This is a genomic window from Sedimenticola thiotaurini, from assembly GCF_001007875.1.
Taxonomy (GTDB): domain Bacteria; phylum Pseudomonadota; class Gammaproteobacteria; order Chromatiales; family Chromatiaceae; genus Sedimenticola; species Sedimenticola thiotaurini.
This window is the reverse complement of the sequence record NZ_CP011412.1, coordinates 3564290-3621960: the sequence shown is the minus strand read 5'-3', so window position 1 is coordinate 3621960 and position 57671 is coordinate 3564290. Positions and strand designations below refer to the sequence as shown.

Here is a 57671-nt window from a genome sequence, read left to right as displayed (position 1 = left end):
GGCCGCACTCTTTCTCAATCAGGGCCGAGATGGCGTTGTAAAATGCCCGCACCCGGGCCATAACAATTTCGTCCGGATCACCCACCACCGGGATCTCCCGCTTCTTCTCCTTGGTCAGAACAAAAGGCTCAAGAATTTTTTCCACCGGCCAGTTGTCGTAGGTGCCGTAGGTGTCGATGGCACGCATCTGGCGCACCATCTCCTTGGCAAAGTCGGTCTCCAGGACCGGATCCTCGCTACTGATAGCCAATACCGCTTCGCTCATTTTCTCTGCTCCTGTCATTCAAGATTTATCTGTGATTCAAACCGTTGTGCTGCTGTCCGGACGGGATGGCGCCGGCACGCTCAATGCCGTTACCTGACCCGCAAAACGTAACAGTCGGGGCTGGATCGGGTCCTGGCCGCCCGTCCCCCGATTGATCCTGCGCAGCCAGATAAAACCGGCCACCAGCCCGACCAATGCCGCCGAGCCCTGTATCAACTCGCTGCCACCCAGCTGCTGTGCAGTCCAGGCGGCACCGATTAACAGCAGCAGGGGCAGCAGATAGGCCCACAGGGCGGCCCGCACCAGTACCGCCTCCGGCACCCCAACTACCACCCGGTCGCCGGTTCGGGCGGCCAGGCTGTTGGGCAGCCGCAAACGGACCCGCCGTTCGGCAAACAGTTTCGACACCGCCGCGGTACTGCAACTGCCGGCAGCACTGCTGCAGCTGGAACAGCCACTGACGGCGCGGGTCTCCACCCACAGACTGGTCGCGTCCGTATCTATCACAATGCCGGTCTGCTCTATCATCGTCATCACTTGTCCCGGGGCCGGTCTACTCCTCCCAGCCCTCGTTCTCCATCACATCAAACCGGTTCGGGTCCGCCGGCAGGGTGCTGGCGATAGCCTTGGCCAGCCAACTGCCCGGCCCCTGACGCAACTCCTCCTGCAGGGATTCCACCAGCTCACTGATCACCGCACCGGGGGATACCTTGACCGGCTGGATGCCCCGGGCCTTGAGTTGACCGATGGCCGAGGCACCGACCGCCTGGCTGTAGACGGCGATACAGCCATCCAGCGCCGCTATCTTCTCCGCCAGCTTGTCCTCGTTCCCGTCCATGTCCAGTTCACCGAATTCACAGGCCGACACCAGGCAGGCGTGCTGCTGATTCACCGCATAGATGGCAAACGACCGGGCCGCCCCGAAGTGCTGGTCAACATGACTCATGTCGCCGGTGGCAAAGGCCACTTTCAGGGCCGTGTCAATCCACTGGGTATCGCTGTTGTTACCCACCAGCTGCAGTCGCCGCTGTAGCGTCATGGGCCACCTCCGGTTTTTGTGAATAGATGGAGTGATAGGGATGGATCTCCCCTTTCTCCAGGGACAACAGCATATTGGCCAGGTCAAACAGGCTCTGCCGCGTGCCGCGATAGCCGATCCAGGTCTTCTGGTAGCCACCCAGAGTGTCGTATTGGGGGAAGCCGGCCCGCAACAGGGGAATGCCCAACCGGGCGGCGCTCTCCGCACCGTGGGAGTTACAGATCAGCACTTCGGCAGCACCGCTGCGCGCCAGCTGTTCCAGATCCTCCAGATCACCGATCTTCACCGTGGAGGCCGTCACCTGTTTCAGTACCGGTGCATTGACCGGTGAAACCGCCGCCACGATTTCCGCACCGACCCCGGCCAGTAACTGGCTGAAGGCGGTCAACAGATCAGGATCGGCCGCCACCGCAAAGCGGGACAGTCCGAGCATGAAATGGCAGTCGAGCATGGCGTCCTGCAACTGGGCGCGCTGGCGCTCCAGCTTTGGCGGGACCGGCTCGGCGGAGATGGTTTGCAGGGTGTCCACCAGGGCGTCCACCGCCTCCAGTCCCATCAGATGATCAAACCGGTAATCGGGCACTCCCGTGCGCTGCTGCAGCAGGTCGGCCGCCTTCTCCATCGAACGACCGATCACCAGGGTGGCCACCCCATCCCCCAGGGTCTGCAACTCGGAAAGCTCGCTGCCACCGATGGTCAGGGGCGAAAAATCGGCTGCATCCAGGTGTCCATCCAGGGAGTCAGAGAGATCCGGCAGCACCACCGGACGCAGGCCAAACGCCTCGATTATCTCCTTCAACTCCTCCAGGTCACCGGGGGTCAGGCTGGCGCCCACCAGTACGTTGACCTGGTGGCGGCGTCGACCCGGTTGAGTACCGGCGTCCTCCGCTGCGGGCACCAACTCCCGGATAATCGCCTCCACCGCCTTGCTGAAACCGCTCTCCAGACAACCGCTGTAGTCGGGGGTGGAGACCGCCACCACCGCGGTATCCCCGAACTCGGGATATTGCTGCCGAAACTGCCTGACCGCCATCGGTACATCGCTGCCCTGGGTCTCCGACAGCCCGGTGCTCGGCACCCCGATCAGTGCGGGCCGCTGCTTCTCGGCGATGGTGCGCAGACCCTCCACCACACTATCCTCGGAACCCATCACCGTGGTTACCTGGTCCATGGCCGTGGTCTGCAAGGGAATCGGCTCCCGGAAGTGGCGCACGAAGAACACCTTGCCGAACGCGGTGCAACCCTGGGAGCCGTGCAGCATGGGAATGGCGCGGCGAAAGCCGAGAAAGGCCAGTGCCGCGCCGATGGTCTGACTCGCCTTGAGCGGGCTGACCGACAGGGCCTTGTTGCGTTTGATGATCTCAACCATGGGTGACTCCTTGTTCGACAGGCTTTCTTTGTCCGCTGGACAAAGGGTCCCGGCTCACCCAGGGCGCGGGTCGGCGCACCGCCTGCCAGATCGGGCTGTTGATCGTGACCACCAGCTGACGGGCCAGCTCCAGCATCCCCTCATAGCCGGCATAACCGAAGTCCCGTTCCTGGTTGATATCCAGGAAGGGAACCCGCGCCTTCAGGGCGGTATACATGTTGCGTCCACCGGCGATCAGCACATCCACCTGCTGGTCCCGCACAATATCGAGCAGCGCCCGGGGATTGCCGTCCTCCAGCATCAGCGCTTCGCCACCCATCAGTTCACGGATGCGCGCCTTGTCCTCTTCAGTGGATTTCTTGGTGCCGGTAGCGACCACCTGCATGCCCAGATCCTGCAGTGCCGCCACCACTGACCAGGATTTGACCCCGCCGGTATAGAGCAGCACCTTCTTGCCCTTCAGCTTCTCCCGCCAGGGGGCCAGCTGACGGCTGATGCGCGCCTCTTCCCGCTCGATCAATAATTCGGTTCGGGCGTACAGATCCGGGTCCGGAATCCGCCGGGCAAAATCGCGCAGGGCTTGAGAGACATCCTGCACACCGTAGAAACTCCCTTCGAACCAGGGAGTACCGTAGGCCTCCTGCAGTTTGCGGGCGACATTGATCATCGCCTTGGAGCAGACCATCATATTGACCTCGGACCGGTGCATGGTCTGCACCTCCCGGTAACGGGCATCGCCGGACAGGGTGCAGAGCACCCGCAGCCCCAGCTCATCCAGCAGCGGCAGGATATGCCACAGTTCACCGGCGATGTTGTATTCGCCGACCAGGCAGATATCGTGCACCTGAATACCGGGACGCTGCTGCGCCGCCGGCAGGGGATCCGGTTCACGGGTACCACAGACATATTTCACCATGGTCTCGCCGGCGATCCGGTTACCCAGGTTCTTGGTGCCATAGAAGCCGGCCGCATCCACCGGCACCACCGGGGTGCCCCAGCGTTCGGTGGCCGCCTTGCAGACCGCCTCCACATCATCGCCGATCAGGGCCGGCACACAGGTGTTGTAGACGAACACCGCCGCCGGCTGGTAGCTCTCGATTGCCTGCTTGATGGAGTGGAACAGGCGCTTTTCACCCCGTCCCATGATCACATCCTGCTCGGTCAGGTCCGTGGTCATACCGATACGGAACAGCCGCGAGCCGCTGGAGCGGGTGCCCCGGTTATCCCAGGAGCTACCGGCACAGGCGATGGAGCCGTGGACGATGTGGGCCACGTCGGCGATCGGCAGCAGGGCGATCTGGGCGCCGTCAAAGGCACAACCACCAGCAGTGGCGCCCGGTTTCGGCTTGGCACAACCCGATTTGGATTTCTTGTTGTGGGCGCAGGCCGGTTCGTCCAGCAGCGCAGCGATATCTTTCTGTTTCATGGTCTGATACGGCTCTCTATGCTTCCCTGCCAGAGACCATTGCAAGCGACATGCCATTCGTTATTTTATTGTTTTATAAGGATTTTCCGTCATTTTGTCTTTGTCGCAAACACGACAATCAGAAAACGATTGGCGGTTCTGCGACCAAGGCACCCATACAGATTCCCCAACTCCCCGGTAGGGTGGGCATGGTGTTTATGCCCACGCGGCAACCGCCCACGGATCACACGGCGTAGGAGCGCGCCTCCCACTGCCGCAGCACTTTCAGGTCCCGTGCCGGCAAGTAGTCATACGCTCCCATCAGATCCCGTAGCACCGCCCTGGCCAACTGATAGTTCTCCGCCTGACGACTGAGCATATGGAAGAACCAGGCGAAGGGATAACCGACAACCCGGTCATAGGCGTGAATGGCATTGGCCAGCTCGGCCCCACCCAGGCGCTCACCCGGGGGCAGATCCGGCAGGCTGCCGCTAAAGGTGGTGACCGGGGTGGCGGTCTGGCGCACCTCACCGTCCCGATCCATGTATTCACGCAACGCCAGTATCCAGTGACGGCAGAAGTGTCCACCCTCCACCGCGCTGCTTTGTGCCCAGTCATCAAGAAAACGGCGCAGCGCGGTAAATGAACCCGGCTCGCCAGCTGTCTCATCCAGCAGTCGGGCGATGGGCGTCACGCGCCGGAATCGATAGAAGGGCGGCCCCACCGGGGTTGGGCTGAGGCGCGGATAATCAACCGGCTCCAGGAACTCTTCAAGACTGTCCGGATACCAGTCGGGAATCACCAGCGGGCGCTCCACCACCTCCTGCAACTGCTCGATCTCCAGCTGGATGAAGTCCGCCGGTCGCTCACCGGTAACCGCTGTAAAGTAGTGTGTCTTGCCGGCCAGACGGGTGACCAGATAGTCGGCATCGGCATAATTGGCGATCAGGGTATCCACATCATCCGCCGACTCCTGCTCGGCCCAGCGACGCAGGTTGCTGCTGATGGAGGTCAATCCCTTATCCACCACCCCACCGGGTCGATGCCAGCTGCCCCGGGTCAACACATGTCGCAATCCGATTTTCGGTTCAATGCGTTGCAGGCTCTGTTCCAGGGTCGGCACGCCCTGTTCGGCGTCCGTCGCGCTACAGATTTCCGCCAGCAGTTCGGGGCGGTTAAGCAGAGTATTCACGATAGATTCCTTAATTTTTTGTTGGCATGGAAACTCAGCCGCTCAAGGGGGTTGCCGCCGGGGGGCTGTCCGCCTGCGCACAGGCGCAGGTTGCGGCCGGGCGTTCCAGAACCTGCAGCGGATGCTGCTGGCGCTGCACCCACCAGCTCTCCGCCAGTTGGTGTGCCGCAAGCGGCGTGAGTTCCAGACCCAGTGCCCGGATCAGCAGTGCCAGCGTGCCGATCACCGCCTGCTCCCCGTAGCTGTCCTCTGTTTCACCTTCCCACACCTGGATAAAGTGATAGAGGTTGAGGCGCTCCGGCTTCACCAGTTGACCGGGACGCATCAGCCGCTCCCAGCTGGTGGTCCAGGCTGCGCCGTCACTGACTCCGAACAGCTCCACGGAACGGTCCGGGATACGTTCCAACTCGCCGCCGTCACCCTTGCAGATCAGGGCAGCGGGCTGCTCCAGCAGCAGGGCGGCCTGTTGATGAATCGGGGCAAAGTTGGGATGGAACACCCCCATGACCGACAGCGGTGCGGAGAGCGGATTGAGCATGCGCGCCACGGTATGCAGGGGCGGCCGCAGGCCAAACAGGTTACGGGTCTCGATCAGCTCGGCGGTGAGTGGCGAGAACTTGCTGATCGGCAGATAGGCGAAGCCCCGCAGCCGGAGCTGCTCCTGGGCATCCACCAGGGAACGGGCCGTTTCAATCTCCAGCGCCTCCAGCGCCTCCGGCACATAGAGCCGTTCATCATCGCGCCGCAGCCCGTGCATCAGCACCGGGTAGCCGCGACCGGCCAGGATCAGGGCCGCCAGCAGGAACCAGGGCAGTTGCCGTTTCTTACCGGCATAGGCGGCCCAGTCGATAGCGGGCTGGAAGGCCGACTCCGCCACGTGAAAACTTTCCCGCAGGGCCTGGGTAAAACCGGCCACCTCTTCGGCACTCTCCTCCTTGATCCGCATCAGCATCAGAAAGGCACCCAGCTGTTCCGGCTCCACGTCATAGCAGGCGATCATCCGCATCGCCTCGTAGGCCTCCGTGCGGCTCAGTCCGCGCATGCCCTGGCGTCCTTTGCCGAGAATCTGGATAAAGCGTGCAAATGGATGCATGAGGGTTTCCACCTTTACTCGTTTTGTTCAAGCCGGTCCTGCGGAGACGCTGACCATTGTCATTCGCCGTAGACCAGGCGCAGTTTTTTTCCGGTACGTCCAGGTTACCGGGACTGTTCGAACCGTTTTCTGACCGCCGCCCGTACATCCTCATCGGGGTCATCACGCAGCGCTTCCAGCTGTTCCAGCGGTGCCCGTTGGCTGGCCACCAGCCGTACCCGCCAGTCACTGTCCTGCAAAAAGGGACCCAGGGCGTCGACTTCGATCCGGGCGGCCACGATACGGCGTATCTCGGACGAGCTGTCATCCCGCATCAGTCCCAGACTCTCCACCGGCAGCCGGCTGGCCACGGTCTTGCGCACTTCGCGCTCCGGATCCCGCAGCAGACGGAACAGTCGTCCGGTCTTGAGCCGCCGGGCCACGTACTGCCGCACCAGGTAATCCTCGTCCTGGGCCAGCTGTTCCAGCTGCTCCGGCGGCAGACGGTCCGCCACCGTTACCCGCACCTCCCGATCCGGGTCATTGACCAGGGTGCCCAGGGACTCCACCGGCAGGCGATAAGCCAGCACCCGCCTGACTACCTCATCGGGATCATCCAGCATCCGTAACAGACGCTGTATCGACAGATAGCGGGCGGCAATGGCGCGGCGCTCCCAGAACGGGTCGCCGGCATACTGCTCCGCCAGGTCCGGATTGATTTTGAAAAAGCGCGCAATCTGCCGTCCACTCGGGGCACCGACACAGGCATCCCCCGGGTGACAACGGCCCTTTTGCAGCCGGTCATCCCGGTGTGGACAGTTGCGGCAATCGGCGCGCGGAGTGGCATCATCTTCACGGGACATGGTGGCAGTGTTCATTCGGGCTCGATTTCGGCCACCACCACGCCGGTCGCCAGCTCCATGTCCTGGGTGAAACTGAGACAGTGCTGGCTACTGTCAATCAGGTACAGATTGAACCCGCTGGCTTCCAGTACCGGACGGGCCGCCATTACATCGTCATCCATGCAGTAGGTGAAATGGATATCGGGAAAGTGGTTACGCAACAGTCCCACCACACTCTCCGACAACGGCTTGTCAGCCACCAGCCAGTTGATCGCGTTGAGCTGCTCCCGGGTAATCATGCCGTGCTCTCCAGGGTGGAGGGGACAAAGCGCACTCGCTGCTCCGGTGGTTGACCCATGATCTTGGCCAACCAGGGCGGTGCGCTCCTGCCGATCACGGCACCGAGCTCAGCTATCTCAATTGCCGCCGACCCGGCCTGGGGTTTCTTCACCGGATGGATACCGGCCCGGATAACCTTGGCCGCCGGCGTTCCCCCGATGGAGGCGACAAACAGTATCTGGCAATCCGCAATCTGCGCTACGCGATACAGGTTTTTGTCTTCCCCCTTCGGTACGCTGCCGATCTCCCGGATATCGATCAGGCGCTGCTCCGCCGCTCCCACCTGGTAGATCAGGAAACGGCGGCAGGATCCAAAATGGCCGTCCAGCAGATCGCCCCGGTTCGACGCGCAGGCGACCCGGATGCTGTTCGGCATCTCTCCATCCTGATAGGGAACCACCTCGGGCAGCGGCTCCTCGAACACCGGTATATCACCCTTGAGGCAGGCCAGCGCCGCCCTGATCGAGCCGCTGTCCAGGTCGGCCAGTTCCCCATCAGCCGCCGACTTGAGCTGTTTCACTGTCAGGCCGGCGAGCTGTTTTTTATCCGGTGGCAGTCCCACCGCATCATCCAGCACCCGCAGCAGGCGCGGGATGTCGGTTTCCGGTAGTTCACGCGCCGCCAGTCCGATACGCAACGCAATCTCTTTATCGAGGGCTGGGCTGTTCATTGCTGTCTCCTGACTTGAGATAACCGGCCTTCCTGGCGAAGGCCGGTGTTGGATAGGGGGCTGCTCACGCCGCGATAATGCAGTCGTCTTCCATGCAGACATCCAGGCACTGGGGAACATCGAACTCACCTTCGCACTCGGTGCAGCTGTCGGTGTCGATCTTGTACAGCCCCTTGAACGGGGAGATAGATTGGGTGGGACAGACCGGTTCACAGTCACCGCAGGCGGTACAGAGGTCTCTCACTATGGTTAGGGCCATGATAGTTCTCCTTCAATTACAGGTTTCAAACGCGTTTAAAACGCAGCGTGGTGGGAAAGCTGGGCCGGGGCGTGATCGGGTCGATGTAGTAGCGCGAACCATCGGTCAGTTCCACTTCACCCCCCCAACTCTCCTCGGTATCCAGCTCCACGCTGGCGATTTCGTCTTCCTGATCTTTCTTGGCGATGTAGAACAGAAGCGCGCCATTGTCTTTCACTCGAATCATTACACTGGGCATTTTGTCACCTCGTTTCCGAACCCGGTCCCGGGACAGGTTTCGCCCCCGGTTAACCAATCGCACCGGCAACGGTGGCGGAGTCACTGCACAGTGTGGTGAGCAGTGACCCCGTCCCGTTGTCGGTTAGCGGATCAGGTCGTAGTTGTAGTCGGTGGTACCCATGCCGCGGGTCTCTTCGTCAAGCCGTTCCAGCACCGCGTTGACCAGGGTCTTGAGCATGTACATGGCGCCTTCGTAACCCAGGGTGGTATCCCGGTGCATATGGTGCCGGTCAAAGATCGGGAAGCCGATACGAATCAGCGGCACTTCGTGCTCCTTGCCCTTGTGCAGGGTGTCGCGCTGGATGAACTTGCCGTAGGAGTTACCGATCATAAAGTCCGGCTTGTTGGTGAACATCAGGGAACGGAAGTGCCACAGATCCTTGCCGATATGCACTTCACTGTTCTGACCATAGGGGGAGTCCGCCAGCATCTTCTCCAGGCTCTTCTTCCAGCGTTTGTTGGCGTGGCTGCAGAGGATCTGGGTCGGCTCGGCGCCCAGCTCCAGCAGGAAGCGGGTCATACCCATGACAAAGTCCGCATCGCCGTAGAGACCAAACTGCTTGCCGTGCAGCCAGGCGTGGCTGTCGGTCATCATGTCCACCAGGATGCCGCGCTCCCGGGTCAGGGATTCGGGGATCGGCTTGCCGGTCAGTTCGGATATCTTCATGAGGAACTCGTCGGTGGCCTCCAGCCCCATCGGAATGGCGATGTCGGTGACCGGGTGCTTCCAGGTTCCCTTGGTGAACTTGCGACTCTTTACCGACTGCCAGGGCTGCAGGTAGAGGGTGTCGATAGCGTTCGGCGCATCCTTGATCTCCTCCAGGGAGGTGCCGCCGTCGTACATGCGATACTCGCCGTCCGCCGGGGTGTCCAGTACATCGCTGGGATCGGACAGCAGGCTGCAATCCACATCCATCTCCGCCATCATGCGCTTGATCACCCGGAAGTTACCCAGGTAGGTCTCGAAGCCCGGCACGATGTTGATCTTGCCGTTGCTGCCGACCACCTTGTCTTCCATGTGGTTGAGGGTGAAATAGCGCTGGATACCCTCGAACATGTTGTCCCAGCCGGTGGTGTGGGAGCCGACAAAACTGGGGGTGTGGGCGAACGGGGTGGGGAAATCCTCCGCCACGCTGCCCTCTTTCTTGGCGTTGCCGATAAAGGCGTTCAGGTCGTCACCGATCACCTCTGCCATACAGGTGGTGGAGACCGCGATCATCTCCGGCTTGTAGAGTGCCTTGGCATTCTCCAGCCCGGCAAACATGTTCTTCTGGCCGCCGAATACTGCCGCATCTTCGGTCATGGAGTCGGAGACACAGGCGATCGGCTCCTTGAAGTGACGATTGAAGTAGGTGCGGAAGTAGGCCACACAACCCTGTGAACCGTGCACATAGGGCAGGGTCTTTTCAAACCCCAGGGCACACAGCACGGCACCGAGGGGCTGGCACGCCTTGGCCGGGTTGACGGTCAGGGCTTCACGATTGAAGTTGAGCTCCTTGTACTCCTCGGTGGTGGACCACTGGAATACCTCTTCAATCTTCTCCTGGGGCACTTTCTCTTCGAACAGCTCCTGCTTGTTGGACAGGGTATCCTTGTACTCGTCCTGACGGAACAGGGGATAACTCGCTTTGATATCTTCGACTGCTTGACTCATGATCGCTCTCCTCCCGCGCCACTAATCCGTGGACAACGGGTCAGATGAAAATAAACTTGCTACGCCTCGGTTGCAGATTGGGCTGCTACTGCCAGACCAGGCAGTGAGTGAGTAACGGCCCAATCTGCTTTAACGGGCTGTCAGGCGCCGGCCACGGCCGCCTCTGCTGTCTCACCATGGGTTTCCCAGGGTGCCTTGATCTTGCTCCAGCAGGGGTTGTTCAGGGTCATATCCATATCCCGGGCAAAGATGGCGAAACCGTCATAGCCGTGATAGGGACCGGAGTAATCCCAGGAGTGCATCTGGCGGAACGGGATACCCATTTTCTGGAAGATGTATTTCTCCTTGATACCGGAACCGATCAGGTCCGGCTTAACCCGCTTGACGAACTCCTCGAACTCGTAGCCGGTGACATCGTCATAGATCAGGGTGGCGTTACCCATCTCCTTGATGGTGCGGTCGTAGTCATCGTTATGGCCGAACTCGTAACCGGTACCGACCACTTCCATGCCCAGGTCTTCATAGGCGCCGATAATGTGACGCGGCCGCAGGCCACCCACGTAGAGCATCACCCGTTTGCCTTCCAGGCGTGGACGGTACTTGGCGATTACCGCCTCGTACTCGGCCTTGTACTTCTCTATCACCTTCTCCGCATTGGCCTGGATGGTCTCGTCAAAGAAAGAGGCGATCTGGCGCAGGGATTCGGCAATCTTGGTGGGGCCGAAGAAGTTGTACTCCATCCAGGGGATGCCGTACTTCTCTTCCATATGCCGCGAGATGTAGTTCATGGAACGGTAGCAGTGCAGCAGGTTGAGCTTCGCCTTGGGCGTGTTCTCCATCTCCGCCAGGGTGCCGTCGCCGGACCACTGGGCGATCACCCGCAGGCCCATCTCTTCCAGCAGGGTACGGGAGGCCCAGGCGTCACCGCCGATGTTGTAGTCACCCAGAATGGTCACGTCGTAAGGCGTGCTCTCAAAACTGGTGTCGTCGTCCCGGTTGCCCAGCACCCAGTCACGTACCGCGTCATTGGCGATGTGATGTCCCAGGGACTGGGAGACACCCCGGAAACCTTCACAGCGCACCGGCACCACCGGTTTGCTGATCTCGGTGGTGGCCTTTTTGGCGACCGCTTCGATGTCGTCACCGATCAGGCCGATGGGACACTCTGACTGGATGGTAATACCCTTGTTGAGCGGAAACAGCTGCTCGATCTCAGTCATGATCTTGGACAGCTTCTTGTCGCCGCCGAAGACAATATCCTTCTCCTGGAAATCCGAGGTGAAGTTCATGGTGCCGAAGGTGTTGATACCGGTGGTGCCGACATAGTAGTTACGCCGCCCGGCGCGGGAATACTGTCCACAGCCAACCGGACCGTGGGAGATGTGGATCATGTCTTTGATCGGTCCCCACACCACACCCTTGGAGCCGGCATAGGCGCAACCCCGGATAGTCATCACACCCGGCTGGGATTTACGGTTGGAGGTTATGCACTTTTTCGACTGTTCCACCGACTGGTCATTGACCGTGAGATGTTTGGCACGCTCTTCCCGTGCACTCTCTGGGTAAACCTCCAGCACCTCCTGGATCAGGGCTGCTGTCTCTTCGCGTGTCATTGTTGACATAGTTTGTCTCCTTCTCCCGGCACCACTAATCCGTGGATACGCGGGGTCGTGAAAGAAGCCGTCAGTTGGGCCGGGGGGCAACCCCGACACGCCGGGTCGTTTTCAAAAACCGGCTGTGGGCATTCACAGCCCAACCGACAGCGATGCTCACCCCCCTGAAGGGGTCATCCACCTTACGCCTCGGCGGCGGCCTTCTGGCCGATGATGCTCTCGTCTTCCTCATCCATCAGGCCGAACTCCATCAGCAGCTCTTCCAGCGCGTCCATGGTGATGGGTGTGGGGATGACAAAGTTCTGGTTATCGATAATCTTCTGCGCCAGGTTACGGTACTCCTGCGCCTGCTTGGCTTCAGGGTCGTACTCGATCACGGTCATACGCCGGATCTCGGCACGCTGCACTACGTTGTCACGGGGTACAAAGTGGATCATCTGGGTACCCAGCTGACGGGCCAGCTCCATGATCAGCTCATCCTCGCGGGCAGTATTACGGCTGTTGCAGATCAGACCTGCCAGGCGCACGCCACCGGAGTTGGCGTATTTCACAATACCCTTGGAGATGTTGTTGGCCGCGTACATGGCCATCATCTCGCCGGAGCAGACGATGTAGATCTCCTGGGCCTTGTTCTCGCGAATCGGCATGGCGAATCCGCCGCATACCACGTCACCCAGCACGTCATAGAAAACGAAGTCCAGGTCTTCCTCGTAGGCGCCTTCCTCTTCCAGGAAGTTGATGGCGGTGATCACACCGCGGCCGGCACAACCGACGCCGGGCTCCGGACCACCGGACTCGACACACTTGATATCGCCATAGCCCACCTTGAGCACATCTTCCAGCTCCAGATCCTCGACGGTACCGGCCTCGGCAGCCATCTCCATGATGGTATTCTGCGCCTTGGAGTGCAGAATCAGACGGGTGGAATCCGCCTTCGGATCGCAACCGACGATCATTACCTTTTTACCCAGTTCGGCCAGACCAGCCACCAGGTTCTGGGTCGTGGTAGACTTGCCGATACCACCTTTACCGTAAATTGCACATTGACGCAGTGCCATGTCGATCTCCTTACTCGTTGTTAAAGTCAGTGGTGATTGAATACGCTGTATCACCTGCACAACGGGTATTGAGCAAAGCCTGTGCCAAAAACAGATAAAGAAGTTAACTAACTGTATTTATTAACTATTTTTCAACGCCAAGGAACCGACCAAGAGGGTCGGGTTTGCGACAAACCCAATAAAATGTATGGATGAATACAGACAAACCACAGCGGCTGACGCCTCGCTCCCGGCCCACGCCAGAAGCTCTCTCAACCACTGCAATCTGCCGCCGGTGATCCTTGGCAGCCTTACTTTCCAGCACCACCCGGCGCCGCTCTCCCTGGACGGCGTGGCGGAGTTGCACGACGCCCTGTTCCAGAGCCTGGATGGGATCGACGATGCCACCCGGCGAGCGGAAAATTTTCAGGATTACATGCGCTCCGGGTTTCTACTGGATCACCCGGAAGAGGCCGGCCTGCCCGAACGCCCCGGCAAGAAGCACCGGGGCCGGGCCGATTACCTGCGCATTCTGCGCGGCTGGTTGTTCGATCCCGACAGTAAAGAGGCGGCTGTATTAAAAGGTTGGGTGGAGTCCCGCTTCGGCCTCCTGCCACGCAACCACCAGGGACCGGTGGGGGATATCAACTCGCTCCCCTACCAGGCTTACCTGGCGGCCCGCACCCAGGGGCTGTACAACACCAACGCGCTGGAGTCCCAGCTCGATCTGCTCTACACCTACTGCCAGTACGAGATAGCCCGGCAGTTTCCCGGACAGACCCATCTCACCCTGTACCGTGGCATTAATCGAATCAATGAACACGAAGTGCTGCATCAACCGGGCCGACATCGTTACATTCTGGTACTGAATAACATCAACTCCTTTACCGGCAACCGGGAACGGGCCGACGAGTTTGGTGACTATATCCTGGAAGCCGCCATACCCCTGAGCAAGCTGGCCTACCTGCCGGGCCTGCTGCCGGGCCGCCTGAGTGGCGAAGATGAGTACCTGGTGATCGGCGGCGTGTACGAGGTGAACCTGAGCGCTTTCTAGCAGAAACGGTGTAGGAAACCCGACAATTGTCCCTGCCCCGCCATACAGAAAAACAGCTAAGTTACTGTTCCAACAGCCAACACCCCATTTGGCCCGGCTCTTGCTCCTGACAGCTAATACCCACTAGTCAAGGAGTACCAAACATGGCAGAGACAACTATGCTGACGCTCATCGAGGGCATCACCAGCGGCGATATTGTGCCTTACCTGGGACCCGGTGCACTGGAAGGCGTGACTCACCTGGACACGGGCGAACCGATCCCGGCCGACAGTGACAGCCTGATCCTGGCCATGAACAACGGCAATCCCATGGCACCGCGGTTGATGTATGAATTCCCCCGGGCCGCCATGGATATCGAACTGAAACGGGGACGCAGCGCCGTCAACCGGTTCCTCGACACCCTGTATGGCGATACCCGCTGGAGTCCTTCACCACTGCATAAGTGGCTGGCGGATATCCACACCCCCTATGTGATCGACATCAACCGGGACAGCCAGCTGCAGCAGCACTACGCTGATCGTCCCCATACCCTGATTCGCGGCATCTCCCGTGTTGCCGGCACCGACTACCGGTTTCGTATCCATCACTACGACGGTACCACTTACTCCGCCGGGGAGATCCCCCAGGAAGCGGTGGATCCATCGCTGCCGATCCTGTTCAAACCGATGGGCAGCCCGCTGCCGGACGCCACCTATATCGCCTCGGATGCCGACTATGTGGATTACATCACCGAGTTGATGGGTGGCTTCGCCATTCCCGGTTTCGTCAAGCAGTACCGGCGCGGAAAACAGTACCTGTTCATCGGTCTGCGCATGACCCGGGATACGGAACGGATGGTTTTGTCGGACATGATCTACGATGCGGCCCAACCGGCCGGCTGGGCGCTGATTGCCGAACCCAACGACAAGGAGCGCCGTTTCTGCAAGCGGATGAATATCCACATCATCGAAGCCGAGGTGGGCGAGTTGATGGCCGCTGCCGGGATGTCGGCGCAGCACTGCGCAACGTTGCCGTTACGGAATGAACAGCGGATCTGAACCAGAACCGGGCGGGAGACTGACCGGCTATCCGCCGGACCGATCTCCCTGTCCCCGATCCACACCACACCCCAGGCGCACACCGTCACCCTGGCATACCGACCAACACCGGAGCGCTGTCCGTGCAGCCGATTATCAAACCCGATAACCCCTGCTACCGACTCGGCGTAAAGATCATGGACCAGACCCACAACGAGTTCATCTCCCTGGTCAATCAGCTTGCCGAATCGGAGCGGGACAATTTTATCAGGCTGTTTGAACAACTGGTTCGACACACCCATGCCCATTTTGAATCGGAAGGGCAACTGATGGAGCTGTACCGGTTCCCCGCCATTCGTGAACACATGGATGAACATCAGCGGGTGCTGGGGGAGCTGGATCGCTTTGCTGAGAAAGTCGCCCGGGGTTCCCTCGCCATGGGCCGGGACTATGTAACAAACCACCTGCCTGGCTGGTTCGATCTGCATGCCCGCACCATGGACAGCGCCCTGGCGGCGCATCTTAAACTGCACGGTAACCGGTAGCCAGGTGCCCCGTGGGCATAAAAAACATGCCCACCCTACCGGGCTGGATAGACAACAGCCGCACTCCTGTAGGATGGGTACATGGTGCCCACGCTGCAATCCGTACCGCGCTTCCCCCGTGGGCATAGAAAACATGCCCACCCGGGTTGGATGGACAACAGCCGCACTCCCCCGTAGGGTGGACGTTACACAGAAGGACAGAAATTGTATTAATTCGACACTGCGGATTCCGGCCCGGCCCACCGGGCGGTTGCCGCCAACTCCAACAACGCCAGCGCCTGTTGTTCGCAGGCGCTGCGCACGTCCCGATCCAGCGCCCGCAGCCAGCGTCTCGGAATGGCTTCGACGCCCTGACAGGCACCCGCCAGCATGCCGGCGATGGCGCCGGTGGTATCCGCATCGCCCCCGCGGTTCACTACGTCGATCAATATCGCTTCCAACGTACCCTGGTTGAACAGGGACTGAAACACCGCCTGCAGGGTCTCCACGATCCAGCCACCGGGATTCTGCACCGGCCGCCTGTCAAAACGGTACGCGGGCTGTTGCGCTACCAGTTGTCCGGCAATCTGTTGAAGGGTCGATAAGGGTTCGCCCCGAAAGGCGGCGACCAGCATGTGCAGTACCGCCTCGGTACCCGCATCGGCCTGGGGATTGTTGTGAGTGATGTGGGACTGGATACGGGACGCCTCCAGCAGCAGCTCAGGCGGGGCGTTCCAGTAGGCGATAGCGACCGGCAGGGAACGCATACAGGCACCGTTTCCGGCATCGAACTCGTTCTCGGGCACGGCGGGCACACCGCTGTCCCGGAAGTGCACAATGCCGCGCCGTACCGTGTGGCCGATATCCACCGGCTTGCTGCGCATCCAGTCACTGAATGCCCGCGCCACCGGTACCGCCTGGACGCCCCCCTGCGCCAGTATCGCCTTCCCCAGGGCCAGACTCATGCCGGTATCATCGGTCACCTGGCCGGGTTTGAGATGCAACCAACCGCCACCGATGATGCTGTCATGCACACCGTAACGGTCACGGATTTCATTGGGGGTGAGAAACTCGGTGGTGGCACCGAGGGCATCCCCGACCGCCAGCCCCAGGTAGGCACCGATGGCCCGCTGTTCAATGGAGAGTGATCTGTTCATCGTCCTTCACTCCCCCGTGGGTTGTGTCCACCCCGGCAACCATCACTGCCGCCGATCTGCTCGTCCATCCCCGGCAACCTGCTGTCGTCCTACTCCTGCTCAAAGCAGTTGGCGTAATCAATACAGACCTCGCAACTGGGTGAGCGGCAGACATAGATCCCCTCGGACTCGCACAACTGCTTGTAGAGGAAGCGTTTCCATTTCATGTTCCTGTCGTTGCGCCGGGCAAGCGGTGCAAAGTGGTCCAGCATCAGCCGGGTCAGATCGGGGCGGCTCCACAACCCCAGGTCCTGCCACAGGTGATCGCTCCCCAGGCAGCCGGCAGTGACAATGCCGGCAATCCATTTCTCCGAGGAGGTGATACCACTGCGATGGGCCAGCAGCAGACTCAGCAGCTCCGCTTGCTCGTCGTCACGATCGGGCGCCAATGGCCGGCCAAAGTGGGCCAATCGGTCGGGATCGATGCCGGGGAAATGGCGTGCCATCAACTGCCGGTAACGCAGCTCACCCAGCCCCAACCAGTCGGGCAGCACGCCCCGACCCAGCGACCAGGAGGCGAGCATGCGGGCCAGGTTCTCTTCAGCCGGTTCCCCGCGACGCTGGGCCATCAGGGCGGTATATATTGATGCCAGCGATTCATCCGCCTTGACTGCGCTCAGCATTGTTCGGTTCCCGTCCCGGCGCAGACAGCGCAACAGGGTAACACCCACGAAGCCGGGGACCAGCGGTCCAGCCTGGAATATGTATCGGCATTTAATCAGCGCCATGCGGAACTCCGTTTCGATCAGGTCGGTTTGATACGGCAGTCACCAATGATCTGTGCCTGGCAGGCGAGTCGGTCATGCCGTCCCGCCATGTTCTCCTTTAGCACCTTCTCCTCCAGAACACTGGGCTCGGTGAGGTTATGCCAACCCTCCTGAACATGCATGATGCAGGTACCACAATCGCCCTCCCGGCAGCCGTAGACAATACCGGCGCCAACCTGCTCGGAAACCTCTATGACCCGGGTACCGGCCGGCACGCTGACAGTGCGATCAATATCTTCAAAGGTAATGTTTGCTTTCGCCATTGCTGCTCACCTGTGGTGTAAAACCTCGCTGCGATAAACTCTCCTGCCCCTACAGATCGATCACGGCACAGGCCGCCCTGTCCGCCTCTACCGGGCAGCTGTTCAGGTCGGTTAACAGATCCGTCGGAATACCCAGGGCGATCAACACCGGGCCGGACTCAAATCCGGACTGCCGGAACGAGCCGTACTGCAACAGCGGCCGGCGGATCAGCAGCGGCTCGGCCAGCATCAGCCGAAGAGCCTGGTCCGGCTCCAGCCGGGCAATCTCGATCGCCCCGTTTCTGACCGCCGGAGCGGTGCTGTTAAACCATTCAGATACCGGTTTACTGCCGAAAAACGGCCGCAGAGTCTCCACTGTCCAGGGCTGACTCAACAGATTCCGCACCTCCGGCTGGTAGCCCAGACGCTGGAGCAGTGCCAGTTGCTCCCGGTTACCGACACAGCCCGGCTTTTCATAAAACCATAACCGGGTCATGGGACAAGGTCCGGTTGCCGCTCATGCAGGAGCACCAGCAGAGCAGAGTTGCGCTGCCACAGGCGATGCGGCAAGTGGGTCCAGGCCGGTTGGACTCCCGCTGATGGCCGTTGTCGCAACCCATGCAGCCAGCGTCGACAACGGATTGAAACCGGGGCGGTGGATGGGGTGCTCTTGAAGTTGCTGATCGTGGACACGGGCTGCTCCTATTGTGGTTAACGGGCCTGGATCTCCGCCATCACCTGAGCCATGCGCTCCGGCTGGATACCGGTGAGCGAACCGGGCGGGTTGGCCGCCTCGCCAAACGGATTCAGGATGGCCCCCTCGATGGGACAGATGCTGACGCACTGGGGATCGGCATAGTCCCCCTCGCACTCGGTGCACTTTTTCGCATCTATCCGGAAATGGGGTCGCTGTTCGGAGATTGCCTGGCTGGGGCAGAGCGGTTCGCAGGCCCAGCAGTTGACGCAACTATCAATAATTTCATAAGCCATGCTATTGCTCCTCAGGCACCCGCCTGCAAACGGTCAGGTGTTGCGCTTTTATCGGCCAGGCCGCGCTTCACCATCTCGGCGTATACTGCCGCTACGGCCTCCTCGATCGGCTCCATGGCGTGTTCACCATTTGGCTCTATTCCGGCTGACTCCAGCTGCTCCCAGGGTTCGTAGCCGATCTTGGAACAGAGCACCGCCTCGCACCCATCCAGGGTGCGGATGATCTTCTGCAAGGTGGTCTCCGCGTCACCGCAGGTGTCACCACCGCTACAGTAGAGATCCACTTTGCGATGGCCGATAAAACGGACGTCGGTCATGGAGGCCTCGTAGACCAGGAACTCTTTGGCATGGCCAAAGTGCTGGTTGATTACTCCGCCGCCACTGGTGGCGACCGCCATCAACACCGGTCGGGTCTCCCGCTTCTTCACCTGTATGGATGAGAGTGCCACAAAGGTCTCTCCGCTCTGGCGCTTCTGCGCCTCCCGGTTGGCCTCCACGGCGGCCTGGTACTCGGCACGTCGCTGCATGGCCGCCGCGTAATCCACCTCCATGTTCTCAACCTTGTCCATGGTGAACTCGTCGCCCCGATCCTCGCCCAGCATGCCCACTGCATCGGCACGACACTGACGGCAGTGACGCATCATGTTCATGTCGCCGGCACACTTATCCTGCAACGCCTGCAACTCGCTGTGGGTGGGACCACGCTGCCCCATGACGCCGTAGAAGGTGCCATGCTCCGCCTCGGCAATCAGCGGCATCACGTTATGCAGGAAAGCACCGTTGGCCTTCACCACCTTGCTCACCTCTTCCAGATGCTGGTCATTGACACCGGGGATCATCACCGAATTGACCTTTACCAGAATGCCCCGTTCGGTGAGCATCTTCAGTCCTTTCTGCTGCTGCCTGATCAGGATCTTTGCCGCCTTGCGACCCTTGATGCGCCGGTTGTTCCAGAAGATCCAGGGATAGATCTTGGCCCCCACGTCCGGATCGACACAGTTGATGGTGATGGTGACGTGGTCGATATTGTGCTTGCACAGCTCATCCACCTGCTCCGGCAGGGAGAGTCCGTTGGTGGAGACACAGAGCTTGATGTCCGGCGCCTTTTCGGTGAGCTGGCGAAAAGTTTCGAAAGTGCGCTCCGGATTGGCCAGGGGATCACCGGGTCCGGCGATGCCCAACACCGTCATCTGGGGAATATTGGCCGCCACTGCCATCACTTTCCTGACCGCCTGATCCGGCGTCAGCAGTTCTGACACCACACCGGGACGGGACTCGTTGGAGCAGTCATATTTCCGGTTGCAGTAGTGACACTGGATATTGCAGGCCGGCGCCACCGCCACATGCATGCGGGCGAAGTGGTGATGCGCCTCCTCGGAGTAACAGGGATGGTTGTGCACCTTCTCGCGTATATGCTCGGGCAGATGAGACAGCTGATCACTGCTGCCACCGCACCCGGAAGAACTGCAACCCCCCCCGGAAACCTCATCTGCCACCTGGCCTGCCGTTTGACCTAATACCGTCAACTCCATCACCGGATCTCCTGATCAACGCCTCATCAAGGCTTGAAACAACACTGAACTGATCAGAAGCAAAGAGTGTGCCCGCTTGAATTCAGTCACTTATCTATCTGTTTATTCTTGGTTTTTATTATTTCTGAAGAGCCATGCATGGTTATGTAGACGACAAAAGAGGGGGAATTGTCGGGAGTGCTACGTTGTTGCCAATCCCGGTAGGGTAAGTGGGTCGATGGTACGGGAAGGTGGAACGGCGGATAGATTGTGGAAGCCTGAGCTCCGATGTTGGAAGCATCTCTCCAACTGATGCAAATACCCTGGCCCAGGGTTTGTTCGCCTAGTGAAACCTGGGGAATAACAGTTGAACAGGGTAAGCACCCTCATTTCACCCTAATAACGGTGTCGATGGACACGCCGCCTGTTGTTCGCAAAGCCGTTTGATCCGGCCGTATAGCGCGTGATCTATTTTCCTGCACACCTGGATTTGGCCTCAGACAGCTCTAAAACCGTTCCGTTCCAAATCATTTGTTAACGGATACCTGTTCCATGAGCTGATCCCTAATTAATTGACTATCTTAGCTTTTTCTATTGCTTATATTTATGTTGCATCGCACAATAGGCCACTAATTGCGGCCTATTTCAACCTGATCGGGAGGTCATGCAAATGCAACAGGAACTCCACTTTTCGGAACACTACGCTGATTCGGTCCAACTGGATAATGGCCGGCAAATCCGTTTGCGCCTGGTTCGCCCCTCCGACAAGCAGGAAATGGAACGGGCTTTTTCCGAGCTTTCGGCCCTCTCCCGCCATAAACGTTTCTTTGCCGCCAAGGCCTCACTCTCAGAAGCGGAACTACGCTATTTCACTGAGACCGATGGATACGACCACTTCGCCATCGCCGCGGTCGAACTCGACGAGTCGGGCAGGGAGGGCAACGGGCTGGGCATTGCCCGCGCAATTCGCATTCGCGACGATGATGAATGCGCTGAAGTGGCTATCACTGTGGCCGATCACATGCAGGGCCAAGGGATCGGACATCTCCTGTTGGATCGCCTGGTAGACGCGGCGCTGGAACGCGATATCGCCCGTTTTCGGTTCGAATGCCTGGCGCACAACCAGGAGATACAGGCCCTGATCCGTAAAGTTTGCCGGATCATCGACACCCGCTATGATGGTGAAGTACTGATTGCTGAAACAGACCTACCCAAGGAGAGATCCGACACTGTCTCGCCGGCTCAGACCAACCTGTTCGATCTCTGTACCCTGCTGCTAACCTGGGCCACGCAATCGGTTGACCTGCAGATCGATCTTGGACGAACAACCATGAAGCAAACCATCCACGCTACCCATCGCAACTTCAACCTGTTGTCGGCGTTATCCCGGTCAAAAAAACCTGACACAGCCGTTAACGAGGTGAGATATTAGCTCACCAGGCTCTCAAGGAGATCGCCTGGTTCCGGATGTTTCCACACCGGCTGCTGCTAAATCGCTCAGGCCGAATTCACCCGGCCCGTGGCCTTTGTAGTGCCATTTCAGGAGCCAATTTAAGCCACGGTTATTATGCTTACCATCGCCGCCATTGCCACATTTTGCCTCACCGCCATCATGGCAATGGCCGGCGTCGGGGCGGCATTTATCCTGGTACCAATATTTCTGGCGTTGGGCGTGGAGATCCATGCCGCTATGGCTACCGCACTGCTGCTGAACGCCATTTCCACCAGCGTTTCCACCACCACATTTATCCGCAAACGCCTGGTGGAATGGCGCCTGGCCGTCCCGATACTGATTGTGGCCGTGGCACTGTCACCAGTTGGCGTAAGCGTCAGCCAGGGCCTGGATCGTCAACTGTTGTTATGGATGTTTTCCGGTTTCCTGATTTTCGCCAGTCTCATGATGTTGATCTACTCTCCAAAACCTGCACCGGCCACTATCACGCCAGGCAGCCAGCTGTTTCGTGGCATGGGCCTTGGCGGGGTTGCGGGCTTTGTCGGCGGACTACTGGGGGTTGGCGGCGGCAGTATTATCGTGCCCACACTGGTCGGTTCCGGGGTTGAACCCAAGCGGGCCTCCGCCACCGCCTCTTTCGTCGTTGTGTTCGCCTCTCTGACCGGCTTTTTTGCCCATGCAACACTCTCTGAAATGGACTATGCCCTGGTGGGTGTCACCGGCCTTGCCTCAGCGTTGGGCGCCGCCCTGGGAGCCTGGCTGATGAGCGAAAAACTGAAAAGCGGACAACTCAAATACATCATCGCAATGGTACTGCTGGCGACTGCCATCAAGATCGTCTCGGGACTGGTGTAACCTTATCCGGCTACGGAGAGATGGCAAACAAAACACCCCCGTGTAAACACTGCGGCCGATCATTCGAGGTGGAGCACGCCATCGGCTGGCGCTCCAGCAGAGAACAGTTTACTTGCGATGATTGCTACAACAACGGTAAACGGGACTGGGCTACAGACTACGATAGTGAGCAGGGCTTCTGAGCCATGCAGAGGGCGGATTGAGCCAGACCCGGAATTATCTGAAAAACTCCGGCCTGGTAATCCAGGACCGGAGTTTATCCATCAAGCTCCACACCACATCGGCTGATGGCAGCGAAGCTGTAGATTCCAGCGAGTATCAGAACTTACTCACCCGCTTGGTTCCGGGCATTTTTCCACTGAATCTGCTGCTTAATGCTCAACCCAAGCGCTTCCAGGTAAGGCACCACACCATTCTTGCGGATCACATCCCTGCCGGCCTTTGAGTGGGCAAACTTGAGGAAGTTTTTCAGCTCAGCGGCATTTTCACTCTCCTTGTCGATCACCAGGTAGAGCGGCCGATACAGCAAGTAGTGACCGGATTTGATGTTCTCAAAGCTGGGCTCCTTGTTGTCCAGCTGGAGGATTTTTACATTCCGTTTCCGGGCGCTGCTGATGCCGGTCATACCGATCGCGTTTACGTCATTTTCAATAGCTTCTTCCAGGGGACCGGATGACTTGTAAACATTGATCTGGGGGAAATCCATGTCAGGATCGTTGAACACAAGCTGTCTTATCGTCAGCCCCACTCCGGAGATCTTGCCGCGGCGGACTGCCAGCTTCAACGGTCGGCTCTCGCCAGTGAGCTGCTTCCAGTTTTTGATCTCGCCACGATAGAGTGACCGGAGCTGCTCCATGGTGATGGAGTTCAGTGGATTATCCGGGTGGACAATGGCGACCAGGGCATCCCAGGCGACGGGATTGAAAGAGATTTTGGATTCGGGGGCCTCCCCTTTGATCCGGTAGCGACAGGATCCGCCCATATCCGCCGAGTGCTCCGAGGTGGATCTGATACCTTTGGTGGCGCCGCCACCCTCCAGCACAATCTCAACACCGGTACTCTTTTTATAGGCGATCACCAACTCCTGCATGAAAGCCTTTTTAGTTATTCCGCAACCTACCCAGGTTAACGTGACTGCGTTGGATATAGTGGAAAATAGGAAGAGAACAGCCAACAACCCTATGCGATGATATACATTGCTCATATGTATGGCTCTTTGGTGGTTTGTGTCAAATAGATGACTTATTGCAGATTTTTGTCATTTCTGCTTTTTGTTCGTGCATTGGAACAGATAGCCAGTGATAGGGCTATTAGCAAAAGTAATTTAAAGCATGGTGGTTTTCCTTAGGCTGCGTTAGCGTATTCCCTACAAAATCCTTCAGTATTTCATCCCAACCCTCCAGCGGAATAGCCAATAGCCGGCTCTGTTTGACCCAGCTTTCCCAGCTATTTTTCCCAGCAAAAGCCGACTGCGGCTGCCTGAACAGTGCCCCAGCAACCAGCAGGACCGGCCCCTGATGGGACTATGCGATGGCGAAATAGATCAATAGGGGCGATTCGCCCTGATCCTCCGGTTTACCGGAAGCGTGGTGACGGGGCTGAAGAGGGGGAAAGCGGGTTAGCTAACAGCCCCGGCAGGGAGTGCTGATGAGGAGGCGGCCGTCCCGGAAGTTGCCGCGGCTAAACTACTGTTTCAGACGATATCCGGTTTTGAACATCCACCACACCACACTGGAGCAGATCCCGAGAAACAGCAGGATAAAGCCCAGGCTGATGCCGACATTGACATCCGACACGCCAAAAAAGCTCCAGCGAAACCCGCTCACCAGGTAGAGCACCGGGTTTAACAAAGTGATGGTCTGCCACAGGGGTGGCAACATGCTGACCGAGTAGAAGGTACCGCCAAGAAACACCAGCGGCGTAATGATCAGGAGGGGCACCACCTGCAGCTTCTCGAAGTTGTTGGCCCAGAGACCGATAATAAAACCCAGCAGACTGAACGAGATACAGGTCAGGACCAGGAACAGGGCCATCCAGACCGGGTGATCGACACGCAGTTCCACGAAGAAGCTGGCGGTAATCAGAATTATGCTGCCGATGATCAGGGACTTGGTGGCGGCCGCTCCCACATAGCCGAGCAGGATCTCAAAAAACGAGATCGGGGCCGACATCACTTCATAGACCGTGCCACTGAATTTGGGGAAGAAGATACCGAAGGATGCATTGGAAACACTCTGGGTGAGAACCGATAACATCACCAGGCCCGGCACAATAAACAAACCGTAGGAGACTCCATCAACCGACTGAATACGGGAACCGATGGCAGAACCGAATACGATAAAATAGAGCGCCGTGGATATGACCGGCGATGCGATACTCTGGAACAAAGTATGCCAGGTGCGCAGCATCTCGTATTTGTAGATCACTTTTACAGCTTGCAAATTCATTCGACGGCCTGCACCAGGTTGACAAAAATATCCTGCAATGAGCTTTGCGTGGTGTTGAGATCTTTCATGGACAACCCGGCCGCATGCATGGCCTGCAGCAGCGCCGTGATACCGGTACTGTTGGCTTGGGTATCGTAAGTGTAGATCAGTTGCCGGCCATCCTCAGAAAGCTCCAGGGCATAACCGCTCATCGATTCGGGGATCCTGTTGATCGGTTCTTTCAGATCGATGATCAACTGTTTCCGACCCAGCTCCCGCATCAGGTTCACCTTGTCGTCCACCAGTAACAGTTCACCGTGATTGATCACACCAACCCGGTCGGCGATCTGCTCCGCCTCTTCGATGTAGTGGGTGGTGAGGATGATGGTGACACCGGAGTCCCGCAGCTTGTTGACGATCTGCCACATATCCTTGCGCAGTTCCACATCCACCCCGGCAGTCGGTTCATCCAGGAACAGGATCTGCGGCTGGTGGGAGAGCGCTTTGGCAATCAGCACCCGTCGCTTCATACCCCCGGAGAGAGCACGCAGTTCGCTGTTCCGCTTGTCCCATAAGGAGAGATCCTTCAGCAGCTGTTCCAGATAGGCGTCATCCGGTTTTTTTCCGAACAGGCCACGACTGAAACAGAGGGTATCCCATACCCGGTCAAAGGCCGCCAGGGTAAGCTCCTGCGGTACCAGGCCGATCTGACTGCGGGTCTGCCGATAGTTCTCCACGATATCGAAGCCGCCCACGGAGACCGAACCGGAGCTGGGCGACACCAGCCCGCATATCACCGAGATCAGTGTGGTTTTTCCGGCGCCATTGGGACCCAGCAGGGCGAGAATCTCGCCCTGCTCGATATCCAGATTGACCTGTTTGAGAGCCTCATGGCCACTCTCGTAGGTTTTGCAAAGATTGGAAATGGAAATGATGGTGGACATGGCTGGATGATACGGCAAAGTGACCGGTAAGGGGAAATAGGCGACAAGCTAATGAGCGGATAACCCGGACGTTTGTGCGGCTTAATCAACAGGATTCAAAACCGCCTCCCCGCACCTGTCCCATAACAGGTAAAACGGCAGCACCATCAACCGCTATACTCTCCCCTCTCCAACACCCATGGGAAAATGCCATGCCTGCCATTGATGATTTAAGCGAGTCCGCAAAAACAGCCCACCGCGCCTTTCTCGACATGGGTCAGAGCAAGACGGCTCACTTTGACTTCCTGGTCGCCCTTGAAACCAAGTACAAACTGGGCGGCGCGCCCGGTGTCGATGAAAACCGGGAGCTGGCGCGCCTGCTGTCGGTTCACGATAAAAATGTGCAGGCATTCAAAGCAGCCCTGGCCGTCGTCACGGACAGCGAAGAAAAACGGCTTCTGTTGCAACTCTTTTCCTAACCGGCACGAAACCGGAAACCATCCCTGCCGGTTACAGAACGAACCATTGGCCCGGCTTCTGTAGTTCCGCAACCGGTATGTCTATACTGAATCGGCAGCATAAAAAAACACCACCACTTCAGAGGCCCCTGTGATGGAAATTACCGCCATATTCTGTACTCTCACCGTGCTTTTGCTGGTTCTGCAAACCGCCCAGGCGGGTTCAGTCAATATGGGGACACCGGAGTCGGGTGTGGAATTGGGCCTGGGGTGGGATTCACAACGCGCCGAGATCATCCCCAACCGCTGCATCCGGTTTGCACCGGTCAAAGAAGAGGGGCAGACCATTCGCATGCAGCTGAAAGCCGTGTCCGACTCCTCGGAACTGATGGAACAGCTCGGCGTCTCCGCAGGCATGTCGATCAAGTCCGCAGTGGGATCAGCCAGTGCGCAGGGAAAGTTCGCCGCAAAAACCCGGGTCACCAGCTCCTCCAATTCGTTGCTGATTCGCGCAACCGTGGACAATGGTGTGCTGTTTGTCGGGCCTTCCCGACCACTGAACCCGGTTCGCTCCGCCTACCCCCTGAAAGAGAACAGCAGTTCCCGCCCTCCCTGGTGGGTCAATGAAGCCCGTGTTTCATCCATGCTGAGACTCACCGACGAGGCGCGGGATATCCTGGGGGACGGCGGCGCGGAGAATCTGCGGGAGTTTGAACGCCTCTGTGGCGACTCGTTTGTCTCGGCCATCTACAGCGGTGCGGAACTGATCGCCGTGATGTCGGTAAGCAGCAAAAGCCGCACCCAGGCCAAAACGGCGCAGAAATGCGTACAGGCCAAGTTATCAGCCTGGGGCGCCAAAGGCGAAGCGAACGCCTGCACTGACTCGGCCAACCACCAGCGGGACGGTTCCACCGAGGTGACCGTGGACTTCACCCAAATCGGTGGCGCCGGCGGCAAGATACCGATGAACCAGGAGGGGTTTCTCGCCAAGCTGAACGATCTCCCTTCGGAGGCCCAGGCTGGCCCCCAGTTCCATAGCATGGACCTGACAGCCTACAGCGACCTGCCCAACTGGCCCCACGCCATGGCCATGGATACTGCCGATGACCCGGAAGACGCCCTGCTGGTCAATTTCTACTACACCCTCACCTCCGTGCAGTACACACTGCAGGATGCGCTGGATAACAAGGACGAGTACGTGGGAGAGAAGATCGAGCAGTTAAAATCATTCCAGGATGAGGTGATCGAGTACCGCCGCTCGATTCTCCATACCCTGCAGGAGATTCACCGCCTGGCGGGTATCCCGACCGAGGTGCCCGTTTTCTTTGGCCTGTTCACCCGCACCGATACGGAAGCAGTGCATCAAAAGGAGCAACTGGAGGCCCAGGTAGCGGCGCAAAAGGCGCGCCTGGTCAAGTTCAACGGCGGCAGCGAAAACCCTAACCTGATCAAGCTGAAACTGCCGCTGCCCTGCGGGGCGGTGGACACCTGCACCCAGCCCCCCTGCGAGATATCCGGCCAGGAGATCGTTACCTACTACGTGGGCCGCCAATCGCGGCGTATCTGCCAGAACGACCCGGCGTCACCGGAGTGTCTGGACAATCGGCAACTCAACACCCTGGCGGAGAGCGTGGATGCCCTATTCTCCACCCAGGATGATTGCAAGAGCGAGACCTGAGCTATTGTTGAACAGCGCTTCGCCCCGTGGCGGGAGCTGTGCGATGCTAGATCTGTCGCACCTTGATATTCAGGGTCTGGATGCGATAGCCGATCTGGCGGGGCGTCATACCGAGGATACGAGCCGCCTTGGCCTGAACCCAACCCGCCTGCTCCAACGCGGCGATGACCCGTTCCCGCTCATCCAGTTCCGGGTCATTGATATCGACACGGGGTGTGCTGGTGCCGGATGGGACCGAAAAACTGTTCTCCAGTCCGGCCAGACTGATTATGCGATTGTCGATCCAGCCCTCGTCACTCATCACGGCGGCACGCTCCAGGCAGTTCTCCAACTCCCGCACGTTACCGGGCCAGTCATGGCGCATCAGCGGTCCCAGGGCGCTCTCGTCCAGGGTCAGCTCGCGCCCCTGGCTTTTGCCGATCTTGGCTAACAGGAAATGCACCAGGTCCGGAATATCCTCAACCCGCTCCCGCAGCGGCGGGGTGTTGATCGGCATCACGTTGAGGCGGTAGTAGAGGTCTTCGCGAAAGTTTCCCGCCTGCACTTCCGACTCCAGGTTTTTATTGGTGGCGGCCACCACCCGCACATCCACCACGTTGGTGCGGGTACCCCCTACCCGTTCAAACTCACCCTCCTGCAAAACCCGTAGCAGCTTGGTCTGGAAGGCGGGACTGATCTCGCCGATCTCGTCCAGAAAGATGGTACCGCCGTGAGCCTGTTCGAAGCGCCCCTTGCGCTGACTGACCGCCCCGGTGAAAGCACCTTTTTCGTGACCGAACAGCTCCGACTCCAGCAGGGTATCGGGCAGGGCCGCGCAGTTGAGCTTGATAAAGGGCCCGTTGGCCCGGGGTGAGTTGTAGTGGATGGCGTTAGCGATCAACTCCTTGCCGGTCCCCGACTCCCCCCGCACCAGAACAGTGGTATTCCATTTCGCCACCTGGCGGATCTGGTCAAACACCAGGCGCATGGCACGGGTATGCCCCACCATGTTGGAGAAACCGTGTTCACCGCGCACCTTGCGGCGCAATGAATCCCGCTCACTCTTCAGCGCCAACTGCTCATCTTCAACCGTTTTCGCCAGCCGGACACTCTGGCCGATCAGGTTGGCCACCATCTCCAGGAACTGCTGCTGCCGGTCCAGCGAACTGAACCCGCTCTGGGGCTGGGCCGTCAGTACCCCGGCGGTCTGATCACCGATGGGGATGGGCACGCCGATAAAGGGCAGGCCCAGGTCGTAGACACCCAGGCGATCAAGAAATCGGCACTCATCCGAAAGCCGTTCCACCACAATCGGCTCACCCCGTTCCATGATGGCGCCCACCACTCCCTCGCCCGGTTTGTAATGAATCTCGTTAACCGGCTCCGGGTTCTCGTGCAGGGCGGTCACCAGCAGATTGCCGCTGGCATCATCCAGCAGCGCGATCATGCCGTGGCGCAAGCCGTTGCTATCTTTCAGGGTGCGCAGCACCTCATGCAGGGTCTGGCGGAAATCCAGTGATCGACTGAGCACCTGGCTGACCAGGTAGAGACTCTCCAGCGTGGTTTCCAGAATCCTGCTGTCCGCTCCCTGGTTTGTCGCTCCGTCCGATTCATTGGCTACGTGCATCTTATCGTTCCTCCGCGACTTTGACGGGCAGTCTCACCAGCACCCGGCAACCGCCACGAAAACCGGCATCGATCTCCATATTTCCGCCGTGTCCCACGATCACTTCCTGGGCCATGGTCAATCCCATGCCGGCATGCTCGTCGGCCCGGGCCCAGCCACAGAAAAAAGGTTCAAACACCTTCAGCCGTTTGGCATCCGGGATGCCCGGTCCGTTGTCGGTCACCTCAACCACCAGCTCCTGTTCATCCTGCCAGCTCTTGAGGCGGATCTCCCGGTAGTCCTGCCCCGATTCATTGACCGCCTGAATGGCGTTGTCGATGAGATACTTGAACAGGCCGCGCAACGCGTTGGGTCGGCCGGTCACCCGGGACAATACGGCGGCGGGCCGCCAGTCCACCACCACCCCCGAGGCGAGCAGGCGGTCGGTTGAAAGCCGCATCACCTCATGCAGAATCTCGTTGATGTTGACCGTGGAGGTCTGCTCCCGGGCGCGATTGGGCAGGGCCGCCTGGAGGCTCTCCATCGCCTCGTCACCACTCTCCAGGGCCTGGTTCAGCACCTGGCAGACGTTACAACGATCCGAGCCGTTGCCGGGCATGGCCAGGGCCGCCCGGATAATATTGAACGGCACCTGCATCTTGAACATGGCCCCCGATATCGCCTCCCGCATGGTCTCCACCATCTGCTGTTCCGCCATGCTGGCGCGAATCATGTTGAGGCGTACCTCGTTGATGCGCTTGCGACTGGCGGTCACCTCGTTGGCGATCAGCAGCAGGCAGTAGCGGGTCTGCTGCTGCTCACGGAAGTAGTTCTGTGCCGCTTCATCCAGTTCATCGACCCGGACTGCGGAACAGGCAAACCAGCGCGGCGTGGCGCGACCCGCCAGATCGAGACGTACCTCCACATTGGTAAACCCCTTGCCGGTGCGACAGGCGTCCGCCAGATCGAACCCGATCTGCTGCTCCAGGGCAGCCAGAAACAGCTCGACCGGCTCCACTCCCCGACAGTCCCCCAGCAGCGCCTTGTAAGCGTGGTTGTCCATCAGTACCTTGCGGTCGGCGGTGATCATCGCCATCACCATGGGCGCCGCATCCAGGGCCGCTTCGGTCAGGCTGGTCTGGAATTTCAATTGCTGTCCAAGTTGGTGCACGGCGGTAATATCCCGGTGCATACCAAGGTAATAACCAATCTCTCCCTTGGCGGTCAGCACCGGTGAAATCACCAGTTCCGCCAGGTACTCCTCCTTGTTTTTCTTATGATTGACCAGGGTGCCCTGCCACACCTGCCGGGCCTGGATAGTCTCCCACAGCTCCTGGTAGATTCTGATCGGCGTGGAGCGGCTCGACAGCATCGATTCGTTATGCCCGATCACCTCATCCCGGTGATAGCCGGTCAGGGATTCAAAAGCCTGATTAACATAGAGTATTCTGGCCGCCGGGTCGGTGATGGAGATGGCCACCGGGGCCTGTTCGACGGTCTCAAGAAACAGCTTCGGGGGCAGAAACTGGCCCCGACCAAAGCTGTCGAACGCCTCGATAACCTCCGCCGGCGTACCCTCCGGCGGGGCAGCCAGAAACCGGCTGATGGCGTCGATCACATCGCCATTGGCGGCGCTGAACTTTTGCTGGATCATGGCTGAACTTCCCATTACCGTGAATCAAATACCTATAGGCATCGCAAAAAACGTACCAGCGATCCATGGGCGTTCCCGGGCGGTTCCGCGGGTTCCATTGTCAGCAATCCCACAAACGCCAATGGCCGGCCTGTAACAAACCCGACAACCCAACCGTCTGCCGGTCGGTGCGCCGGCGTCCAACCATACCGCCCAATCCGCCGATTTACTCCGTCAAATCAGTACCGTACCTGCACCCGGCCGCCACCATCCTCTGGTGGTCAGCGGGCGCTTTTTCGGCTGGCATGCTCTTTGCGATGGCTACTGTGTCTTATTCACGAGTTGCACAGCCGATGGAATATTTTCTGATCATCCTCTCCAGCGCCCTGGTCAATAACGTGGTTCTGGTTAAATTTCTCGGTCTCTGTCCGCTGATGGGGGTCTCGAATAAACTCGACTCCGCCCTGGGCATGGGCCTGGCCACCACCTTTGTGCTGACCCTGGCCGCCTTTGCCGGGTGGCTGCTGGAGCACTTCGTCCTCACCCCGCTGGATATCGGTTTCCTGCGCATTCTTACCTTTATCCTGGTCATCGCCGTGGTGGTGCAGTTCACCGAACTGGCGATCCGCAAGACCTCGCCGGCGCTCTACCAGGTATTGGGGATCTTCCTGCCCCTGATCACCACCAACTGCGCCGTGCTTGGCGTGGCCCTGCTCAACTCCCAGCAGGAGAACAGCCTGCTGGAGAGCCTGCTGTTCGGCTTCGGCTCCGCGCTCGGTTTCACCCTGGTGCTGTTGATGTTCACCGGACTGCGGGAGCGGCTGGCCCTTGCCAGCGTACCGGCCGCCTACAGCGGCGCGCCGATCGCCTACGTCACCGCCGGACTGCTGTCGCTCGCGTTCATGGGTTTTGCCGGACTGACCTCGGCCTAGGAGGGATACGCAATGCTGACAGCAATCTTCATCATTACAGTCATGGGCCTGGCCATGGGGGCGATACTGGGCGTTGCCGCCACCTACCTGGCGGTGGAGGGGAATCCGCTGCAAGCGGAGATCGAAGGCCTGTTGCCCGGCTCCCAGTGCGGCCAGTGCGGCTACCCCGGCTGCTCACCGGCGGCGGCCGCCATCGCCGCCGGTGAAGCGTCCGCGACCATCTGCCCGCCGGGCGGTCGCGCCCTGGCCGAACAGCTGGCGGAGAAACTGGGGATCAGTATTGACCTCTCCGACATGGAGGAGCAGGAGCCCCGGGTCGCCTTTGTACATGAGAACCTCTGTATCGGTTGCACCAAGTGCTTCAAGCGCTGCCCCACCGACGCCATTCTGGGTGGCCCCAAACAGATCCATGCAGTGTTCATGGACGCCTGCACCGGCTGTGAGAAGTGCTTCGACGTCTGCCCCACCGAGTGCATCGAGATGCGCCCGATCGAGGCCACCCTGCAGACCTGGTACTGGCCCGACCCGGCCAAGGCGGCCTGATCGTTATGGCTGCCGCAGATAGATTCAAACTGTTCCGCATCCGGGGTGGTGTACATCCCCAGGACCGGAAGCAGCTCAGCGCCGAACAGGCGATCGAACCGCTGCCCCTGCCACCGCTGCTGCATATTCCGTTGCAGCAACATATCGGCGCACCGGCGGAGCCGCTGGTCCGGCGAGGCGACCTGGTGAAAAAGGGCGCCCTGCTGGCCGCCAGCCAGGGGGCCATCTCCGCGCCGGTGCATGCACCCACTTCGGGTCGCATCATGGGTGTGGGCGGCTACCCGGCCCACCACGCTTCCGGGCTGTCGGTGCGCACCATCACCCTGAAACCGGACGGCCAGGATGAGTGGATCGACACCCTGGACCCCGTTGTGGAGCCGTTCAACCTGCCCCCGGATGAGATCGCCCGACGGGTGGCCGAGGCCGGTATTGTCGGCATGGGTGGCGCTACCTTCCCCTCCGCGGTCAAGCTCAACCTGCGCAACCGCTACCGCCTGCACACCCTGGTGATCAACGGCGCCGAGTGTGAACCCTACCTCACCTGCGATGACCGGTTGATGCGTGAACAGCCGGAACAGGTGTTGGACGGCGTACTGCTGATGGCGCGCGCTCTGGGGGTGGAGCGGATCCTGCTGGCGATTGAGAACAACAAACCGGCGGCCCAGGCGGCAATGGGCGAGGCCGCCCAGGCCCATGCCTGGGTCACCGTGGTCGGACTGCCAACCCGCTATCCCATGGGTTCCGAAAAACACCTGGTACAGACCCTGACCGGCCAGGAGACACCGGCCCGGGGCCTCACTGCCGACATCGGCGTGGTGGTGCACAACGTGGCCACGGCCCTGGCGGTCCATGAGGCGTTGCGCCATGGCCGGCCGCTGATCTCCCGGGTGATGACCGTCTCCGGCGGGGCGATCCGCACCCCGCGCAACCTGCGGGTACCCCTGGGCACCCCGTTGTCCTACCTGGTCGATTACTGCGGCGGCTTCGTCCGGGAACCCAGTCGCCTGGTGAGCGGCGGCCCGATGATGGGCCAACCGCTGCCCAGCACCCGGGTACCGGCAGTTAAGGGCAGCAACGGTCTGCTGGCCCTGACCGATGAAGAGGTCCGGGCCGACCGGGAGATGCCCTGCATCCGTTGCGCCAGCTGTGTACAGGCCTGTCCCTGTGGGCTGGTACCGCTGGAGATGGCGGCCCATATCCGTGCCGGCAGCCTGGACGGCTCGGTGAAACTGGGACTGCTGGACTGTATCGGCTGCGGCTCCTGCGCCTATGTCTGTCCATCCCATATACCCCTGTCCCACTATTTCAATTATGCCAAGGGTGAACTGGCGGCGCGCCAGCGGGCGCAGCACAAGCAGAACGAAACCAAGCGGCTGGCCGAAGCCCGCAGCCTGCGTCTGGAGGCTGCCAAGAAGGCCAAGCGGGCGGCCATGCTGAAACGCAAACAAGAGCAGCAGGCCAAGCAGGCGAAGTCAGCCGAAGCGGCCCTGAGTGAGACCAGCCAATGACGATCAAGCCCCCCCTCTCGGCCCCCTACACCCATGCCGGCACCAGCATCAGCCGCACCATGGGACTGGTGATGTTGGCACTGCTGCCCGCCACCCTGTTCGGTTTTTACCTGTTCGGCTGGCCGGCCATCTTCCTGTTCGCCAGCACTTTGCTGGCCGCGGTACTCACCGAGGCCCTCGCCCTGCGCCTGGCTGGCAAGCCGGTGCGCCCGTTCCTGCTGGATGGTTCTGCCCTGCTCACCGGCTGGCTGCTGGCCCTGACCCTGCCGCCCTGGGCACCCTGGTGGATCGGGGTGGTCGGCTCCATACTGGCAATTGCGGTCGGCAAGCAGATGTTCGGCGGCATCGGGCAGAACCTGTTCAATCCCGCCATGGTGGCCCGGGTGGCACTGTTGATCTCGTTCCCCCTGGAGATGACCCTGTTCACCACCCCGGCACCGCTGTTCTCCGACCAGGCACCCGATTTATTACAGAGCCTGGCGATCACTTTCGGTAACCCGGCCCCGTACGATGCGGTCAGCAGCGCCACCGTTCTGGGCCATCTCAAAACCGAGCTGGGTCGCGGCGTGAACCTGGAGCAGGCCGCCGCCGGCAGCGCCAGCCTGTGGCAGCTCACCTGGGGCCAGGCGGCCGGCAGTCTGGGCGAGACATCCGCCCTGCTGATCCTGCTTGGCGGCCTGTTCCTGCTCTACAAACGGGTCATCAGCTGGCACATCCCGCTGGCCATGCTGGGCACCCTGGCCGCCCTGTCGGGCCTGTTCCACCTGCTGAATCCGGATCACTACGCCGGTCCCCTGACCCACCTGCTCTCCGGGGCCGCCATTCTGGGGGCGTTTTTCATTGCCACCGACCTGGTGACGTCCCCCTCCACACGACGGGGACAGCTGCTGTTTGGTGCCGGTTGCGGCCTGCTGGTCTATATCATCCGCACCTGGGCCGGTTACCCGGAGGGGGTCGCCTTTGCGGTGATGCTGATGAACGGCTGTACCCCCCTGATCGACCACTTCCTGAAACCGCGCATCTACGGCCGCGACCGTCGGGGTGAGCCGCTCAACTATGCGGACAACGGGGGAAATAACTGATGGCGGGCAAACCTATCCTCCTGCCGGCCATCCTGCTGGGCAGTTTCTCCACCCTCGCCACGGTACTGCTGGTGGCGGGCAACCTGGTCACCCGGGAGGCGATCGAGCAGCGCCATCGGGAGGATCTGTTGAGCTCTCTGCACCAGGTGCTGCCCACCAGTTACTACAGCAACGATCTGCTGGCCGAACCCCTGCAACTGCCGGGACCGGACGGCAACCCGGTGACCATCTATCGCGGCATCCGGGATCACGCGGTGAGCGCCCTCGCCTACCAGGTGAGCGAGCCGGGCTACTCCGGTGAGATTCGCCTGATCCTGGGGTTGGATGCAGCGGGCAAGATACTCGGCGTACGGGTGCTCTCCCATACCGAGACCCCCGGCCTGGGTGACAACATCGAGGTGGAGAAGAGCGACTGGATACTGGATTTCAACGGTCTGTCACTGGGCAATCCACCGGCGGAGCAGTGGCGGGTCAAGAAGGACGGCGGCCGGTTTGACGCCTTCAGTGGCGCCACCATCACCCCGCGGGCGGTGGTGAAGGCGATCGAGAACGGACTGGTTTTCTTTCAACAGCACCAGGCCCGGCTGCTGGCACCCCCGGCAGCGACCGGCGGAACCACGGCCCGCTTCGGAGTAAAGGCCCATGAGTAACGACTATCGACGCATCATCAAGGACGGCATCTGGGACAACAATATCGTGTTCGCCCAGTCCCTGGCGCTCTGCCCCCTGCTGGCGGTCACCGGCACCGCCAGTAACGGGCTGGGTATGGGACTCGCCTCCACCGGGGTGATGGTCGCCTCCGGTCTGCTGATCTCCCTGTTGCGCCGGGTCATCAGTCCCCAGGTGCGTATCCCGGTGTTCGTGCTGATCATCGCCGTACTGGTCACCCTGACCGATATGTTCCTGAATGCCTGGCTGCACGACCTGCACCGGGTACTGGGGCTGTTCATTCCCCTGATCGTGACCAACTGCGCCATCCTCGGCCGGGCCGAATCCTTCGCCTCGCGCAACCCGGTACTGCCAGCCCTGCTGGACGGTCTGATGATGGGGCTCGGCTTCACCCTGGCGCTGGTTATTCTGGGTGCCACCCGGGAAATTCTGGGCAGCGGCACCCTGTTTACCAATGCGGCCCTGCTGCTCGGCTCCTGGGCCAAGTTCCTGGAGCTGGTACTGATCCCCGACTACAAGGGTTTTCTACTGATTATCCTGCCGCCGGGTGGTTTTATCGTGCTGGGCTGCCTGTTGGCCGGTAAGCGGCTGCTGGACCGGGCCATGGCGAGCCGGCGTCAATCCGTCGCTACCACGGAGACCCCGGTTAGTGAAGCCGCCGGTTGAGCCGAACAGGCCGGCACAGCGCACAATTTCAGTCAGATAAGGAGGTAACCAGGTATGAACGTAGGTGTCGCCTATGCAGACAAGTTCAAACAGGTCTGGCTCAAGCTGGAGGTGCCGAACGGCAGCACCGTGCGCCAGGCCATTGAGCACTCCGGTATGTTACGGCAGTTTCCCGAGATCGACCTGGAGAAGCAGAAGGTGGGCGTGTTCGGCAAGGTAACCAAACTGGACAGCCCGGTCGAGGAGGGTGTGCGCATCGAGATCTACCGGCCTATCACCGCCGACCCGGAACTGGTGGAGCGGCGCGACACCTGAACCCTATCTGTTGAACCATCACAGGGGTATCCCATGAGTGTCGACTGGTTGACCATCTGGCTCACCATCAAACTGGCCACCATCACCACCCTGGTGCTGTTGCTGCTGGGCACGCCGCTGGCCTGGTGGCTGGCGGTTTCCCGGGCTCGCTGGCGGGAGCTGATCGGCACCCTGGTGGCCCTGCCCCTGGTACTGCCACCCAGTGTACTGGGCTTCTACCTGCTGCTGATGCTGGGACCGCAAGGCCCGGTGGGCCAGTTCACCCAGGCGCTGGGCCTGGGCACTCTGCCGTTCACTTTCCCCGGCCTGGTGGTGGGCTCGGTGATCTACTCCCTGCCCTTCGTGGTGCAGCCTATCCGCAACGCCTTCGAGGCGATGGGGGAACGTCCCATCGAGGTCGCCGCCACTCTGCGTGCCTCACCATTACGGCGCTTCTTCACGGTCGCCATTCCCCTGGCGCGTCCCGGCTTTCTCACCGGTGCGGTGCTCGGCTTCGCCCACACCGTGGGCGAGTTCGGCGTCATTCTGATGATCGGCGGCAACATCCCCGGCCAGACCCGGATGATCTCAGTGGCCATCTACGATCACGTGGAGTCCCTGGAGTGGACCCAGGCGCACTGGCTCTCCGGCGGTATGCTGCTGTTCTCCTTCCTGGTGGTCTACACCATGTACCGTATCGAGCGGCGCCTGGGCGGAGAGCGGGCATGAGTGATATTGAGGTCTCCATAGCCCATCGACAGGGCGATTTCCGGCTAGAAGTGGTTTTCAACACGCCGGCCAGTGGCGTCACCGCCCTGTTCGGTCACTCGGGTTCGGGCAAGACCAGCGTGTTGCGCGCCATTGCCGGCCTGATCCGGGCCGATCACGGCCACATCCGGGTGAATGGTGAGCTGTGGCAGGATCAGGACTACTTTCTGCCCACCCACCGGCGGCCACTGGGTTACGTGTTCCAGGAGGCGAGTCTGTTCCCCCACCTTTCAGTGCGGCAGAACCTGGAGTACGGCTGGCGCCAGATTCCAGCCGCCGAGCGTAAGATCCCCTTCGACAGCGCCGTGGAGCTGCTGGGGGTCGGACCGCTGCTGAAGCGGGCCACCCGCCGGCTCTCGGGGGGGGAACGGCAGCGGGTGGCCATCGCCCGGGCCCTGCTCACCTCGCCCCGCCTGCTGCTGATGGACGAACCACTGTCGGCCCTGGACCACGCCGCCAAACAGGCGATCCTGCCCTATCTGGAGAGTCTGCATAACGAGTTCGGCATCCCTTCCCTGTACGTCTCCCACGATCCCCGGGAGGTTGCCCGGCTGGCCAACCAGGTGGTGATACTGGACCAGGGCAAGGTGGTGGCCTACGGTGACGCGGCAAACATAATGACCCGCCTGGACCTGGCCCCGGCACGCTTCACGGATGCCACCTCGATCCTGGAGGGGAGCATAGCGTCCCACGATGCCACCTATCACCTCACCTGGATCAGCATGTTGGGGGGACGGGTCGCGGTGCCCCGGGAGGAGCTGCCGGTGGGCAAGCGGGCCCGGGTGGAGATCCAGGCCCGGGATGTGAGCCTGTCACTGAAGGCCCACTCCGACACCAGTATCATCAACATACTGCCGTGCCGGGTCACGGATACCCGGGAGATCAGCACCAGCCAGCTGATGGTGAGACTGGAACTGGAGGATGGCCAGACGCTGCTGTCCCGCATCACCCGGCATTCGGCCATGGCTCTTGGGCTGATCGAGGGGTGCCGGCTCTATGCCCAGGTAAAGAGCGTCGCCCTGATCGACTAGCTAGCGGCGTTCGGATCGGCGTAACCGGGGGTGCCTTCGAGACGCTGACCACTCTTGGCAAAGATACCACTGCCCCGGGCCAGTTCCCGATCCCGCCCATCATAGACCACCGATTCCGCGATGATCTGGCTGCGGGTACGGCTGACCACCCGGCCCGTGGCGCGCATCACGCCGCTGGCGACCGGCCGAATCAGGTAGGTGGTGAAGGAGGCGGTGAGGAGGAAAAACTCTCGCTCCAGGGAGCTGGCGGCAAAATAGGCGGCGTCATCCAGCATCTTGAAATAGACCGAGCCATGCACTGCACCAGCGGCGTGGTGGTAGCTCTCCCGCAGTTCGATACTGATCCGGGCCTCCCCCTTGTCGATGCTGATCTCCGGCAGATAGAGCTGGTTGATCGGCGCCGCCAGGTACATACGCCGCAGGGATTGGTAGTGCTGTGTCATGGTGTTGGACATCTCCAGGCTTCGGCCACAGGGAGTCGTTTCGCGCTGGAGCAGATTCTACCAGACCTGGGAGCGCCTACAGCAGCCTGCAGATGCGCAGTTCTGTCATCATCACGGCCCGGGCGCTGCAGCAGGCTCCACCACCTGATCACAACCTTGCCCTTCACCCGCCTCCTCGTAAGTAACGCCATCCCGGATGTGGTAGATACGCCGGAAGGTGGGGATGATCTTCTCATCATGGGTAACCACGATAATGGCGGTCTCAAACCTGTGCGCCATCTCGTTGAGGATACGGATCACCCCCAGCGCCCGCTCACTGTCCAGCGGTGCCGTCGGCTCATCGGCGAGGATCACCGGCGGCCGGTTGACCAGCCCGCGGGCGATCGCTACGCGCTGCTGCTCGCCACCGGAGAGCTGGGACGGCATGGCCCGGGCGCGATGCTGCACATCCAGTCCCTCCAGCAGATCCAGGGCCTGCCTGCGCGCCTGGCGATTCGACTTGCCCGCCAGCATGGGCAGCAGCGCCACGTTGTCGGTCACGTCCAGGAACGGAATCAGGTAGGGCGCCTGGAACACGAAACCGATCTTGTCCCGTCGCAGCGCGCGCAGGTCAGCCACGTTCCAGCCGTTGTCGTAGATCACCTCATCACCCAGAATCATGCGCCCGGCGGTGGGTTCAATCACCGCACCCAGACACTTCAGCAGGGTACTCTTGCCCGAACCGGAAGGGCCGATCAGGCCGACCACCTCACCCGGGGCGACCTGCATATCCACGCCCTTCAGCGCCTCCACCGCCGTGTCACCCTTGCCGTAGCGCTTGGCAAGCCCTTCAATACGAATACCCTTGCCGCCCATCTCAGCCTCCAATCGCCTCTGCCGGGTCCACTTTCAGGGCGGCCCGGATCGCGATCAGGCTCGCCAGTACACAGATCACCAGTACGGCGATAAAACCGATCACCGAATCGAACGGTTGCAGCAGCACATACTTGGGAAACACCGGTGCCCAGAAGGTGGCGGCGATTTTGCCCACCGCAAAGCCCATCACCCCGAGGGCGACCGCCTGCTGCATGATCAATGCGGCAATGGTGCGGTTGCGGGTGCCGATCAGTTTCAGCACCGCGATCTCGCGAATCTTGCCCAGGGTCAGGGTGTAGATGATGAACGCCACGATGGCGGCACTGACAACGGCCAGAATCACCAGGAACATGCCGATCTGTTTGGCCGAGGTGGCAATCAGCTTGCCGACCAGGATCGCCTCCATCTGGCTGCGGGTATAGACCGTGAGCCGCTTCCAGCGACGGATCGACTCCGCCACGATCTGCCCGTCCCAACCCGGCTCCAGTTGCACCAGTACCGCGTTGACATAGGTGTTGCTGCTCTGGGACGCGATCACCGCATCCAGCAAGCCGGGGACTTCGGGTCGATTGAAGGCGGGATTATCCGCCGTGCGCCGGCGCTGTTGCCGGATCGCATCGTTATCCTTGAGAAACTGCGCCTCCTGAGCATCCCGCAGCGGAATGAACACCATCGGATCGCCACTGGAGGAGACCATGCGCCGGGTCAGCCCAACCACCCGGTAGCTGTTGCGCCGGATCTGGATCTGGTCACCCAACTGGAAGCCGCTGGCCAGGTCGGCCACCGCTTCGTAGTGGCCCCGGGTAATCTGCCGGCCCGCCACCAGACGGGGCGGCCAGCCGGGCAGACCCGGTTCACCGGCCATCACCCCGGTCACCATCGCCCGAACATCCCGCTCCCCCTGGCGCACCTGCATGGTCAGGTAGGTGATGTTAGCTGCCCGGGCCACCCCGGGCATGCCCCGGATACCGCGCCAGAGATCGTCATAGATGCTGGAGGATTCGGCGTATGGGCCCAGGGTGTCCTGCTGTACCACCCACAGATCCGCGCCGCTGTTGTCCAGCAGCACCCTGGCGTCATCCACCATGCCGCGATACACACCCGCCATGGTGAGGGTGACGCCGATCAGCAGGCCCAGGCCGAAACCGGTGAAGACAAACTTGCCCCAGGCGTGCTGAATATCGCGCCCTGCCAGGCTGATCACGACTTGATCTCCGGCAGTCGATCCACCGGGTAGATGCGGCTCTTACTACTCAGCGCCTTGCCACTGTAGACCACGATCCGGTCCCCGGCGCTGAGTCCGTCCCGCACCTGGACCTGGCCATCCAGCCCGGCCGCCCCCAGTTCGACCGGGGTGAAACGCAGCTGATCTTCGACCAGTCGCCATACCCCCAGGCGCCCGTCAACGCGCTGGATTGCCGCGTTCGGTATCACCGGTGCGGCCGGCAGCTCGGGCAGCGTTACGGTCACTTCTGCCAACTCCCCCAGGGGCGGCAACACCACCGGCGGCTGCAGGAAAGTGACCTTGGCCAGGGTCTCTTCGGTCACCTCATCCGCCATCGGTTCGACCCGCAGCACCTCTGCCGCATAGCCCTGTCCGGCCTGGGAGCGCAGCACGATCTCCGCCGGCAGACCGGCCGCCAGGCCGTAGGCGTTGGTCTGGTCAAAGCGCACGTTCACCCACAGGCTCTGGGTGTCGATCAGTTCCACCACCGTCTGACCGGCAACCACAGTGGTGCCGGGATCTGCTGCACGTACCGCCACCAACCCGTCGGCCGGGGCAATCAGTTGCAGATTGTCCCGCTGGGCGCGCAGCGCCTCCAGCTCTGCGGTGAGACGCACCAGCTCCTCCCTGGCGCCACTCAGGGCCGCCTCGGCCAGCAGCCGCTCATGGCGCTTGGTGGCCACCAGCTCTTCACTCACCGTATGGGCCGCCAGCAGCTTCTCGTAACGGATCGCCTGGGACCGGGCGTAGAGCTGACGCTCCTTCGCCTCGGACAACTCCGCCTGGGCACGCTTCAGCGCTGCATCCTGGGCGTTCAGGCGTGCCTCCATATCCACCGGCTCCATCTCGCCCAGCAGTTGTCCCGCCTGCACCCGGTCACCCACCTCGACATTCAGGTACTTGAGACGCCCGGCCACGGTGGGACCGATCTTGTAGTTGTAACGGGCTTCAACCGTACCGATACCGAACAGGGCCGGGGAGACCTCCAGGTTTTGTACCGCGGTCACGGTCACCGGCACGGGGGCCAGCGGACCAGATCGGAGTGCCACGTAGAAAAACAGTGCGCTGAGCGGAACCAGCACCGCCAGCAGGGCCAGGGTGCGTCCCTGAATGGGAAACCGTTTCATTGTTTGCTCCCGATACCGCGCCGGTAGATGGCGAACACCCGGGGAGCCTCCCGGCGCATCAACCGCACATCACCCGCCAGCAGGGACTGCATCACCAGGCCCTGTATGGTGCCGATAAACAGACTCGCCGCCGCCTCGGTCTCCAGCCCGGAATCGATCTCTCCGACCCCTTTACCCGACTCTATCAGTTTGCGAATCCGCTCCCCGTAGCGGCTGATCAGGGTCTGCACTATCCGCTTGGGGACGGTGTCGCCAGAACGCTGCAACTCGCCGAACAGCATGCGGGGCACACCCGGGTGCTCCACCACAAATTCCACATGCGCCAGAAACATCGCCTCCAGCGCCGCTATGGGGGAGTCGACAGACTGCACCGCCTTATCCACCCGGGCCATCAGGCGTTCCGACACCCACTCCATCACCGCGCTGAGAATGGCATCCTTGCTGCGAAAGTGGCGAAACAGCGCCCCCTGGGTCAACCCCATGCGCTTGGCAATGGCGGCCGTGGTGATATCGCTCGGGTTCTGCTCCGCCGCCAGTTCCACCACCGTCTCCACAGTGATGGCACGGCGCTCCTCGGCCGGGAGATGTTTGACATGAAGGGCCATGGGTCTCTCCGTAAAGATAGTAATTGATTACTTACTTTATACTTTTTAATCACTTTGTCAACAATCCGGTTACGGGGAATCAACAGACAGCGGATGGGGACAGCTGAATCCCGCGCACCGGAATCGGGTGGGACAGGACAGTGGAGGTGCGGGTCTCGCCCTTCATGTTGATGGACTGGATAAACGCCTCCAGGTGCATCATATCTTTCGCCACAACCTGCAGCAGTCAGGAGTCCTGCCCGGTCACGTGCAGACACTCAATCACCTCCGGCATGGTTGTCAGGAAGCCTACCCGTCGCTTGACCCGTTCCGAGCCGGCGGGGCCGGGAGCGCGATCCACCATAAGGACACTCAGGTGTTCCGGGACAACTCCGCCAGGGATTGCCGCTGCTCCTCCTCGGCCCCCAGTTCGCGCAAGCCGTTGATGGCGGTGGTGATGTGCGGCGCCTGCCGGTCGAGCGGATAGACCATGTAGACCGGCAGAGTGATCAGCGGCGAATCCTCCACCGGAAACAGTACGCCCGACTGAATCTGCTGCCGCACCATGCGCAGCGGAAAATAGGCGGAGCCCCCATGGTGGGTGATCAGCTGCATGGCCAGCCAGCCGATGTTGACCCGTTGTGCCGAGGTATCCACATCCGGGAAACGGGCCGCGAACTGGACCAGGAACTCCGGCCCCCAGTCCACATGCACATAACTGGCGTCCTGCCAGTGCCGGTCCGGCGAGCTGGTCACCAGTACCAGGGACTCGCCAAAGATATATTCGGCTGAAATGGACGGGCGACTCTGGGGGGTGTAGAGCACGCCGATATCCACGTCCCCCTGAACCAGCCCCTGGGTGGTCTCCTCTTCAAAACCGATCTCCAGCCGCAACGAGATATCCGGCGCGGTCTGGCGCATCCAGTTCACCCAGTTGGGCAGAAACCCTTCCCACAGCGCGATACGCCCGCGCAGGGTCAGGCCGGCAGAGAAACCGCTGGAGAGTCCCACGTCGTGGCGCGCCTGCTCATAGGTGCGCACCAGGACCTTGGCGTGGCGCAAGAACCGCCGGCCCGCTGCGGTCAGTTCGGCGCCACCCCGGCCGCGGCGAAACAGCGGCGTGCCGAGCTGCTGCTCCAGGGTTTTGATCCGGGCGCTGACCGTGGATTGGGTGACGTGCAGTTTGGCGGCGGCGCCGACGAAGTTACCGGCGGCGGTGACCGCCAGGAAGGTGCGGGCAAACTCGGTATCCATAGATTACACCGGGGTCCGATACAGTTAACTGCCCACATTGTATCGGATAATCCGATCTTCTTATGGGTTACTATCGACAAATATATCTTGGTATGGGTGGGTACCGGGAACCGCCGGCCGTTGCAGCCGGCTTAACCGGTTGGATGGAAAGGGTCGGTGTGGCCGACACCGGATAGCGGGATTATCCGGCGTCGGCCCACCTGTCGGAGCGTGACCTGTCGCCAGGCCGGTTACATCTTCATCACGATATTGAAGAACCACCCCTTGCTGGTATAGGAGAGATCGGTCAGATCATCCGAGAAGTCGGTGAAGTTGTAACCGATACCGGCCTTCACGTTCTTGCCCAGGTGACGGTAGAGCGCCACCAGCGCCCCCGAGCGCCGATCCTCTGCCGCTGCCACATCCAGCACCCGACCTTCCACCAGGAGGTCCCACTCATGCACCCAGTGGAAGTCGGCCCGAACAATGGCCAGCTGGGCCTCGCTGTCGTACCACTCACCACCGACCCGGTTGTCCCGCATCTCACCCAGCCGGTAGGCGTACTTGCCGCCCACCGACACCCAGGGCTTCAGGTCATAGGTGCCATCCACCGACAGCACGTGGGAGCGCTGCGAGTAGTCCGCCAGAACGCCACTGCCATCCAGCTGTCCGGGAGACGGCAGGTTATACAGGTAGTTGTATTTGAACAGCAGGTTGAGCCGATCATTGTCCACCGGCCGGTAGGCGTAACCGGTCACCACCTCCACATAGTCTCCGTCATAGTAGTCGCCGCTGCTGGAGTCAGAGAAGGCAAGGTTCAGACGTCCCAGGAAACGCCAGTCGGGATCGATCTGGTAACCCAGGTTATTACGCCACAACCAGCTGGTGCGCTTGCCGGCGGTCCCCTCCTCGCGTCGATACTCCAGCTGGCCGGCGTAACGGGTTCTCTCCTGCCGATAGCCCACATCCAGGCTGACGGCATCCCGATCCATGTCGCCGGCATAGGGATCGGACAGCTCACCGGTCTCGAAATTGATCCCGTAGCTCCAGCGTTCATTGGGGGTCAGTTCGAGACCAAAGGCGTGGGTCAGGCCGCTCGGTCCGTCACCATGGTAGACGCGCTGCTCGCCAAACACCGACACCGAATCGCTGAAGCGGCTGTTCACACCGCTGGTGAGCTGCCCCTGACGACCCCGGTAACCGATGTCAGTCCGATCGGTATCCATCTGGTAGTGGGAGTAGAGACTGGTCTGATCGTTGTACTGAAAATCACCTCCGACCAGTCCGCCCAGGCCGCCATCACCGGTGGAGGCTTCACCATAGACACTGAAGCGTTCCGACAGACGTCGCTTGCCGCCCACGCCGATCCGGTCATTGCTGCTGCGGTTGCCGCTCTTGTCCACCGTGCCCTGGACATAGCCGTAGGCGCTCCAGTCGTTTTCTCCATCCTCGTCCGGGGTGTAGTCCGCCCGAACCTGGATGTCGGTGCGATCGCCCTCCTCGTTCAACACATCACTGGCGGTCACGGTGTTGAGATCACGACTGTCGGAGCGCACACCCACCGCAATCTCCCAGTTGTCGTTCACCTGCCTGCGCAGATTCACCTCCGCCGCGTGGGTGTCGGCAATCTCATCCGCCAGTGCATCCAACTGGGCATCCAGCCGGCTCCGGGGATCCAGTTGCAGAGACAACCGGGCGCCCCGCTGGGTGGCGTCAGCCGATCCGGTCAGCTGGCCGGGGGCCGAAAAGCCGGCTTCCCGTTTCTGCCAATAGACACTGGCCCGACCCTGCTGGTCGTCGGTCACTTCGGCCAGATCCACGGCCGCCTCGATACGGCCGGCATCGGCCCGGCCGCCCGGACTGGTACGGTTCTGGAAACTGAAACCGCCATCCAACGAGTTGTTCTGGCTGGTGCCCACCCCTTCGCTGCGGGCACCCTCGATCTTCACGTAAGTACCCGGTTTGTAGCGCAGGGTGACATCGGCCCCACTCAGTTTCTGCTCCATGCCCGGGGCATCCTGGCGATAACCGGTGGCACCGATCTTCACCTGGTCATTGATCCAGTATTCACCGCGGCCACCCCGTACCAGGTCATCCGCCTCGGTCAGTCCCGGCGTGTACTCGTAGCTGGTGACCAGGTAGGCCGGGTGGCCCGAGAGGCTGCCGCTCTTGATCAACAGGGAGCCGTCGGCCGTGGATCCCAACGACTCGCGCAGGATGATGCGACCCTGGATATAGTTGATATCGTAGTCCTCCTCGGGGGTGAGGTAACGGGTCTCCAGCACGATGCCGGTATCCTTGTCCCGCACCTCGATCCAGACCCGCTCGGAGCCCTGGGTCAGATCCTGCCGACGCAGATAGTAGAGTGAGCCACCGGTACCACGGAACTCGTCCCGGGCCGGCAGGGTGCCGGGGTCTGCAGCAAACAGCTCCACCCGTCCCCGGCGCTCACCATAGCGGGTCTGTTCCTGAGCCACCCAGTGGGCCCGGGCGCCGTACAGTCCCCGATTGTATTGCACCAGCTCGGTGTCGTTGATGCGGGTGTGGAAGTTACCCCACATCACATGGGAGTCCCCCCGCTCCAGGCGTACGTAGAATTTGCCCTGGGTCGGCGCATCATCCAGGGTGGTGCTGTCATCGCCGTAGACCGGGTAGTACTGATCCGGATCGAGGCGGCGCAGCAGGGAGCTCGGATCCTTGGCGGCAAAGTTACTGAACAGCTCATCCAGGGGCTGCTCCCGGGTATCGGCTGATGCAGTGAGCAGGTACTCGCCCTTGATCTTGCCCTTCAGGTAGAAGGCCAGGCGACCATCCACATAGAGCTCGTTATCAAAATGATCCGAGTCGTCGGCTGTCACCAGGGCGGCCGGTCCCTTGGTATTGTTGCGTCCCACCGTCAGGTCCGCCAGGCCGATATAGAACCAGTTATCTTTGGCAATGGTGACATTACGCTGGAACTCGTAACGCTGTCCCTGGGTGTCCTCCAGCCGGATCTGGACGGTGTGCGGTCCCGCCGGCAGTATCTGCCGATAGGCGAATTTACCCGATCCATCCACCGGCACCGGTTGGCCCATGACTGAAACCTGGGTATCCGGCTGGACATCCCGACCGTTGACGGTCACCGCACCACCCCGCACCGGGATATTGGCCAGCTTGCGGCGGTTCTCCCCATACACGGCCAGTTCACCGGAACTCTCGCTGGGGGCCAGCTTCATGCTGCTGATCTGCAGCTGCCGGGGCTCGGTTTCATCAAACCGTCCGGCCCGGTCATAGACCCGCAACACATAGCTCAGGGGCCCCTCAAGCTGTGCCGGCAGCACCCAGGCCACCCCCTTGCCGATCTGCACATCCAGGGTCTGCAGTGGTTCCTGGCGTACCGAGCGGGCCGCATCAAACAGCCGGATCTCTGCCCGCTCGATCCAGGCCGGATAGTTGCTGTAGGTATAAAACTGCACCTGGCGATCGGGACCTGCAGTGACCGGATCGACCCCCACATTCAGCCAGGGGGTCTGCTCCTGACTGTCATAACGGACCTGGATATCGGCCCGGGCCAGGGTCACATCCTGGCAGCGCAGGCTATCCGCCACCTGGGCAGGATCATCGGCCAGCAGTGGTGCACCATCTACGCTGATGCGGAAGGGCAAGGCCGGTGCAGCGGCGCCGACGGGACAGTTACCTGCCGCCCCATCCTGCGGCTGCTGCTGGTTCTCCGTATTGCGCGGTACCACTGACCCCGGCCAGACCTGACTGTTGTCGATCATCTTGCCGCGCTGCTCGGGCAGCTTGCAGTGCGCCTGCTCAGGATCACAGGACGACTGGTCGGCAACCGCCATACCGCTCAACGCCATACCGATAGAGTACGCAAGTATCAACTTTTTCATTGTCCTGCCTCCCTGCTCATCCGTTCCACTTCGATCGTTAACGGATAACAGCAGTTATCCTCCTCCCAACGCTCGGTGATCTGTTGTTGCACCGCATCGATTCGCGCCTGTACCAGATCTGGCGGATCATCGACCGTTTGTTGATAGGAGAGACGCAGTACCGAAGGCTGTTCATGCAGCAGTTCAACCAGGTGATCCAGTTGGCTGTTCCACTGTTCCAGCAACTGCTCGTTGCCTGGCATAAAGGCATCGCTGGTCAGGTCGAGACGTACCACCCGGTGAATGGTGGCACCGAAGTTCGCCTTGCTGATCTTGCCCCGGGTCAGCCGCACCACCCGCGGGTTTTCCGTGGTCACCCGGTAACCGGATGGCAGACTGCGTTCATCCAGCTTGAGGATGAAATTACCACCCCGCCACTCATTGGGTATGGCGGCACAGGTGACGTGGAAACGACCGTGGTCATCCGTGGTGATCAGCAGGCCCCGGGCGGTCGCCACCCGTACATTGGCGATGCCCGGCTCACCCTGATCCTGGTAACCGTTGGCGTTCTGATCATCGAACACCTTGCCGATCAGGTCGGAACAGTCAAAGGTGGGGTCCGGTACCACCCGCACCGTGGCGGTCGCCAGGTTGGATACCCGCGCACCGACCAGGTTGTTCTCGGCCCACGCCTGGTTGACATAGTCGCCCTCACTGACACCGGCACCGACCACCAGCATCACCTTGAACACCCGCTGCTGGCCCAGGGCAAAACTGAAGTTCGGCCAGGTCAGCAGACGCCCGGTCACCAGCGGTTCCTGCTTCACCCCGTCGACCGATGCGGAACCGGTCTTGTACTTGAAGCCGGGTGGAATCTGATCCCGGATATCGATATTGGGTACCGCTCCGGCCAGGTTGTTGGTCACGGTCACGGTGTAGGGAACCAGATCACCCCGGGACACGTTGGTCATGGGCGTGCTCTTCTGTACCGTGAAGGCGCCGTTTGTGATCGGATCCAGGGGTATGTGGTTGTTTACCAGGTCCGCCGACACCCCTGGATTCAGATCAAAGCTGAAGAAGTACTGGGTGCTGTCGGCCGTAGCCGCCAGTCCCGCCGAGTTAACCGGGCAGGTCAGCGGATCATGCACCGGCGCGCCAACCACCGGCGGCTGAATACTGGTCTGCACCAGGGCCGGATCGGGCACCGCACCCACGCTCAACGTATTGTTACAGGCCGGCAGGATGGCCGACTCACCCGGCAGGTAAGTGGGCGGAGAGGTCACCGTGATGGTGTAGGTACCGGCCGGCGCACCGGCGTTCAACAGATACTGGTAGTAGCCGTTGGCACCGGTGGTCTGGCTGACATTGGCAGCGCCGCCAACCAGATGGGTAGCCGGGTTGAAGCCGCCTGGGCCGACCAGCGTTACTACCGCACCGGCTACCGGGGCACGGGTGATCGAGTCGTAGACCACACCACTGGGATCCAGCGGCAGACTCTGGCCCGTCACCCGGTCTCCCGAGGCCAGGGTCAGGCCGTCCAGCGTACCGTCACTGTTGTCCGCCCCGGCCGGGTTGCTTGCATCGACCACCCCGTTGGTGAACGGGTCGCCCGTTTCATTGGGCACAGGACGCCCGTACAGGGTACCGCTGTCCGGCTCACGGAAGCGTATCTGGTAGCCACTGCCCGGTGAAATACCGGTAAAGCTGTAGGCACCGCTGCTATCGGTGGTGGTGCTGGCCACCGTGACACCACCCAGGACCAGGTCCACCTGCCAGTTCGGCACCAGCGATTCACCCGGATCCATGGCCCGGTCGTGGTTGTCGTCAAACCAGACATGGCCGGACACCTCCGCTGCCTCGGCAATGGGTGTCGGGTCGTCAGCCCGGTTATTGCCCTCAAAGCCGGGCGGTTCCGATCCACCGGAGATGGTTGCGCTGTTCACCAGCAGTTGACCGGAAAGTCCATTGGCCACCGCCACTCTAAGCACTATCTCGTTGCCGACACCGGCAGCGGGAATCACCGCATCCGATGTACAGGTAATCACCTGTCCGGCGGCACTGCAGCTCCAGTCACCACTGCTGGGCATGGAGACAATGGAGATGCCTGCCGGCAGGGTATCCACCACGGTGATGGTTCCACTGGTATCCACACTGCCGATATTACTGGGCGTTAGCCGGTAGAAACCGGTGCTCGAACCCTCAGCCAGGCTGGCCGGCGAGTGGGTCTTGGACAGGGCCAGATCCACCGCCGCGTCCGGTTGCTCGGCAAAGGTATTGCCGCCCGATACCGTATTGGCGCCGGTCAGGTCGATACCCGACACCCGGCTGCTGGTTGCAGTCGGGTTGGAGGCCACGCCCCCCGCACTGCCGGCGGTGGTGGTACCGTTACCGGTGCTGGCCGGCTGGGTCGGCTGATCCAGCTGGTAGGTACCTTCCGGCAGACCGGTAAATTCAAAGTTACCGTCACTGTCCGTGGTAGTGGTCATGGAGACCGGATTGCCATTGGTATCGGTACCGGTCAGGTTGATGGTCTCACCACCGATACCATGGTCTGCACCATTCACCGTACCGCTGTTGTCAAAATCCAGGAACACGCTGCCGGAGATACGACGGCTGTTGGGCAACTCGGCAAAGTTGTTACCGCTGGCCACCGTGTTGGGCGGCAGAACCAGGTTGCTGATCAGACTCGGCGTCACGGTGGGCAGAGTGGCCACACCATCGGTACCGCCATTGCCCACCGTTCCCGGCGTGGTAATACCGTTGGAGGTATCGGCGGGTTGACTCGGCTGCCTGATCGAGTAGGTACCGGGCTCCAGGTCACTGAAGCTGTAGTTGCCATCCGCATCGGTCTGGGTGGTGGCAAGCAGGTTGCCGCCCCCGTCCAGCAGTTCGATGGTCACATTGGCCAGCCCACTGTCCGCTCCGTTGAACTGGCCGTTGTTGTTCTGATCCAGGAACACCCGGCCGCTGATCGAGGAGTTGACCTGCTCGGCAAAGTTGTTGTGGGACGAACCGTCGATCTGCCCGCCATCGTCACCCAAGACGATGCCGTTGATCCGGCTCGGCGTGGTGGCAGTCGGGGTGGCGGTACCGGGGTTTCCGCCGCCACCACCCGTGATAGCACCCGGCGTGGTGATGCCGTTGACCGTACCGGCCGGCTGGTTTGGCTGTTCCACCGAGTAGGTGCCGGCTGCCAGTCCGGTGAACTGGTAGTTACCCAATGCATCGGTGACAGTAGTGGCAATAATATTGTCACTCGCATCACGCAGGTTCACGGTAACACCGGCCAGTGGCGTATCGGTGCCACCGTCGTAGGTGCCATTGGGCACCACATCGTTGTCCTGGAATACCCGGCCCGAGATATAACCCAGTGCACTGATCTCCAGGTTGGCATTGGCCGGCTGAAGGTTGTTACCCAGGTCGGTCTGCAATGCAGCCGCCGGGATATGGTTGATATGGGTGCCGGCGGTATTGCCGGTTACATCCACGCTGATGCTGCAACCGCCAGCAGGAATAGTGGCGCCGCTATTGAGACGTACGCTGGTTGCACCGGAGTTGGCCACCAGGGTGCCGGTACAGTTGGTGGAGGCATTGGCGGGGTTTGCCACTACCACCGCGCCGGGCGCTGTCGGCAACTCGTCGGTAAAGTGCGCCGTTGTGGTCATGTCCACCCCATTGTCATTGGTCAGGACAATGGTCAACGTCGAGGTACCCCCGGCCGGAATGACCGGTGGACTGAACTGCTTGCTGACCACCGGCGGCATGGAGACTTCAAGGGTATCGTTTGCCGGCTCCTCGTTAGTGACACCCTCGGTGGTAGTGAGACTCCGGGAAGGAATCGTGTTGGCATAACTGCCTGGAATGTTACTCAGGGTATCCACCTGCACCTGGCAGGAACCGTTGGCCGGTATTGTTGCGCCGGCCAGGCTTATGGCCGTAGCCGAGGCGGGTGCAGTGACCGTGCCCCCGGCACAGGTGGTGGAGGCATTGGGGGTCAACGCCACCACCAGGTTGGCCGGCAGGTTATCTGTCAGCGCAGCACCAGTTAACGGGGTATCACCCGGATTGGTAAGAGTAATGGTCAGGGTTGAGGGTTGGCCCGGTGGCACCGACGCAGGCGCAAAGCTCTTGGACAGGGAGACCGGATCCGTGACCCACAGATCGGCCTCTGCCGGAGAGGTGTTATCCACCGAGGCGCCACCTACCGTGCCGGTCATGGCATGGGCCGGGATCACATTGGTATAGCTTCCCGCCACGGCAGCAACCACGTCGAGTTCCACCATACAACTACTGGCCACACCGCCCGACGCCGCCGGCAAATTGCCGCCGCTCACCTGCACGCTGTTGCTGCCCGGTGTTGTCACCGTGGCGCCACTACAGTCTGTCACCAGGTTCGGACCGGCCGGCACGGTCACCCCTGCCGGCAGGCTGTCCAGCACTGCCAGGTCGGCCAACGGCAGTGTTAAAGGATTGATAAAGCTGATGCGCAGACGGGCACGCTCACCCGGTTTCACCACCTCGGGAATAAACTGCTTGGTAACACCGATATTGGCTTGCGCCGAGAGACTGGTTACAGATTGAAGGGTGTTTGATACACCTTGATCCGTCTGGACCACGCCCGCCGGAATAACGTCCTGAACCGTACCCACCTGTTCCATGGTGACATTCACGGACACCGTACAACTATCCCCGGCATCCAGATTGGCACCGCTGAGCGAAATACGATCACCACCGGCAAGTGCCTCGACCACGCCCCCGCTACAGGTGGTGGATACACTTGGCGTGGCTGCCACCAACATACCGGTGGAGGAGCCAGTGGATTTGCCGTCGTCAGTGAAATAGTCGGTCAGTGCAATGCCACTCAAATTCTCGGTACCGTTATTTGTCAGAGTGATTGTCAACACACTGCTCTCACCGGGCGCGGTCAGGGCGTTGGGCAAAGCATTGTTGGTGATGGTGATCGCATAGTTGGACGACTCTGCCAACGTGGCGGTTACCGGTGCTGTGGTCTGCACACCTCCCGCGGCGGTGATATTGCCGGCAGGGATGGTGTTGACCCAGTCACCCGGAGCATTGGTGGTCACGTCGAACAGGAACTCACACTGGCCATTGGCGGGAATCACAGCCCCGGTCAGGCTGGCACTGCTCTGTCCCGCAACCGCCGTGATGCTGCTGCTAGCGCCATCACAGGTGGTGTAGGCGTTTGGCGGATCGGCCAGCACCATCCCGGCTGGCAGCGGATCGGTAACCGAGACACTGTTCAAGGTGCCATCACCGCTGTTGCTCAGACGTATGGCCACGGTAGAGCTGCCACCCTGCTGAATCGTATCCGGCGAGAATCGTTTAGTGGCGCCCAGAGCGGAAGCATAGTTGAGAGTTGCCTGAACCGGCCCAGGGCTGGAGACCGTTTCGGTGCCGGCATCTGCCAGCGTATGGGTGGCCTCCACCGCGCCCGCGGGCAACACATTGGTGTAGTTGCCGGCCGCGCCAATCACGTTGACCTTCAGTTCGCAGCTGCCGAAAGAACCCAGGCCACTGTTGCCCCGTGCCGGGATGGTACCCCCGGTCATGGTGATAACGGCATCCCCCGGATTGGCGGTGACCACCGCTCCGACGCAGTCACTGGAGGCAACGGCCGGATCAGCCACCTGCAGCTGCAGGCCGGTAGAGCCTATGGGCAGATTGTCGGTAAATTCCACATTGGTCAAAGGTTCGGCCGAGGCATTGGTGAAGATAACCGTCAGCTCCGAAACCTGTCCTTCCGAGGCGTTGTTGGGGCTGAAGTTCTTGGTTACGCTCACCACGTCCCGGGCGGTTACCCTGATATTAGTGGTGGAGGAGGCGCCGGCATTACAGATACCTCCGGTGCCGTTGTCATTACAAACCCCATTGGCAGCAATCTGGTTATCAAAGGTGACGCCCACCGCCGCACCCACCGGCACCATAGCCCAGAAGGTGACGGTACAGACGGACGGGGATGCACCCACCCCGGCATTCATATCAAAGGTCAATTGGGGATTGGTGGTGGAGGGTGCCGGACCGGCGATATTGTGGCTCAAGACACCGGAACAGCCAGCGCCGTTCATGCTGGGGGCGGGGGTATCCAGCGCCAACATGCCACCAGGCAGGTTATCACTCACCCGTACATCGTTGAGCGCACCGCCGGAAAAATTCCTTACCGTAATGTCGTAACGCACCGGGTTACCGGGTGCCACCTGGCTCGGTGAGCGGGACTTGCTGACCGACAACTCATCCAGCACGGTAACACTGTGACTGGCTGGCTGGCTGATGGCGGCCTGATCATTGACCACCGCGCCTTCAGGAATGGTATCGGTGAAAGTTTCGGGGACACCCGCCGTACCCAGGGCCGGGGTGTAGGTGATGGTCAGAACACAGCTGTCACTTGCCGCAATGGTAGCAGGGGTTACGCCACCTAATGCAAAACCCTGGTCGCCATTGATCAGTGCCACGTCGGCACCACCACAACCATTCAAATTGATGTTGTCGATCGTCAGTGTACCTGTGCCACTGCCGGATGTGCGGATATTGTTTTCAGTCAACTGAACCCCGGTAAGCGGGGTAAGCGGGCTGTCATTGTGCAGGGTGATGGTCAGCGTAGCCTGCTCAGATTGTCGTACAGTGGTCGGACTGAACGCCTTGCTCACCTGGAGAGCACCATGCACGGCCAGGGAATCCGTGGCGTTGGATGCCGGCACCAGGCCTCGCTTGTTGGCGAAGTCGTTAACCCTGTCTATCGTATTGTCCAGACTCTGACTGTAATCACCGCCGGTGGAGGTACCCACCAGGTCAACAGAAAAACTACAGGCGGCATCCGCCGGAATCGCCCCGCCAACCACTCTCAGCTCCGTGTCACCGGCCACGGGAGCGAAACTGGCAGTCGTATTACCGCTGGTACAACTGATAGCAACATTGGGAGTGGGCGCCACCTCAAGCCCGGCCGGCAGCGTATCCCGCAGGCCGAAAGCGGGGGTATCCCCCGCCGTATTCAGAGGCAGGTCGTGATTATTATTGGACCGGTTGTCGATGGTGAGGGTGAGGCGCACGGTCTCATCATTCACCACAATACTGTTTTTGCTGAAACTTTTGCTGATAGAAGGATTGTTCAGAGAAGTGACGGTAATCGACTGCTCCGCCTTCGTGGCATTGGACTGTGGCTGACCATCGTCACCGGTAACGGCTGCCACCGGGATTTCATTCACATGTACCGCATTGGCAACGGTGGAAGTGACCTCCACCACAATGTCACAGCGACCGCTGCTCACACCGGCTTGGGGGATGGTGCCCCCCCCACCGCCCAGTTCAATCGTACTGGTGCCGATGGTGGCCGTTACCGTGCCGTTGGTCGGGACATTGTTCCCGTCCCCATCCTGACAGCTGTAGGAGACAGCACCGCCACCGGCCACCGTGATCTCGGCCGGCATGTTGTTGGTAAACGTGACGCCGGTAATCGGGGCCGTGTCATTGCTGTTTTGCAGGGTAATGCGCAGGGCCGTCACCTCCCCCGGCACAATGGGGTTGGGGTAACCCACTTCGGTGCTCATGGAGACATCCAGTGCGGCCAGCGCCTGACTGCAGGACAACCACAACATGACCAGACAGGCCAACTTGCTGAAAGGCAGGCCGGACTTACGCTTTTTATTATTCATTGTTACTCCCGAAACAAGCATCAATGTCTAACACCAACCCGGTAAAATTCAGGCGCACGAACCCTGGCCGAAACAGCTCCAATCGGAACTGAATCAGCACCTGGTGAGAATCAGAACAAGCCTAGTAATTTATTTCATCACTATGTTTTTATTGAAAATTCTTCTATACCCATGCAGTTTGCGCGGACTCTATCAGAAGCACGGGGAGGGAGTCGACATTTATTAACGATCTGTTACATTTTTTAACAATTTAACGGGTCGGATTTGACCCTCCCCTCCGATCCCGTCAGGAAGCAAAACTGGCATAGACCCCGCCCTTGCCGGTCAATCCGGTTTGTTGATATGGCAGCCAAAGGTATCCGGGGTATCTGGAGGAGAATGGATCAGATATGGCAGGTCGGAAAGATAGTGAAACGGACTCTCCAGCCCTCTTTCACCCATTCGGCACTACGACATGGAGCGGCTAATCTATCGTATATTCCGATATTAGAGAACAATAATATTCGTTTGTTGAATAAAGACCGCCTTCTTATACTGATTCAAAATCATAACCAGATGGAAGCAGTATGAAGAAGCACTGGTCATCCCTATTTCCGGCCCGCGTCAGCACAATCACATCAAAGCGCGTCCGGCCGCCCCGTCCCTTCCGGTTACTGAGTTACCTGTCTGACCATCACCCCCACCCGACCAGTCATACGGAAAAGTGGATCTCGGCCCTGGGAGGCCTGATCAGTGTCTTCATGATTCTGAAGATCAGCGAGCAGGTTTTGGACATGCACGGCACCACACTGGTGGTCGCTTCCATGAGCGCCAGTGCGGTGTTGCTGTTTGCCGTACCCCACGGAGCCCTGTCCCAGCCCTGGGCAGTATTTGGCGGGCACCTGATTTCAGCTCTGGTCGGGGTGACCGCCGCCCGCTGGATTGAAACTCCGATTCTGGCATCCGCCATCGCCGTGGCGGTGTCGATTGCCGCCATGCACTACTTCAACTGCCTCCATCCCCCCGGCGGAGCCACCGCCCTGGTGGCGGTGCTTGGGGGTAGCGCTGTGCAGGAGATGGGTTATGGCTACGTGGCGACCCCGGTGCTGGCCAATGCGCTGATACTGGTCAGCGTCGCCCTGATCTTTAACTACCCCTTTGTGTGGCGTCGCTACCCCCTGGCCTGGCAACCCCCGGTGGCTGCCGAGAAATGCATGATCGCCCACAGCGACCTGGTCTATGCACTGACCGAGATCGACTCCTTTATCGACGTCAGCGAAGAGGATCTGCTGCAGATTTATGGCCTGGCACTGGGCCACCACCGGATAACAGAGCCCCAGGGGCAGTTGCTGCCCGTAAAAAGTACAGCGTGAGGTTTAACATGAATATGACAACCAGCAAGCAAGCCATGCAGACCAACCCCTTTGCCATCCGTATCGAGTACGTGGATACCGGTGCGGGCCTGGTGGCCACCGACCAGGAGGGTTATATACAGGATATGGACCAGTGGTCGGAGGCCTTTGCCGTGGCCCTGGCGGCGAAAGAGAACCTGACCCTGACCGAGGAGCACTGGGAGGTGATCAACTATATCCGGGACTACTATCAGCAGCACCGGGTACAGGCCCAGGTACGGGACATGATCAAACACTTCCGCAAGGTGTGGGGCAAGGAGCGGGCCAACACCCGCTACCTGCATGACATCTTCCCCATGGGTGGACCCCAGAAACAGGGCAACCGGTTGGCCGGTATTCGCAAGACCAAGGGCGAACACTGACCGGGCCGGCCTGACCCCCGGCCATGGACCGGCCCGGCCGTCCCTGCCAGTGGATACAGATCGACGACGGGCAGTGTGTGATCAC

The 57671-nt window shown here is 60.6% G+C and carries 54 protein-coding genes (1 of these 54 cut by a window edge); 18 read left to right on the top strand and 36 right to left on the bottom strand.

Features of this window, described 5'->3' with window-relative positions:
• The 15 genes from AAY24_RS16690 to nifH all read right to left on the bottom strand — a co-directional run.
• Positions 1-265 carry the 5' portion of a NifX-associated nitrogen fixation protein gene (locus AAY24_RS16690; protein ID WP_046860632.1) on the bottom strand. It extends 209 nt beyond the left edge of the window, so the window shows 265 of its 474 coding nt (coding positions 1-265); the start codon lies at positions 263-265; the stop codon falls past the left edge of the window.
• Positions 266-301: 36 nt separating this feature from the next.
• Positions 302-799 carry a SoxR reducing system RseC family protein gene (locus AAY24_RS16685; RefSeq protein WP_052761293.1) on the bottom strand — a complete coding sequence of 166 codons (498 nt, stop codon included), beginning with the start codon at positions 797-799 and terminating at the stop codon, positions 302-304.
• Positions 800-818: 19 nt separating this feature from the next.
• A complete protein-coding gene (locus tag AAY24_RS16680; protein ID WP_046860631.1) occupies positions 819-1304 on the bottom strand; it encodes a NifB/NifX family molybdenum-iron cluster-binding protein in 486 nt (161 codons plus the stop codon).
• Positions 1270-2673: a nitrogenase iron-molybdenum cofactor biosynthesis protein NifN gene (gene nifN / locus AAY24_RS16675; protein ID WP_046860630.1), complete on the bottom strand. Its 1404-nt coding sequence runs from the start codon at positions 2671-2673 to the stop codon at positions 1270-1272. Before nifN ends, AAY24_RS16680 begins: the two co-directional genes overlap by 35 nt.
• Complete coding sequence (nifE, locus tag AAY24_RS16670) at positions 2666-4099, bottom strand: nitrogenase iron-molybdenum cofactor biosynthesis protein NifE (RefSeq protein WP_046860629.1); 1434 nt, start codon at positions 4097-4099, stop codon at positions 2666-2668. Before nifE ends, nifN begins: the two co-directional genes overlap by 8 nt.
• Positions 4100-4322: 223 nt before the next feature.
• Positions 4323-5270 carry a hypothetical protein gene (locus AAY24_RS16665; RefSeq protein WP_234422198.1) on the bottom strand — a complete coding sequence of 316 codons (948 nt, stop codon included), beginning with the start codon at positions 5268-5270 and terminating at the stop codon, positions 4323-4325.
• A gap of 34 nt (positions 5271-5304) precedes the next feature.
• Positions 5305-6363, bottom strand: coding sequence for a glycosyl transferase family protein (locus tag AAY24_RS16660; RefSeq protein WP_052761292.1), 1059 nt, complete (start codon positions 6361-6363; stop codon positions 5305-5307).
• Positions 6364-6467: 104 nt separating this feature from the next.
• Positions 6468-7220 (bottom strand): 4Fe4S-binding leucine-rich repeat protein, encoded by a 753-nt coding sequence (locus AAY24_RS16655; protein WP_234422197.1) that lies wholly within the window; start codon positions 7218-7220, stop codon positions 6468-6470.
• On the bottom strand, positions 7217-7483 hold the full coding sequence (locus tag AAY24_RS16650; RefSeq protein WP_046860627.1) for a DUF6129 family protein: 267 nt from the start codon (positions 7481-7483) through the stop codon (positions 7217-7219). Before AAY24_RS16650 ends, AAY24_RS16655 begins: the two co-directional genes overlap by 4 nt.
• Positions 7480-8193, bottom strand: a complete 714-nt coding sequence (locus tag AAY24_RS16645) for a dinitrogenase iron-molybdenum cofactor biosynthesis protein (protein WP_046860626.1) — start codon at positions 8191-8193, stop codon at positions 7480-7482. Before AAY24_RS16645 ends, AAY24_RS16650 begins: the two co-directional genes overlap by 4 nt.
• Positions 8194-8257: 64 nt before the next feature.
• The gene (locus tag AAY24_RS16640) at positions 8258-8452 is read right to left on the bottom strand and encodes a 4Fe-4S binding protein (protein WP_046860625.1); all 195 of its coding nucleotides are present in this window, start codon (positions 8450-8452) and stop codon (positions 8258-8260) included.
• Positions 8453-8477: 25 nt separating this feature from the next.
• Positions 8478-8690, bottom strand: a complete 213-nt coding sequence (nifT, locus tag AAY24_RS16635; RefSeq protein WP_046860624.1) for a putative nitrogen fixation protein NifT — start codon at positions 8688-8690, stop codon at positions 8478-8480.
• A gap of 123 nt (positions 8691-8813) precedes the next feature.
• Positions 8814-10385 carry a nitrogenase molybdenum-iron protein subunit beta gene (gene nifK, locus AAY24_RS16630; protein ID WP_046860623.1) on the bottom strand — a complete coding sequence of 524 codons (1572 nt, stop codon included), beginning with the start codon at positions 10383-10385 and terminating at the stop codon, positions 8814-8816.
• 140 nt (positions 10386-10525) lie between these two features.
• Positions 10526-12007, bottom strand: a complete 1482-nt coding sequence (gene nifD / locus AAY24_RS16625) for a nitrogenase molybdenum-iron protein alpha chain (protein ID WP_046860622.1) — start codon at positions 12005-12007, stop codon at positions 10526-10528.
• Positions 12008-12180: 173 nt separating this feature from the next.
• Positions 12181-13056: a nitrogenase iron protein gene (nifH, locus tag AAY24_RS16620; RefSeq protein WP_046860621.1), complete on the bottom strand. Its 876-nt coding sequence runs from the start codon at positions 13054-13056 to the stop codon at positions 12181-12183.
• A gap of 187 nt (positions 13057-13243) precedes the next feature.
• Between nifH and AAY24_RS16615 the strand changes: the two genes are divergently transcribed.
• The 3 genes from AAY24_RS16615 to AAY24_RS16605 all read left to right on the top strand — a co-directional run bounded on the left by AAY24_RS16615 (position 13244) and on the right by AAY24_RS16605 (position 15650).
• The gene (locus AAY24_RS16615) at positions 13244-14089 is read left to right on the top strand and encodes an NAD(+)--dinitrogen-reductase ADP-D-ribosyltransferase (RefSeq protein ID WP_046860620.1); all 846 of its coding nucleotides are present in this window, start codon (positions 13244-13246) and stop codon (positions 14087-14089) included.
• Positions 14090-14232: 143 nt separating this feature from the next.
• The gene (locus AAY24_RS16610) at positions 14233-15126 is read left to right on the top strand and encodes an SIR2 family protein (RefSeq protein WP_046860619.1); all 894 of its coding nucleotides are present in this window, start codon (positions 14233-14235) and stop codon (positions 15124-15126) included.
• 122 nt (positions 15127-15248) lie between these two features.
• Entirely contained in the window at positions 15249-15650 is a 402-nt protein-coding gene (locus AAY24_RS16605; protein WP_234422196.1) for a bacteriohemerythrin, read from the top strand.
• Between the two features lie 209 nt (positions 15651-15859).
• Here the strand turns inward: AAY24_RS16605 and draG are convergent, their stop codons facing one another.
• From draG to nifB, 7 genes are all read right to left on the bottom strand, one after another.
• Complete coding sequence (gene draG / locus AAY24_RS16600) at positions 15860-16786, bottom strand: ADP-ribosyl-[dinitrogen reductase] hydrolase (RefSeq protein WP_046860618.1); 927 nt, start codon at positions 16784-16786, stop codon at positions 15860-15862.
• A gap of 89 nt (positions 16787-16875) precedes the next feature.
• Entirely contained in the window at positions 16876-17553 is a 678-nt protein-coding gene (locus AAY24_RS16595; RefSeq protein ID WP_234422195.1) for a nitrogen fixation protein NifQ, read from the bottom strand.
• Positions 17554-17570: 17 nt separating this feature from the next.
• A complete protein-coding gene (locus AAY24_RS16590; protein ID WP_046860617.1) occupies positions 17571-17855 on the bottom strand; it encodes a 2Fe-2S iron-sulfur cluster-binding protein in 285 nt (94 codons plus the stop codon).
• 49 nt (positions 17856-17904) lie between these two features.
• Positions 17905-18330, bottom strand: a complete 426-nt coding sequence (locus AAY24_RS16585; protein ID WP_046860616.1) for an ArsC/Spx/MgsR family protein — start codon at positions 18328-18330, stop codon at positions 17905-17907.
• On the bottom strand, positions 18327-18527 hold the full coding sequence (locus AAY24_RS19320) for a hypothetical protein (protein WP_199930418.1): 201 nt from the start codon (positions 18525-18527) through the stop codon (positions 18327-18329). The genes AAY24_RS16585 and AAY24_RS19320 overlap by 4 nt, the downstream gene beginning before the upstream one ends.
• A gap of 18 nt (positions 18528-18545) precedes the next feature.
• Positions 18546-18824, bottom strand: coding sequence for a 4Fe-4S binding protein (locus AAY24_RS16580; RefSeq protein ID WP_046860615.1), 279 nt, complete (start codon positions 18822-18824; stop codon positions 18546-18548).
• A gap of 11 nt (positions 18825-18835) precedes the next feature.
• A complete protein-coding gene (gene nifB, locus AAY24_RS16575) occupies positions 18836-20356 on the bottom strand; it encodes a nitrogenase cofactor biosynthesis protein NifB (protein WP_046860614.1) in 1521 nt (506 codons plus the stop codon).
• A 649-nt stretch (positions 20357-21005) separates the two neighbouring features.
• On the opposite strand from nifB, the gene AAY24_RS18660 reads away from it, so the two are divergent.
• Positions 21006-21767, top strand: a complete 762-nt coding sequence (locus AAY24_RS18660) for a GNAT family N-acetyltransferase (RefSeq protein WP_052761291.1) — start codon at positions 21006-21008, stop codon at positions 21765-21767.
• 135 nt (positions 21768-21902) lie between these two features.
• Positions 21903-22643, top strand: a complete 741-nt coding sequence (locus AAY24_RS16565; RefSeq protein WP_046860613.1) for a sulfite exporter TauE/SafE family protein — start codon at positions 21903-21905, stop codon at positions 22641-22643.
• A gap of 325 nt (positions 22644-22968) precedes the next feature.
• Here the strand turns inward: AAY24_RS16565 and AAY24_RS16560 are convergent, their stop codons facing one another.
• From AAY24_RS16560 to AAY24_RS16550, 3 genes are all read right to left on the bottom strand, one after another.
• Positions 22969-23733 (bottom strand): substrate-binding domain-containing protein, encoded by a 765-nt coding sequence (locus AAY24_RS16560; RefSeq protein ID WP_052761290.1) that lies wholly within the window; start codon positions 23731-23733, stop codon positions 22969-22971.
• Between the two features lie 595 nt (positions 23734-24328).
• Positions 24329-25090: an ABC transporter permease gene (locus tag AAY24_RS16555; protein ID WP_046860611.1), complete on the bottom strand. Its 762-nt coding sequence runs from the start codon at positions 25088-25090 to the stop codon at positions 24329-24331.
• Positions 25087-26013, bottom strand: coding sequence for an ABC transporter ATP-binding protein (locus AAY24_RS16550; protein WP_046860610.1), 927 nt, complete (start codon positions 26011-26013; stop codon positions 25087-25089). The genes AAY24_RS16555 and AAY24_RS16550 overlap by 4 nt, the downstream gene beginning before the upstream one ends.
• Before the next feature lie 191 nt (positions 26014-26204).
• Here AAY24_RS16550 and AAY24_RS16545 point away from each other — a divergent pair, with 191 nt between their 5' ends.
• Together AAY24_RS16545 and AAY24_RS16540 are read left to right on the top strand one after the other, a co-directional pair.
• Positions 26205-26471 (top strand): hypothetical protein, encoded by a 267-nt coding sequence (locus tag AAY24_RS16545; protein WP_046860609.1) that lies wholly within the window; start codon positions 26205-26207, stop codon positions 26469-26471.
• 130 nt (positions 26472-26601) lie between these two features.
• Positions 26602-28128: a hypothetical protein gene (locus tag AAY24_RS16540; RefSeq protein ID WP_199930417.1), complete on the top strand. Its 1527-nt coding sequence runs from the start codon at positions 26602-26604 to the stop codon at positions 28126-28128.
• A 46-nt stretch (positions 28129-28174) separates the two neighbouring features.
• Here the strand turns inward: AAY24_RS16540 and nifA are convergent, their stop codons facing one another.
• A complete protein-coding gene (gene nifA, locus AAY24_RS16535) occupies positions 28175-29734 on the bottom strand; it encodes a nif-specific transcriptional activator NifA (RefSeq protein WP_046860607.1) in 1560 nt (519 codons plus the stop codon).
• 1 nt (position 29735) lies between these two features.
• Complete coding sequence (gene nifL, locus AAY24_RS16530) at positions 29736-31367, bottom strand: nitrogen fixation negative regulator NifL (protein ID WP_046860606.1); 1632 nt, start codon at positions 31365-31367, stop codon at positions 29736-29738.
• A gap of 332 nt (positions 31368-31699) precedes the next feature.
• Between nifL and rsxA the strand changes: the two genes are divergently transcribed.
• Genes rsxA through modC form a run of 9 tightly spaced genes read left to right on the top strand, consistent with a single transcriptional unit; the run spans position 31700 to position 38839 of the window.
• Positions 31700-32278 carry an electron transport complex subunit RsxA gene (gene rsxA, locus AAY24_RS16525; RefSeq protein ID WP_046860605.1) on the top strand — a complete coding sequence of 193 codons (579 nt, stop codon included), beginning with the start codon at positions 31700-31702 and terminating at the stop codon, positions 32276-32278.
• Between the two features lie 12 nt (positions 32279-32290).
• On the top strand, positions 32291-32821 hold the full coding sequence (gene rsxB, locus AAY24_RS16520) for an electron transport complex subunit RsxB (protein WP_046860604.1): 531 nt from the start codon (positions 32291-32293) through the stop codon (positions 32819-32821).
• A gap of 5 nt (positions 32822-32826) precedes the next feature.
• Positions 32827-34329 carry an electron transport complex subunit RsxC gene (gene rsxC / locus AAY24_RS16515; RefSeq protein ID WP_046860603.1) on the top strand — a complete coding sequence of 501 codons (1503 nt, stop codon included), beginning with the start codon at positions 32827-32829 and terminating at the stop codon, positions 34327-34329.
• Positions 34326-35411, top strand: coding sequence for an RnfABCDGE type electron transport complex subunit D (locus AAY24_RS16510; protein WP_046860602.1), 1086 nt, complete (start codon positions 34326-34328; stop codon positions 35409-35411). The genes rsxC and AAY24_RS16510 overlap by 4 nt, the downstream gene beginning before the upstream one ends.
• Positions 35411-36061, top strand: a complete 651-nt coding sequence (gene rsxG, locus AAY24_RS16505; RefSeq protein ID WP_046860601.1) for an electron transport complex subunit RsxG — start codon at positions 35411-35413, stop codon at positions 36059-36061. Before AAY24_RS16510 ends, rsxG begins: the two co-directional genes overlap by 1 nt.
• A complete protein-coding gene (locus AAY24_RS16500) occupies positions 36054-36746 on the top strand; it encodes an electron transport complex subunit E (protein ID WP_046860600.1) in 693 nt (230 codons plus the stop codon). Before rsxG ends, AAY24_RS16500 begins: the two co-directional genes overlap by 8 nt.
• Positions 36747-36800: 54 nt before the next feature.
• Positions 36801-37061, top strand: coding sequence for an RnfH family protein (locus AAY24_RS16495; RefSeq protein WP_046860599.1), 261 nt, complete (start codon positions 36801-36803; stop codon positions 37059-37061).
• A gap of 33 nt (positions 37062-37094) precedes the next feature.
• Positions 37095-37769 carry a molybdate ABC transporter permease subunit gene (gene modB / locus AAY24_RS16490; RefSeq protein WP_046860598.1) on the top strand — a complete coding sequence of 225 codons (675 nt, stop codon included), beginning with the start codon at positions 37095-37097 and terminating at the stop codon, positions 37767-37769.
• Positions 37766-38839, top strand: a complete 1074-nt coding sequence (gene modC, locus AAY24_RS16485; RefSeq protein ID WP_046860597.1) for a molybdenum ABC transporter ATP-binding protein — start codon at positions 37766-37768, stop codon at positions 38837-38839. Before modB ends, modC begins: the two co-directional genes overlap by 4 nt.
• Here modC and AAY24_RS16480 read toward each other — a convergent pair.
• From AAY24_RS16480 to AAY24_RS16440, 9 genes are all read right to left on the bottom strand, one after another.
• Positions 38836-39282, bottom strand: coding sequence for a PaaI family thioesterase (locus tag AAY24_RS16480; protein WP_046861408.1), 447 nt, complete (start codon positions 39280-39282; stop codon positions 38836-38838). The genes modC and AAY24_RS16480 overlap by 4 nt on opposite strands.
• 111 nt (positions 39283-39393) lie before the next feature.
• Positions 39394-40137 carry an ABC transporter ATP-binding protein gene (locus tag AAY24_RS16475; RefSeq protein WP_046860596.1) on the bottom strand — a complete coding sequence of 248 codons (744 nt, stop codon included), beginning with the start codon at positions 40135-40137 and terminating at the stop codon, positions 39394-39396.
• 1 nt (position 40138) lies between these two features.
• On the bottom strand, positions 40139-41341 hold the full coding sequence (locus AAY24_RS16470) for an ABC transporter permease (RefSeq protein ID WP_046860595.1): 1203 nt from the start codon (positions 41339-41341) through the stop codon (positions 40139-40141).
• Positions 41338-42489, bottom strand: coding sequence for an efflux RND transporter periplasmic adaptor subunit (locus AAY24_RS16465; protein WP_046860594.1), 1152 nt, complete (start codon positions 42487-42489; stop codon positions 41338-41340). The genes AAY24_RS16470 and AAY24_RS16465 overlap by 4 nt, the downstream gene beginning before the upstream one ends.
• Complete coding sequence (locus AAY24_RS16460) at positions 42486-43094, bottom strand: TetR/AcrR family transcriptional regulator (RefSeq protein WP_046860593.1); 609 nt, start codon at positions 43092-43094, stop codon at positions 42486-42488. Before AAY24_RS16460 ends, AAY24_RS16465 begins: the two co-directional genes overlap by 4 nt.
• A gap of 79 nt (positions 43095-43173) precedes the next feature.
• Complete coding sequence (locus tag AAY24_RS19520) at positions 43174-43308, bottom strand: hypothetical protein (RefSeq protein WP_335337183.1); 135 nt, start codon at positions 43306-43308, stop codon at positions 43174-43176.
• A gap of 137 nt (positions 43309-43445) precedes the next feature.
• On the bottom strand, positions 43446-44327 hold the full coding sequence (locus AAY24_RS16450; protein ID WP_046860592.1) for a LysR family transcriptional regulator: 882 nt from the start codon (positions 44325-44327) through the stop codon (positions 43446-43448).
• A 230-nt stretch (positions 44328-44557) separates the two neighbouring features.
• Positions 44558-48187, bottom strand: coding sequence for a TonB-dependent receptor (locus AAY24_RS16445; RefSeq protein ID WP_052761289.1), 3630 nt, complete (start codon positions 48185-48187; stop codon positions 44558-44560).
• Positions 48184-55833, bottom strand: a complete 7650-nt coding sequence (locus AAY24_RS16440) for a DUF7933 domain-containing protein (protein ID WP_052761288.1) — start codon at positions 55831-55833, stop codon at positions 48184-48186. The genes AAY24_RS16445 and AAY24_RS16440 overlap by 4 nt, the downstream gene beginning before the upstream one ends.
• 566 nt (positions 55834-56399) lie before the next feature.
• Between AAY24_RS16440 and AAY24_RS16430 the strand changes: the two genes are divergently transcribed.
• Positions 56400-57185, top strand: coding sequence for an HPP family protein (locus AAY24_RS16430; protein WP_082117198.1), 786 nt, complete (start codon positions 56400-56402; stop codon positions 57183-57185).
• Between the two features lie 8 nt (positions 57186-57193).
• Positions 57194-57586, top strand: coding sequence for a TusE/DsrC/DsvC family sulfur relay protein (locus AAY24_RS16425; RefSeq protein ID WP_234422194.1), 393 nt, complete (start codon positions 57194-57196; stop codon positions 57584-57586).
• Positions 57587-57671 lie beyond the last annotated feature (85 nt).

Coding starts and splice junctions, on each gene's coding strand:
- AAY24_RS16685 (WP_052761293.1), bottom strand. CDS start 799: ATGACGATGATAGAGCAGACCGGCATTGTGATAGATACGGACGCGACC.
- AAY24_RS16680 (WP_046860631.1), bottom strand. CDS start 1,304: ATGACGCTACAGCGGCGACTGCAGCTGGTGGGTAACAACAGCGATACC.
- nifN (WP_046860630.1), bottom strand. CDS start 2,673: ATGGTTGAGATCATCAAACGCAACAAGGCCCTGTCGGTCAGCCCGCTC.
- nifE (WP_046860629.1), bottom strand. CDS start 4,099: ATGAAACAGAAAGATATCGCTGCGCTGCTGGACGAACCGGCCTGCGCC.
- AAY24_RS16660 (WP_052761292.1), bottom strand. CDS start 6,363: ATGCATCCATTTGCACGCTTTATCCAGATTCTCGGCAAAGGACGCCAG.
- AAY24_RS16655 (WP_234422197.1), bottom strand. CDS start 7,220: ATGAACACTGCCACCATGTCCCGTGAAGATGATGCCACTCCGCGCGCC.
- AAY24_RS16650 (WP_046860627.1), bottom strand. CDS start 7,483: ATGATTACCCGGGAGCAGCTCAACGCGATCAACTGGCTGGTGGCTGAC.
- AAY24_RS16645 (WP_046860626.1), bottom strand. CDS start 8,193: ATGAACAGCCCAGCCCTCGATAAAGAGATTGCGTTGCGTATCGGACTG.
- AAY24_RS16640 (WP_046860625.1), bottom strand. CDS start 8,452: ATGGCCCTAACCATAGTGAGAGACCTCTGTACCGCCTGCGGTGACTGT.
- nifT (WP_046860624.1), bottom strand. CDS start 8,690: ATGCCCAGTGTAATGATTCGAGTGAAAGACAATGGCGCGCTTCTGTTC.
- nifK (WP_046860623.1), bottom strand. CDS start 10,385: ATGAGTCAAGCAGTCGAAGATATCAAAGCGAGTTATCCCCTGTTCCGT.
- nifD (WP_046860622.1), bottom strand. CDS start 12,007: ATGTCAACAATGACACGCGAAGAGACAGCAGCCCTGATCCAGGAGGTG.
- nifH (WP_046860621.1), bottom strand. CDS start 13,056: ATGGCACTGCGTCAATGTGCAATTTACGGTAAAGGTGGTATCGGCAAG.
- AAY24_RS16615 (WP_046860620.1), top strand. CDS start 13,244: ATGGATGAATACAGACAAACCACAGCGGCTGACGCCTCGCTCCCGGCC.
- AAY24_RS16610 (WP_046860619.1), top strand. CDS start 14,233: ATGGCAGAGACAACTATGCTGACGCTCATCGAGGGCATCACCAGCGGC.
- draG (WP_046860618.1), bottom strand. CDS start 16,786: ATGAACAGATCACTCTCCATTGAACAGCGGGCCATCGGTGCCTACCTG.
- AAY24_RS16595 (WP_234422195.1), bottom strand. CDS start 17,553: ATGGCGCTGATTAAATGCCGATACATATTCCAGGCTGGACCGCTGGTC.
- AAY24_RS16590 (WP_046860617.1), bottom strand. CDS start 17,855: ATGGCGAAAGCAAACATTACCTTTGAAGATATTGATCGCACTGTCAGC.
- AAY24_RS16585 (WP_046860616.1), bottom strand. CDS start 18,330: ATGACCCGGTTATGGTTTTATGAAAAGCCGGGCTGTGTCGGTAACCGG.
- AAY24_RS16580 (WP_046860615.1), bottom strand. CDS start 18,824: ATGGCTTATGAAATTATTGATAGTTGCGTCAACTGCTGGGCCTGCGAA.
- nifB (WP_046860614.1), bottom strand. CDS start 20,356: ATGGAGTTGACGGTATTAGGTCAAACGGCAGGCCAGGTGGCAGATGAG.
- AAY24_RS18660 (WP_052761291.1), top strand. CDS start 21,006: ATGCAACAGGAACTCCACTTTTCGGAACACTACGCTGATTCGGTCCAA.
- AAY24_RS16565 (WP_046860613.1), top strand. CDS start 21,903: ATGCTTACCATCGCCGCCATTGCCACATTTTGCCTCACCGCCATCATG.
- AAY24_RS16560 (WP_052761290.1), bottom strand. CDS start 23,733: ATGCAGGAGTTGGTGATCGCCTATAAAAAGAGTACCGGTGTTGAGATT.
- AAY24_RS16555 (WP_046860611.1), bottom strand. CDS start 25,090: ATGAATTTGCAAGCTGTAAAAGTGATCTACAAATACGAGATGCTGCGC.
- AAY24_RS16550 (WP_046860610.1), bottom strand. CDS start 26,013: ATGTCCACCATCATTTCCATTTCCAATCTTTGCAAAACCTACGAGAGT.
- AAY24_RS16545 (WP_046860609.1), top strand. CDS start 26,205: ATGCCTGCCATTGATGATTTAAGCGAGTCCGCAAAAACAGCCCACCGC.
- nifA (WP_046860607.1), bottom strand. CDS start 29,734: ATGCACGTAGCCAATGAATCGGACGGAGCGACAAACCAGGGAGCGGAC.
- nifL (WP_046860606.1), bottom strand. CDS start 31,367: ATGATCCAGCAAAAGTTCAGCGCCGCCAATGGCGATGTGATCGACGCC.
- rsxA (WP_046860605.1), top strand. CDS start 31,700: ATGGAATATTTTCTGATCATCCTCTCCAGCGCCCTGGTCAATAACGTG.
- rsxB (WP_046860604.1), top strand. CDS start 32,291: ATGCTGACAGCAATCTTCATCATTACAGTCATGGGCCTGGCCATGGGG.
- rsxC (WP_046860603.1), top strand. CDS start 32,827: ATGGCTGCCGCAGATAGATTCAAACTGTTCCGCATCCGGGGTGGTGTA.
- AAY24_RS16510 (WP_046860602.1), top strand. CDS start 34,326: ATGACGATCAAGCCCCCCCTCTCGGCCCCCTACACCCATGCCGGCACC.
- rsxG (WP_046860601.1), top strand. CDS start 35,411: ATGGCGGGCAAACCTATCCTCCTGCCGGCCATCCTGCTGGGCAGTTTC.
- AAY24_RS16500 (WP_046860600.1), top strand. CDS start 36,054: ATGAGTAACGACTATCGACGCATCATCAAGGACGGCATCTGGGACAAC.
- AAY24_RS16495 (WP_046860599.1), top strand. CDS start 36,801: ATGAACGTAGGTGTCGCCTATGCAGACAAGTTCAAACAGGTCTGGCTC.
- modB (WP_046860598.1), top strand. CDS start 37,095: ATGAGTGTCGACTGGTTGACCATCTGGCTCACCATCAAACTGGCCACC.
- modC (WP_046860597.1), top strand. CDS start 37,766: ATGAGTGATATTGAGGTCTCCATAGCCCATCGACAGGGCGATTTCCGG.
- AAY24_RS16480 (WP_046861408.1), bottom strand. CDS start 39,282: ATGACACAGCACTACCAATCCCTGCGGCGTATGTACCTGGCGGCGCCG.
- AAY24_RS16475 (WP_046860596.1), bottom strand. CDS start 40,137: ATGGGCGGCAAGGGTATTCGTATTGAAGGGCTTGCCAAGCGCTACGGC.
- AAY24_RS16465 (WP_046860594.1), bottom strand. CDS start 42,489: ATGAAACGGTTTCCCATTCAGGGACGCACCCTGGCCCTGCTGGCGGTG.
- AAY24_RS16460 (WP_046860593.1), bottom strand. CDS start 43,094: ATGGCCCTTCATGTCAAACATCTCCCGGCCGAGGAGCGCCGTGCCATC.
- AAY24_RS16450 (WP_046860592.1), bottom strand. CDS start 44,327: ATGGATACCGAGTTTGCCCGCACCTTCCTGGCGGTCACCGCCGCCGGT.
- AAY24_RS16445 (WP_052761289.1), bottom strand. CDS start 48,187: ATGAAAAAGTTGATACTTGCGTACTCTATCGGTATGGCGTTGAGCGGT.
- AAY24_RS16440 (WP_052761288.1), bottom strand. CDS start 55,833: ATGAATAATAAAAAGCGTAAGTCCGGCCTGCCTTTCAGCAAGTTGGCC.
- AAY24_RS16430 (WP_082117198.1), top strand. CDS start 56,400: ATGAAGAAGCACTGGTCATCCCTATTTCCGGCCCGCGTCAGCACAATC.
- AAY24_RS16425 (WP_234422194.1), top strand. CDS start 57,194: ATGAATATGACAACCAGCAAGCAAGCCATGCAGACCAACCCCTTTGCC.